The sequence below is a fragment of the Geobacillus sp. C56-T2 genome, assembly GCF_007829715.1.
GTDB lineage: Bacteria > Bacillota > Bacilli > Bacillales > Anoxybacillaceae > Geobacillus > Geobacillus icigianus.
In genome coordinates this window covers 232,501-290,171 of record NZ_VJWB01000001.1, presented here as the reverse complement: position 1 = coordinate 290,171, position 57,671 = coordinate 232,501, and the positions used below count along the sequence as shown (strand labels likewise).

At 53.9% G+C, this 57,671-nt stretch carries 45 protein-coding genes, 5 rRNA genes, 2 pseudogenes and 3 riboswitches (1 of these 55 running past the window's edge); of the genes and pseudogenes, 10 read left to right on the top strand and 42 right to left on the bottom strand.

The window, feature by feature from the left end; all coding sequences use genetic code 11:
- Nucleotides 1–586: 586 nt before the first annotated feature.
- The 7 genes from GC56T2_RS01530 to GC56T2_RS01500 form a co-directional block, all read right to left on the bottom strand.
- Nucleotides 587–1,810: a CamS family sex pheromone protein gene (locus tag GC56T2_RS01530; RefSeq protein WP_144972549.1), complete on the bottom strand. Its 1,224-nt coding sequence runs from the start codon at nt 1,808–1,810 to the stop codon at nt 587–589.
- Nucleotides 1,807–3,819, bottom strand: coding sequence for an NAD-dependent DNA ligase LigA (gene ligA / locus GC56T2_RS01525; protein WP_144972547.1), 2,013 nt, complete (start codon nt 3,817–3,819; stop codon nt 1,807–1,809). The genes GC56T2_RS01530 and ligA overlap by 4 nt, the downstream gene beginning before the upstream one ends.
- A gap of 19 nt (nt 3,820–3,838) precedes the next feature.
- The gene (gene pcrA / locus GC56T2_RS01520; protein ID WP_144972545.1) at nt 3,839–6,010 is read right to left on the bottom strand and encodes a DNA helicase PcrA; all 2,172 of its coding nucleotides are present in this window, start codon (nt 6,008–6,010) and stop codon (nt 3,839–3,841) included.
- A gap of 27 nt (nt 6,011–6,037) precedes the next feature.
- Nucleotides 6,038–6,757 (bottom strand): heptaprenylglyceryl phosphate synthase, encoded by a 720-nt coding sequence (gene pcrB, locus GC56T2_RS01515; protein ID WP_144972543.1) that lies wholly within the window; start codon nt 6,755–6,757, stop codon nt 6,038–6,040.
- A gap of 98 nt (nt 6,758–6,855) precedes the next feature.
- The gene (locus GC56T2_RS01510) at nt 6,856–7,182 is read right to left on the bottom strand and encodes a YerC/YecD family TrpR-related protein (protein WP_033018428.1); all 327 of its coding nucleotides are present in this window, start codon (nt 7,180–7,182) and stop codon (nt 6,856–6,858) included.
- A 165-nt stretch (nt 7,183–7,347) separates the two neighbouring features.
- Nucleotides 7,348–8,367 (bottom strand): DUF3048 domain-containing protein, encoded by a 1,020-nt coding sequence (locus GC56T2_RS01505; RefSeq protein ID WP_172706366.1) that lies wholly within the window; start codon nt 8,365–8,367, stop codon nt 7,348–7,350.
- Nucleotides 8,368–8,395: 28 nt separating this feature from the next.
- Nucleotides 8,396–10,141 carry an adenine deaminase C-terminal domain-containing protein gene (locus GC56T2_RS01500; protein ID WP_144972539.1) on the bottom strand — a complete coding sequence of 582 codons (1,746 nt, stop codon included), beginning with the start codon at nt 10,139–10,141 and terminating at the stop codon, nt 8,396–8,398.
- A gap of 97 nt (nt 10,142–10,238) precedes the next feature.
- Between GC56T2_RS01500 and GC56T2_RS01495 the strand changes: the two genes are divergently transcribed.
- Nucleotides 10,239–10,484: a YgaP family membrane protein gene (locus GC56T2_RS01495; protein ID WP_033018432.1), complete on the top strand. Its 246-nt coding sequence runs from the start codon at nt 10,239–10,241 to the stop codon at nt 10,482–10,484.
- A gap of 265 nt (nt 10,485–10,749) precedes the next feature.
- The gene (locus tag GC56T2_RS18300; RefSeq protein WP_324699179.1) at nt 10,750–10,920 is read left to right on the top strand and encodes an EYxxD motif small membrane protein; all 171 of its coding nucleotides are present in this window, start codon (nt 10,750–10,752) and stop codon (nt 10,918–10,920) included.
- Here the strand turns inward: GC56T2_RS18300 and purD are convergent.
- The 12 genes from purD to purE all read right to left on the bottom strand — a co-directional run bounded on the left by purD (nt 10,874) and on the right by purE (nt 23,730).
- Nucleotides 10,874–12,166 carry a phosphoribosylamine--glycine ligase gene (gene purD / locus GC56T2_RS01490; RefSeq protein ID WP_144972537.1) on the bottom strand — a complete coding sequence of 431 codons (1,293 nt, stop codon included), beginning with the start codon at nt 12,164–12,166 and terminating at the stop codon, nt 10,874–10,876. The two genes, GC56T2_RS18300 and purD, sit on opposite strands and share 47 nt — an antisense overlap.
- A gap of 25 nt (nt 12,167–12,191) precedes the next feature.
- Complete coding sequence (purH, locus tag GC56T2_RS01485; RefSeq protein WP_144972535.1) at nt 12,192–13,730, bottom strand: bifunctional phosphoribosylaminoimidazolecarboxamide formyltransferase/IMP cyclohydrolase; 1,539 nt, start codon at nt 13,728–13,730, stop codon at nt 12,192–12,194.
- Nucleotides 13,696–14,325 (bottom strand): phosphoribosylglycinamide formyltransferase, encoded by a 630-nt coding sequence (purN, locus tag GC56T2_RS01480; protein ID WP_144972533.1) that lies wholly within the window; start codon nt 14,323–14,325, stop codon nt 13,696–13,698. Before purN ends, purH begins: the two co-directional genes overlap by 35 nt.
- Nucleotides 14,322–15,362 (bottom strand): phosphoribosylformylglycinamidine cyclo-ligase, encoded by a 1,041-nt coding sequence (gene purM / locus GC56T2_RS01475; protein ID WP_144972531.1) that lies wholly within the window; start codon nt 15,360–15,362, stop codon nt 14,322–14,324. Before purM ends, purN begins: the two co-directional genes overlap by 4 nt.
- Nucleotides 15,363–15,479: 117 nt before the next feature.
- Nucleotides 15,480–16,892, bottom strand: a complete 1,413-nt coding sequence (purF, locus tag GC56T2_RS01470; protein WP_144972529.1) for an amidophosphoribosyltransferase — start codon at nt 16,890–16,892, stop codon at nt 15,480–15,482.
- Nucleotides 16,868–19,096, bottom strand: coding sequence for a phosphoribosylformylglycinamidine synthase subunit PurL (gene purL, locus GC56T2_RS01465; RefSeq protein ID WP_144972527.1), 2,229 nt, complete (start codon nt 19,094–19,096; stop codon nt 16,868–16,870). Before purL ends, purF begins: the two co-directional genes overlap by 25 nt.
- Nucleotides 19,080–19,766 carry a phosphoribosylformylglycinamidine synthase subunit PurQ gene (gene purQ, locus GC56T2_RS01460; protein ID WP_033018439.1) on the bottom strand — a complete coding sequence of 229 codons (687 nt, stop codon included), beginning with the start codon at nt 19,764–19,766 and terminating at the stop codon, nt 19,080–19,082. The genes purL and purQ overlap by 17 nt, the downstream gene beginning before the upstream one ends.
- Nucleotides 19,763–20,017, bottom strand: coding sequence for a phosphoribosylformylglycinamidine synthase subunit PurS (purS, locus tag GC56T2_RS01455; RefSeq protein ID WP_033018440.1), 255 nt, complete (start codon nt 20,015–20,017; stop codon nt 19,763–19,765). The genes purQ and purS overlap by 4 nt, the downstream gene beginning before the upstream one ends.
- The gene (purC, locus tag GC56T2_RS01450; RefSeq protein WP_144972525.1) at nt 20,005–20,733 is read right to left on the bottom strand and encodes a phosphoribosylaminoimidazolesuccinocarboxamide synthase; all 729 of its coding nucleotides are present in this window, start codon (nt 20,731–20,733) and stop codon (nt 20,005–20,007) included. The genes purS and purC overlap by 13 nt, the downstream gene beginning before the upstream one ends.
- Nucleotides 20,734–20,808: 75 nt before the next feature.
- Nucleotides 20,809–22,104, bottom strand: coding sequence for an adenylosuccinate lyase (gene purB, locus GC56T2_RS01445; RefSeq protein WP_144972523.1), 1,296 nt, complete (start codon nt 22,102–22,104; stop codon nt 20,809–20,811).
- Nucleotides 22,101–23,258 (bottom strand): 5-(carboxyamino)imidazole ribonucleotide synthase, encoded by a 1,158-nt coding sequence (gene purK, locus GC56T2_RS01440; RefSeq protein ID WP_255515985.1) that lies wholly within the window; start codon nt 23,256–23,258, stop codon nt 22,101–22,103. The genes purB and purK overlap by 4 nt, the downstream gene beginning before the upstream one ends.
- Complete coding sequence (purE, locus tag GC56T2_RS01435) at nt 23,242–23,730, bottom strand: 5-(carboxyamino)imidazole ribonucleotide mutase (RefSeq protein WP_255515984.1); 489 nt, start codon at nt 23,728–23,730, stop codon at nt 23,242–23,244. The genes purK and purE overlap by 17 nt, the downstream gene beginning before the upstream one ends.
- 110 nt (nt 23,731–23,840) lie before the next feature.
- Nucleotides 23,841–23,942, bottom strand: a riboswitch (purine riboswitch).
- 148 nt (nt 23,943–24,090) lie between these two features.
- Here purE and GC56T2_RS01430 point away from each other — a divergent pair.
- Nucleotides 24,091–24,537: an Hsp20/alpha crystallin family protein gene (locus tag GC56T2_RS01430; protein WP_144972519.1), complete on the top strand. Its 447-nt coding sequence runs from the start codon at nt 24,091–24,093 to the stop codon at nt 24,535–24,537.
- A 221-nt stretch (nt 24,538–24,758) separates the two neighbouring features.
- Here the strand turns inward: GC56T2_RS01430 and rrf (GC56T2_RS01425) are convergent.
- From rrf (GC56T2_RS01425) to GC56T2_RS01390, 9 genes and pseudogenes are all read right to left on the bottom strand, one after another.
- Nucleotides 24,759–24,875: ribosomal RNA gene (gene rrf, locus GC56T2_RS01425) — 5S ribosomal RNA — on the bottom strand.
- Nucleotides 24,876–25,101: 226 nt separating this feature from the next.
- Nucleotides 25,102–28,032: ribosomal RNA gene (locus tag GC56T2_RS01420) — 23S ribosomal RNA — on the bottom strand.
- Nucleotides 28,033–28,344: 312 nt separating this feature from the next.
- A 16S ribosomal RNA gene (locus GC56T2_RS01415) occupies nt 28,345–29,903 on the bottom strand.
- The 16S, 23S and 5S rRNA genes sit together here, the layout of an rRNA operon.
- Before the next feature lie 577 nt (nt 29,904–30,480).
- Nucleotides 30,481–30,561 (bottom strand): annotated as a pseudogene (locus GC56T2_RS18420) (GNAT family N-acetyltransferase); the annotation flags it as partial.
- 163 nt (nt 30,562–30,724) lie between these two features.
- A complete protein-coding gene (locus GC56T2_RS01410; protein ID WP_144972517.1) occupies nt 30,725–32,050 on the bottom strand; it encodes an NCS2 family permease in 1,326 nt (441 codons plus the stop codon).
- Between the two features lie 99 nt (nt 32,051–32,149).
- Nucleotides 32,150–32,251: riboswitch (purine riboswitch) on the bottom strand.
- An 88-nt stretch (nt 32,252–32,339) separates the two neighbouring features.
- Entirely contained in the window at nt 32,340–33,872 is a 1,533-nt protein-coding gene (gene guaA, locus GC56T2_RS01405) for a glutamine-hydrolyzing GMP synthase (RefSeq protein ID WP_144972515.1), read from the bottom strand.
- Between the two features lie 62 nt (nt 33,873–33,934).
- Nucleotides 33,935–34,036, bottom strand: a riboswitch (purine riboswitch).
- 41 nt (nt 34,037–34,077) lie between these two features.
- Nucleotides 34,078–36,243, bottom strand: a complete 2,166-nt coding sequence (locus tag GC56T2_RS01400; RefSeq protein WP_144972513.1) for a DUF4129 domain-containing transglutaminase family protein — start codon at nt 36,241–36,243, stop codon at nt 34,078–34,080.
- Nucleotides 36,240–37,409, bottom strand: coding sequence for a DUF58 domain-containing protein (locus GC56T2_RS01395; protein WP_144972511.1), 1,170 nt, complete (start codon nt 37,407–37,409; stop codon nt 36,240–36,242). Before GC56T2_RS01395 ends, GC56T2_RS01400 begins: the two co-directional genes overlap by 4 nt.
- A gap of 5 nt (nt 37,410–37,414) precedes the next feature.
- Complete coding sequence (locus tag GC56T2_RS01390) at nt 37,415–38,371, bottom strand: AAA family ATPase (protein WP_172706475.1); 957 nt, start codon at nt 38,369–38,371, stop codon at nt 37,415–37,417.
- A 129-nt stretch (nt 38,372–38,500) separates the two neighbouring features.
- Here GC56T2_RS01390 and GC56T2_RS01385 point away from each other — a divergent pair, with 129 nt between their 5' ends.
- A complete protein-coding gene (locus GC56T2_RS01385) occupies nt 38,501–39,724 on the top strand; it encodes an Nramp family divalent metal transporter (RefSeq protein ID WP_144972509.1) in 1,224 nt (407 codons plus the stop codon).
- Nucleotides 39,725–40,387: 663 nt separating this feature from the next.
- Here GC56T2_RS01385 and fumC read toward each other — a convergent pair.
- Nucleotides 40,388–41,742 (bottom strand): annotated as a pseudogene (gene fumC / locus GC56T2_RS01380) (class II fumarate hydratase).
- A gap of 366 nt (nt 41,743–42,108) precedes the next feature.
- Here fumC and GC56T2_RS01375 point away from each other — a divergent pair.
- From GC56T2_RS01375 to GC56T2_RS01365, 3 genes are all read left to right on the top strand, one after another.
- Complete coding sequence (locus GC56T2_RS01375) at nt 42,109–42,603, top strand: cation:proton antiporter regulatory subunit (protein WP_144972507.1); 495 nt, start codon at nt 42,109–42,111, stop codon at nt 42,601–42,603.
- Nucleotides 42,604–42,612: 9 nt separating this feature from the next.
- Complete coding sequence (locus GC56T2_RS01370; RefSeq protein WP_144972505.1) at nt 42,613–43,851, top strand: cation:proton antiporter; 1,239 nt, start codon at nt 42,613–42,615, stop codon at nt 43,849–43,851.
- 169 nt (nt 43,852–44,020) lie between these two features.
- Nucleotides 44,021–44,443 carry a hypothetical protein gene (locus GC56T2_RS01365; protein WP_144972503.1) on the top strand — a complete coding sequence of 141 codons (423 nt, stop codon included), beginning with the start codon at nt 44,021–44,023 and terminating at the stop codon, nt 44,441–44,443.
- Between the two features lie 75 nt (nt 44,444–44,518).
- Here GC56T2_RS01365 and groL read toward each other — a convergent pair whose 3' ends face one another.
- The 3 genes from groL to GC56T2_RS17915 form a co-directional block, all read right to left on the bottom strand.
- Complete coding sequence (gene groL / locus GC56T2_RS01360) at nt 44,519–46,138, bottom strand: chaperonin GroEL (protein ID WP_033022716.1); 1,620 nt, start codon at nt 46,136–46,138, stop codon at nt 44,519–44,521.
- 105 nt (nt 46,139–46,243) lie between these two features.
- Complete coding sequence (groES, locus tag GC56T2_RS01355) at nt 46,244–46,528, bottom strand: co-chaperone GroES (protein WP_033022714.1); 285 nt, start codon at nt 46,526–46,528, stop codon at nt 46,244–46,246.
- Nucleotides 46,529–46,607: 79 nt separating this feature from the next.
- Nucleotides 46,608–46,748: a hypothetical protein gene (locus GC56T2_RS17915; protein WP_222427766.1), complete on the bottom strand. Its 141-nt coding sequence runs from the start codon at nt 46,746–46,748 to the stop codon at nt 46,608–46,610.
- Nucleotides 46,749–47,065: 317 nt separating this feature from the next.
- Here GC56T2_RS17915 and GC56T2_RS01350 point away from each other — a divergent pair, with 317 nt between their 5' ends.
- The gene (locus GC56T2_RS01350; protein WP_144972501.1) at nt 47,066–47,800 is read left to right on the top strand and encodes a CPBP family intramembrane glutamic endopeptidase; all 735 of its coding nucleotides are present in this window, start codon (nt 47,066–47,068) and stop codon (nt 47,798–47,800) included.
- Nucleotides 47,797–47,976, top strand: coding sequence for a YdiK family protein (locus tag GC56T2_RS01345; protein WP_033022711.1), 180 nt, complete (start codon nt 47,797–47,799; stop codon nt 47,974–47,976). The genes GC56T2_RS01350 and GC56T2_RS01345 overlap by 4 nt, the downstream gene beginning before the upstream one ends.
- 327 nt (nt 47,977–48,303) lie before the next feature.
- Here GC56T2_RS01345 and tatC read toward each other — a convergent pair whose 3' ends face one another.
- From tatC to moaC, 4 genes are read right to left on the bottom strand one after another with little or no spacing between them, the layout of a single operon-like run.
- Entirely contained in the window at nt 48,304–49,047 is a 744-nt protein-coding gene (tatC, locus tag GC56T2_RS01340; RefSeq protein ID WP_144972499.1) for a twin-arginine translocase subunit TatC, read from the bottom strand.
- A gap of 19 nt (nt 49,048–49,066) precedes the next feature.
- Nucleotides 49,067–49,219, bottom strand: coding sequence for a twin-arginine translocase TatA/TatE family subunit (tatA, locus tag GC56T2_RS01335; RefSeq protein WP_144972497.1), 153 nt, complete (start codon nt 49,217–49,219; stop codon nt 49,067–49,069).
- Nucleotides 49,216–49,878, bottom strand: coding sequence for a redox-sensing transcriptional repressor Rex (locus tag GC56T2_RS01330; protein WP_144972495.1), 663 nt, complete (start codon nt 49,876–49,878; stop codon nt 49,216–49,218). Before GC56T2_RS01330 ends, tatA begins: the two co-directional genes overlap by 4 nt.
- A gap of 15 nt (nt 49,879–49,893) precedes the next feature.
- On the bottom strand, nt 49,894–50,382 hold the full coding sequence (moaC, locus tag GC56T2_RS01325) for a cyclic pyranopterin monophosphate synthase MoaC (protein WP_144976969.1): 489 nt from the start codon (nt 50,380–50,382) through the stop codon (nt 49,894–49,896).
- A gap of 98 nt (nt 50,383–50,480) precedes the next feature.
- Between moaC and GC56T2_RS01320 the strand changes: the two genes are divergently transcribed.
- Nucleotides 50,481–52,406: an ABC-F family ATP-binding cassette domain-containing protein gene (locus GC56T2_RS01320; protein ID WP_144972493.1), complete on the top strand. Its 1,926-nt coding sequence runs from the start codon at nt 50,481–50,483 to the stop codon at nt 52,404–52,406.
- Nucleotides 52,407–52,745: 339 nt separating this feature from the next.
- Here GC56T2_RS01320 and tsaD read toward each other — a convergent pair whose 3' ends face one another.
- From tsaD to GC56T2_RS01290, 6 genes are all read right to left on the bottom strand, one after another.
- A complete protein-coding gene (gene tsaD / locus GC56T2_RS01315; protein WP_033020397.1) occupies nt 52,746–53,762 on the bottom strand; it encodes a tRNA (adenosine(37)-N6)-threonylcarbamoyltransferase complex transferase subunit TsaD in 1,017 nt (338 codons plus the stop codon).
- Complete coding sequence (gene rimI / locus GC56T2_RS01310) at nt 53,755–54,210, bottom strand: ribosomal protein S18-alanine N-acetyltransferase (protein WP_144972491.1); 456 nt, start codon at nt 54,208–54,210, stop codon at nt 53,755–53,757. The genes tsaD and rimI overlap by 8 nt, the downstream gene beginning before the upstream one ends.
- The gene (gene tsaB, locus GC56T2_RS01305; RefSeq protein ID WP_144972489.1) at nt 54,170–54,910 is read right to left on the bottom strand and encodes a tRNA (adenosine(37)-N6)-threonylcarbamoyltransferase complex dimerization subunit type 1 TsaB; all 741 of its coding nucleotides are present in this window, start codon (nt 54,908–54,910) and stop codon (nt 54,170–54,172) included. The genes rimI and tsaB overlap by 41 nt, the downstream gene beginning before the upstream one ends.
- On the bottom strand, nt 54,907–55,365 hold the full coding sequence (gene tsaE / locus GC56T2_RS01300) for a tRNA (adenosine(37)-N6)-threonylcarbamoyltransferase complex ATPase subunit type 1 TsaE (RefSeq protein WP_144972487.1): 459 nt from the start codon (nt 55,363–55,365) through the stop codon (nt 54,907–54,909). Before tsaE ends, tsaB begins: the two co-directional genes overlap by 4 nt.
- A 230-nt stretch (nt 55,366–55,595) precedes the next feature.
- A 5S ribosomal RNA gene (rrf, locus tag GC56T2_RS01295) occupies nt 55,596–55,712 on the bottom strand.
- A gap of 385 nt (nt 55,713–56,097) precedes the next feature.
- Nucleotides 56,098–57,671, bottom strand: a 23S ribosomal RNA gene (locus tag GC56T2_RS01290) (it continues 1,356 nt past the right edge of the window).

Here is a 57,671-nt window from a genome sequence, read left to right as displayed (position 1 = left end):
GAAAAGCCGGGTGAAATCAGCCTTCTTTTTTGGCGAAATGCCGCAGATTTGCTCTTGGCAGCCGTTTGTCACCAACCCTCTAGGAGGCCGGTGATTTAAGGGAGCAAGTCGCTTATCAAGCCTGTTTCTCAAATAGAAAAGCCTTGTCGCATCGGGATCGTCTTTCAAACGCTCCCCCATTGCTCAAAAGAAACAACCGTTTTTCACCAACCCTCTAGGAGGGGTGTGATTTACTCGCGCCACCACTTCTTAGGATCGTTTCTCAAGTAGAAAAAGCTTGCTGCATCAGCCTCTATGTTCACGCGTTCCATCACCGATCAAGGCAAACAGCGGTTTTTCACCACCTTTTCCAACGCGTTCTATCAACAAACCATCCCATCGCTGATGCAAGTCAGAGCAGGACGGTGCTTCGCTTGGCAATGGTTCCTCACCAACAAAGCATGGGGATGACCCAAAAGACGATCTCCCCTCAAGAAAGACACAGCAGTATGGAGGCGATGGTTAGTGTCTATATATAGCGTTGAGAGAGGGCATCCCGATCCTTTTGGGACACCCTCATGCTGCCCCACGGTTGTGGCCTGCTAACTTATTGATAAATATGCACAAACGGCTCATCTGCTTGCGCTTGGCGCACGATGAGGCTTTCGGGTTGGCCGGCTGAAGAGATGTAGACGTTGACGGTGATGTAATCCGGAAATTTTTCCATCACCAAACCGGTCACATATTGGGTGAAGCCAATCACTTCCGCCTTGCCGTAAAATGGCATCGTTATGTTGATCGTCAGCTTCTGAAGTTGGTCATTGACGTACAATCCTCGACCCACAATGCCAGTGTAGTTCGGAAAGAAATCTTCCACGTCCGATTTAAAGTTGTTGAATTTTAGCCAATCGTCGCGGTGGTTTTCTTCCGCTTCATCGGATGGGAATAAATAATATTCCTCATGCACCGCTTCCCAATCATCAATCGTGCTGCTTCCTTCATCGACGTAGGTAACGGCAAAAAAATGCCCCGGAGTCACAGACGAGCGCGGCGCCTGTTTGTATAAGGCAATCGTGATCGGCACACTGCCGAGCCCTTTGATCTTTCGCAGCCGCTTCAACACCTCGGCGGCAATTCGCTTGCCTTCCCGTTCAATGACATCGTCTTTGATTTTGACCTCGCGCGGATAACCTTGTTCGGTTGAATAATAATGGACAGAGTTTAACGCCAAGCCGATCGCAACGCCGCCGAGCTTCACTTTATCATTGCCCGCCTTGACTAAATAATCATGTTCCAAAATGCTTGCCAAATAGATCGGGCTCTGCGTATTTTTTTGCTCGTTCGTTCCTGTATCGCTGATCGCCGGATTTAAGCCGATATTGTCTTCCGGTTTCATTTTTTCCGCTTTCAACTGGCGGTCTGTTTTCTTGCGCGCAAGCCATTTGTCGATCGTTTCACTGTCTAAATACTGCCCCTCTTGAAACAAGTAATCGTCGGGCGAAAACCGCTCGGAAGCCAGACGCATCAGCCCTGTCTCAAATTCGTCGACATCAAGGCGCGTATTGACGTCGTTGACCACGTGTCCGCGCGCCCCGGACGGTTTAAACGGCAGCACGACCCGATAATACGAATCTGATATGTTGTATTTCGGAATCACCGCTTCTTGCTCTTTGCTTCCTTTATCCTGCACTACTTCCTCGCCTTCGTCGAATTTGGGCGCGCATGAAGACAACAGGCAGACAGCGGCGAGCCCGAGGGCGGCCAGCTGCTTTCGCGCCCGCTTCGTCTGGCGGTGAGCCCCGACGCTGCGAATGATCGGATTTCTTCTCATGGTTCCCCCCTGCTTATCGCTTGCAAAAATCGTGGTTCATCCCAAATGGTGATGCCCAATTGTCGGGCTTTATCAAGCTTTGACCCCGCGTCGTCGCCGGCGATGACAATGTCAGTGCTGCGGCTGACGCTGCCAGTGACGCGTCCGCCGAGCCGCTCGATTTGTTCTTTCGCCTCATTGCGCGACATAGACATCAGCTTTCCGGTCAAAACAACCGTTTTGCCGGCGAAAGCGGAGTCTGTTGGCACCTCACCCGCCCGCTTCGGTCCTTTGTATGCCATGTTGACACCGTAAGAGCGCAATTCATTCAACAGCTCGACCGCTTCCGGCTGAGAAAAGAAAGCGGTGATCGAGTCGGCCATTTTTTCGCCAATTTCCGGAACGGCCATCAATTCCTCTTTCGTCGCTTTCTCCAGCCGCTCCATCGTTTCGAAATGTTCGGCTAACAGCTGGGCGGCCTTCGCTCCGACGTAGCGGATACCGAGGCCAAACAGCAGCCGCTCGAGCGAGTTTTGCTTTGACGCTTCAATCGCCGCCAGCAAATTGGCTGCCGATTTTTCACCCATCCGCTCCAAACCGACAAGCTGTTCTTTCGTCAGCCGGTACAAGTCGGCGACATCGTGGACAAGACCGGCGTTAAACAGCTGGGTAACGACTTTTTCCCCCAGCCCTTCAATGTTCATCGCTGCCCTTGAGGCGAAATGGATGAGCCGTTCGCGCAGCTGGGCCGGACAGTTCGGGTTTAAGCAACGGAGCGCCACTTCTCCTTCCAAGCGGACGAGCTCACTTTGACATTCCGGACAATGCGTTGGCATGACAAACGGCACTTCATCCCCATCGCGCCGATCAGCAACGACACCGACGACTTCCGGGATAATGTCGCCCGCTTTTTTAATGATGACGGCATCGCCAATACGGATGTCTTTTTCGCGGATAAAATCTTCGTTATGAAGAGTGGCGCGCTGCACGGTCGTGCCGGCGACGCGAACCGGCTCGAGGATCGCCGTCGGGGTGACAACACCGGTGCGGCCGACGTTCACTTCAATGCCGATCAGCGTTGTGACCACCTCTTCAGCTGGAAATTTGTAGGCGATCGCCCAGCGCGGGCTTTTGGCTGTCGTGCCAAGCTGTCGCTGCTTCGCAAACGAATCGACTTTAATGACGATGCCGTCGATCTCGTACGGCAGCTGCGGCCGTTTTTCGTGCCACTCGTTAATAAAAGCGAGCACCTCATCGATGTTGGCGCAGCGCCGCCGCTCGGGATTCACTTTAAACCCGAGCGACTGCAAATAGTCGAGCGCCTCGCTGTGCGACGCAATCCCAAGCTCTTCGGCATTAGCCAATCCGTAAACGAACAAATCGAGCTGGCGCGACGCCGCCACTTTCGGGTCGAGCTGGCGGAGCGAGCCGGCCGCAGCATTGCGCGGGTTGGCGAACAGCTCCTCGCCGCGCGCTTTCCGATCCTCATTCAGGCGCAGAAACGACGCTTTCGGCATAAACGCCTCGCCGCGCGCCTCAAGCGACACCGGTTCGTTGAGACGCAGCGGCAGCGAGCGGATCGTCTTCAAATTTTCCGTAATGTCTTCCCCTGTCGTTCCGTCGCCGCGCGTCGCTCCCTGGACGAAATAACCGTCTTCATAGCGAACCGAAACGGCAAGACCATCAATTTTTAATTCACACACATACGCCACTTCGCCGACTTCTTGGCGGACGCGGCGGTCAAAATCGCGCAAATCGCCTTCGTGAAACGCGTTCGCTAAGCTCATCATCGGGACGCGATGCGTCACCTTGCGAAACGCCTCCAGCGGCGGGCCGCCGATGCGTTGAGTCGGCGAATCGCTCGTTTTTAGCTCCGGATACTGTTCCTCAAGGGCGATGAGCTCTTGCATCAACCGGTCATACTCCGCGTCTGGAACAGATGGACGATCCAGCACGTAATATTCGTAGCCATAGCGGTTGAGCAGCTCGCGCAGCTCGGCTGCGCGCTGTTCGGCTTGTTGGCGATCCATACGTCACCGGTTCTCCTTTCTATGCTTTCTCAATCGGCGCAAACTTCGCAAGCAGCCGCTTTACGCCAATCGGGCTTGGAAACGCGATGTCCAACTCTTGCTCCTCTCCGTCGCCGCGAACGCTGACCACCGTGCCCACTCCCCACTTTCGATGGTTGGCGCGGTCGCCCACTTTCCATCCTCCGACAACGCCATGGACTGGGCGGGCAGCAGCCGGACGCGGTGCGACCACAGACCGGGGGACAGCCGCCTCTAGCAAATGCGGTGGAATTTCGTTTAAAAAACGCGAGGGCGGATTCATCTGAATGTTTCCGAACAACGTCCGCATTTGCGCGCTCGTCAACACGAGCTCTTCTTCGGCACGAGTGATGCCGACATACGCCAATCGTCGCTCTTCTTCCATCTCGTCTTCGTCGTTAAGCGAACGGTTATGCGGGAAAATGCCTTCTTCCATGCCGATCAAAAAGACGACCGGGAACTCCAGCCCTTTGGCGGCATGAAGTGTCATGAACACAACCGCATCCCCTTCTGCCGCTTGGTCGCTGCCGTTGAGCTCGTCCAAATCGGAAACAAGCGCCAAGTCGGTCAAAAAGGCGATGAGCGACTTATCATCGCTGACATTTTCAAAATGCTTTGTCACCGACAAAAATTCGTCCAAGTTCTCAAGCCGGCTTTGCGCCTCAATCGTTCGCTCCTCCTCCAACATCGCACGATAGCCGGACCGATCGAGCACTTCTTCGACGAGCTCGGTCACAGAAACGTATTCCTGCAGCTGCGTCCATTGCTCCAGCTGGGCGCGGAAGGCGGCGAGCGCTCCGGCTGTTTTGGCGCTGAATCCGATCATCTCCAGTTCACCGAGCGCGGCAAACAACGACAGCCCATGCTCCACCGCATAGCGGACGAGCTTGTCGATCGTCGACGCTCCGATGCCGCGCTTTGGCACGTTGATGATGCGCAGCAAGCTCAAATCGTCATCAGGATTGGCGATCACGCGCAAGTAAGCGAGGATGTCTTTGATTTCTTTCCGGTCATAGAACTTTAAGCCGCCGACGATTTGATACGGAATATTGGCTTTCAAAAACACTTCCTCGATGACGCGCGACTGCGCATTCGTCCGATACAACACGGCAAAATCGCGGTAGCGCCGCCCTTCCTGTTCGATCGCCTCTTGAATGCGGTCGGCGACAAACCGCGCTTCATCGACTTCGTTCATCGCCTCATAATACGTGATCGGCTTCCCTTCCGGATTTTCCGTCCACAACCGCTTCGGCTTGCGATTGACGTTATGAGCGATGACTTCGTTTGCCGCTTGCAAAATCCGCTTCGTCGAACGGTAGTTTTGCTCAAGCAAAATCACTTTCGCGTTTGGATAGTCGCGTTCAAATGACAAGATGTTGCGAATATCCGCCCCGCGCCACCGGTAAATCGACTGGTCGGCATCGCCGACGGCGCAAATGTTTTGGAACCGTGCAGCGAGCTTTTTCACCAGTGTATATTGGGCGCGGTTCGTATCTTGGTACTCATCAATGTGAATGTACTGGAATTTATACTGGTAATATTGAAGCACATCCGGCACGCGGTCAAACAGCTGGATCGTCGTCATGATCAAATCGTCGAAATCGAGCGAATGGTTGCGGAGAAGGCGTTGTTGATACTCTTGATACACGTCGCTGACGATCGTTTCATAATACGTCGACGCCCGCTTCGCGAATTGTTTCGGCGCGAGCAAATCGTTTTTCGCTGCGCTGATCGTGCCTAAAATCGTCCGCGGCTCCCATTTTTTCGGATCGATATTTTTGTCTTTCAAAATCGCTTTGATGACCGAAAGCTGATCGGTCGGGTCGAGGATGGAAAAATTGCGGTTGATGCCGATGCGGTCAATGTCGCGGCGCAACACGCGGACGCACATCGAGTGAAACGTCGAAATCCATACGTCTTCCGCCGCCCCGCCCAACAGCGCCCGCACTCGCTCCTTCATTTCGCGCGCCGCTTTGTTCGTAAATGTAATAGCCAAAATATTCCACGGCGCCACCTGTTTCTCGGCCATCAAATAGGCGATCCGGTGCGTCAGCACGCGCGTTTTTCCGCTCCCCGCTCCCGCCATGATGAGCAACGGCCCTTCCGTCGTTTTGACGGCTTCTTGCTGCTCCTTATTTAAATGAGCAAGCAGCTTTTCTGATAAAAAATTCATCGTTTCCACCACCAACAAACATAAGTTCTATGTTCCGGCGCCGTACTTACGCCGGTCTGCCATCTGTTGGACGGCTGCCACCGTGGCCAACGCGTTTTCGAATGACTCGTAAATGGCGTTGCCAACGACAACTGTATCGGCATAGCGAGCCATTTCCGCCGCCTGTTCCGGCGTCGTGATGCCACCGCCATAGACGAGCTGCGCGCGGCTAAGCACCCGTTTGACCTTGTCCACTAAAGCGGGGTCTCCGTACGTTCCGCTGTATTCGAGATAAAAAATCGGCAGCCGATACAGCTGTTCGGCGAGACGGGCATACGCCACGACATCCTCGTCAGCGAGCGCTACATCAGCCTCTGTCAGCTTCGCTGCTTTGCATTCACGGTTGACAATGCAATAGCCTTCGGCAACCAATTCCTCTCCGTTCATCACATCGCCGTATCGTTTCATCGCCTCGTGATGACGGCCGATGATCCATTCCGTTCGCCGGCTGTTCAAAACGATCGGAATCAAATACACATCAAATCCCGGCGTCAGCGCCTCGACATCCGTGACCTCAAGCGCACACGGCACCGAAAAGCGGCGGACGCGGGCCAATAAGTCGAGCACCCCATCGATCGTCACCCCGTCCGTGCCGCCGACGATGACAGCATCCGTTCCCGACTCACAAAGACGCTCTAGTCGCTCGTCATCGATCGGTTTGTTCGGGTCGAGTTTGAACACATGGCGCCAGGCGCGAATCTCTTCCATCGCAAAATCCCCTCCACTCCGTCTCCATTGTTTCATTATAACAAATCCACAAAAAGAAAAGGAGTTCCTTTGCAAATGGAAGGAACCTCCTTTTGGCCTCAGTCGATGATCGGTTCGCTTGCCTCTTGACGTTCTTCCTCTTTGATGCGGTCAAGCGCCATGGCATAAGCATCGTTGCCGTAATTCAGGCAGCGCTTGACGCGCGAGATCGTCGCCGTGCTCGCTCCGGTTTCCGTTTCGATTTTATGGTACGTATACCCTTCGCGCAGCATGCGAGCGACTTCCAGCCGCTGGGCGAGCGCCTGAATTTCGTTCACCGTGCATAAATCATCAAAAAAGCGGTAACACTCTTCTACATCGCGCAACGACAAAATCGCTTTAAACAACTGATCCAGCTCTCTGCCGCGCAGTTTGTCAATTTGCATCCTTGTCTTCCTCCTTTGCTTGAGACGGGGACGTTCCCGCCGCCGCGCAACGTGCCTCGTTTTTCTCTCACCGGCTCCGAATCTGTTCTGAGGGCGAGCGGATCGGGCCGAGTGGCTTTCCTCTTTGCTCCACCCCACCGCTAGGCAGGCCCCGCCATTGTTGTTCTATTTCCAGTGGACAATGTCCAGCGTCGGAACAATATTGATCCATGTCTTCCCGGGCACAAATCCGACTGGCCGCCCGTCGCGGTACGGCAGCAGCCGCCCATCAATGTTTTTCCATTCGATCGGCTGGATAACACCATGTTGCAACAAATAGCCTTGGCCGCCTGCCGCCAAATCGATGGCGCGCCGCCCATAGTGATCGACGACGTGATGGCGAGCGGCGACGATCAACACGTTTTGCACGACAATCGGCTCATGCGTATCATAATCGATCGTCTGCTCGCCGCCGCTGTATCGATCATATCCTTTTTGCTCCGGTACATACCGGTATTCCACCTGGGCATACGCCTGACGCGAATAAGCGATGTGAATCGTCCCGGCCTGCTCTCCGCGGGGCTCGTCATCGCGAAACGGCAGCGGGGCGACCTCGTCCGTCCACGCGTATCCGTTTTGTTTAGCCCCTTTTTCAATGTTGGCGAATGTAATGTACGAGTTGTGCGGCGCCTTGCGGAACGAAACGCGGTGAAACAGCGTACCGTCGTAAAACAATCCGTTCAAATAGTCGATGCCGCCTCCTTCAAGACGTGCTTTCGCTTCTGGGCTCCAGCCGTGGCATATATACAGTGCATGGTAGCCTTCGCTCAAGTCAATATAGTAATCACGTGCGCTTCGCACCGGTCCCACCCGCTCGGGCCGTTCGCTCTGATAAAGAGCTAAAAAGCGAGTGATGTCGCCTTCAGCAAGCACTTCATACACGATATCGGCCTTGCTTAGCCCCGATTGCGGCCGGGCTTTCGGATGGTTGTTGATCATGACGCCGACCACCCGCTGCTGGGAATCTTCATGAGCCGGCAATCCGGTGAGCGGAAAACGCTGTTTTTCCTCGGCCGCAGGCGCGGATGGTTCTTTCGACGAAGAAGCTGGCGGTTCGGCTTGTTTTGCTTGTTTCGGCTCTCGTTCCGTCGTGCAGCCACCGAGCAAAAGCGCCGTGCACCCGATGATGAACAGCCAACGTTTCAATGGACACACAACCTTTTTCTTTTTTATTTTACCGCATTATCGAAGGAAAGAGTACCGTTTTGTGCATCACATCATAAATGCCCCGTTGCGTAATCCGAACGTACGGCAAATGGGTCGATTGCAGGAAAAACAATGAATACACCGGATCTTCGAAGCGATACCCCCGCTCGCGCATAAGGCGAACGAACGCGCGCTCTTCGGCGATCAGTGTCCTCATCTCGAGCGGGGACACCATACCGGCCAACGGAAGCGGAAGCTCAAAGACAACGTTCCCGCGTTCGGCAAGCACTATGCCGCCGCCCAGTTCCTTCATGCGTCGGAATGCAAGCATCATGTCTTCTTTATGTTTGCCGATCAGAAGCAGATCGCCCGTGTTGGAGTAGGAGCTCGCCAAGCCGCCAAGCGCTGTCGCGAATCCTTTCAGCATCGTATTGACGCGCCAGCGACCGCGGCGATCAAGCAGCACTAAAAAACATTCGTCGTGATCATGGCCAAGATGGTCGCGCGTTGTATCGATCGATACCGAATACGGCTTTAAAATGACCGCATTTTCCATGCGCAGCCCCATCGGCATCGACACTTGCAAATCGTCTTCGTCAATCTCCCACGACAACGAGAGAGGCCCGAGACCTAATTGCCCCCAGTCCGGTGCTGGCCATATGCTAGGCTCTTCGCCCTCGCGCTTGACCCATTGGCCTTTCGCCAGCACTTGCACCGGCGTCGGGTCATGGGCGGAGCGCAAAAAGTTAATATGCGCAATCCGGCCGGTGGCGATGCTGCCGTGGAGATGCTCGATTCCATAGTGACGGGCGACGTTGATGGTCGCCATTGCATACGCATCGATCACAGGTACGCCGTGTTCGATCGCCATGCGAATGAGCTGGTCGATCACCCCGTGCTCGTAAAACGATGGCGGCGAACCGTCCGTTGTAAGCAGGCATTGGTCATAACGCTCAAGCCCGAGTGCCTTCATCTCCTCAAGCAGCACCGGCAAGTCCGGGCGAATGGAAGAATGGCGGAGGGTGACGGTATAGCCGTGCCAAAGGCGCAGACGCACTTCTTTCCCGGTCATCGCCTCATGATCGCCATCGGCGCCAAAGAGCGCCATTTTGACGAGCGTTTTTTCCGATGCTCCGGGAAAATGTCCTTCGATTTTGCGCCGCCGCCGCTTCGCTTCCTGCATCCAGTACAAGATGATGTCATCCCCGCCGATCACTTTTGGCCATGAAGTCAGCTCTCCGCCCTGAAGCACGCTTTCTTGGTCAAGCCACCATTTGATCCGGGCGTTGGACAGTGTCTCCTCCTCGCGTTCAAGCTCTGTCTGTCCGTCGAACCGACACCACCAATACATCGATGTTGGAAGCGCATTCATTTTTTGCAAAAATAAAAGCGATTGTTCGTCTTTCAGCTGTAAAAGCAAAAACAAGTTATCGTTCACCAACGTCGTCGTTCCGTACAAGGCCGCATAATAGGCAAACGAATGGGGATTATATAATTGAAATGGATGAACATGCGGCTCCATGTAGCCCGGGACGAGCACATATCCGCGGCAGTCAACCGTCTCACATGACGGATCGACGCGGTCGGGAAGCCGATCACCGGCATACACGATACGGTCGCCATGAATCCATATATTCCCTTTCACCCATTCGCGGAAATACGAATGCAAATACGTGGCGTTGACTAACACTTTGGTCGGCGATTGTTTGCCATCAATCACCGCTGCTTGTTCGCGCAGCTCGCTGCCTTTCCATCGGTAACGTTGCTCGCTCATTGACACCCCGTCCCTTGTTTCCTAATCGTTCCATGTAATCATTTTAACGCACAAAAGTCATTTTCACAATACGAAAGATGAAAGGAGGGATTCAACGATGGCGAATATCGGCATTGTCAATGCGCTCATTCGCATTACCCTTGGGTTGACTGTCGTCGCTTGGGGGGCCGCCCGCTTCGCCCGCCGTCCATGGTGCACCTCCTATTTGTGGGCCATCTTGCTTGGGGCGATGAAAGTCGGGGAAGGCATCACTCGTTTTTGCCCTGTCACTGCGTTAGTGGAGAATATGCAGCGCCGGCAGCTGCTTAATGAGGAAACAGAAACTGTCATCAACCCGACATAAACAATGACAGCGACGCATCGATACGCAAGAGCTTGGGACAGCAACGATGGCCGCTGTCCCTCATCGTTCCCCCCTCTTTCTCGGCAGCGCCGGGCTGATCGGTTGCTGTTGAAAGGCCCTAGAAGGCTGGTGAAAAACGGTTGTTTCTTTTGAGCAATGGGGGATCGTTTGAAAGGTGATCGTGATGCGACGAGGTTTTTCTATTTGAGAAATGGGCTTGATCAGCGGCTTGCTCCCTTAAATCACCGGCCCCCTAGAAAAACTCATGATTAAGGCGAGAAAAAGGTGTCCCGCGCCCCGGGACACCTTCCATCCAAAGGAGTGGATCACCATGTTGCTGGAATATATGACCGATATGTCGTTTGTGTTGGCAACGTTAATCGGCGGCATTATCGCCCTGTCGTATGTGTATTTGCGGCGGAGGCGCGTTCGATAGCGCGCCGACCGATGTCGCGGCGGTAAAACAAGCCGGCGCAGTCAATCGCCGCCAATTGCTCGTACGCTTTTTCCTTCGCCTCAGCGAGCGTCGCCCCTTTGGCCGCCAGCAGCAGGACGCGGCCGCCGTTTGTGTAAAGCGTTCCATCTTCGCGCTTCGTGCCGGCGTGGAACAACAATGCATCCGGAGCGAGCCGCTCGAGTCCGCGGATGGCCGCTCCGCGTTCGTAAGCGCCCGGATAGCCTTTCGCCGCCAGCACGACGCCAAGCACCGCTTCGTCCGCCCACTCGAGCTCCAGTTCTTTTCCATCCATCACCGCCAAGATCGCCTGAAGCAAATCGGTTTTTAAACGCGGCAGCACGACTTGCGCCTCCGGATCGCCGAACCGGGCGTTAAATTCGATCACTTTCGGCCCGGCTGATGTGGCGATCAACCCGGCATACAGGACGCCGGTAAACGGCCGTCCTTCCGCCACTAACGCTTGGGCGGTCGGACGCAAAATCGTCTCCAAAGCGATTGGGACCGTATCGGCGGATATTTGCGGCACGGGCGAATACGCTCCCATCCCTCCGGTGTTCGGCCCTTCGTCCCCGTCGTACGCCCGCTTATGGTCTTGGGCGATGGCGAGCGGGTACACCTTTTCGCCGTTTACCAACGCCATAAACGAAAATTCTTCGCCTTCCAAATACTCCTCAATGACGACTTGGCTGCCGGCGGCACCGAATTGTCCATCGATGAGCGCGGCCTTCGCTGCGGCCAGCGCGTCTTCCACCGTTTGGGCGACAGTGACGCCTTTTCCGGCGGCCAGCCCGTCCGCTTTAATGACGATCGGCGCTCCTTTTTCCTCAATATACGCTTTCGCTTGTTCATATGAGGAAAACGTCGCATGTTCCGCCGTCGGGATGCCGTATGTTTTCATAAGCTCTTTCGCAAACGCTTTGCTTCCTTCAATGAGCGCCGCCGCTTGGCTCGGGCCGAACATGCGCAGCCCTTCCGCCATAAAGCGGTCGGCAATGCCGGCGGCCAGCGGCGCTTCCGGCCCGACAATCGTCAAATCAATCTTGTTTTGTTTCGCAAACTGAACAAGTGCGTCAAAATCGAGTTCATCAATGTCGACGAGCTCCGCGACTTCCCCGATGCCCGGGTTGCCTGGCGCGGCATACAGTTTGCCAACAAGGGGGCTTTGCGCCGCCTTCCAAGCGATGGCATGCTCGCGCCCGCCGCGTCCGACTACGAGAACGTTCATCGTCTCCCTCCCCTTTTGCCGCCGTTTAATGTTTAAAATGGCGGACGCCGGTAAACACCATGGCAATGCCATACTCATCCGCTTTGCGGATCGAATCGGCGTCACGAATCGAGCCGCCCGGCTGGATGATGGCCGTAATGCCGGCTTTTGCCGCCGCTTCTACGGTGTCGTCCATCGGGAAAAAGGCGTCGGAAGCGAGCACCGCGCCTGCCGCCTGCTCCCCGGCTTGTTCAATGGCGATCTTCGCCGCGCCGACCCGGTTCATTTGTCCGGCGCCAACACCAACGGTCATGCCGTTTTTCGCTAGCACAATGGCGTTGGATTTGACATGCTTCACAACGTTCCACGCAAAACGAAGCTGTTCTCGCTCTTCTTCGGTCGGCTCGCGCTTCGTGACGACGTTCCATTCGGCGTCCGCAAGCGTATACGTATCGGCAGCTTGGACGAGCACGCCGCCGTTGACCGAAACGAGCGTTTTTTCCTTACCGTTGGACGCCGTGAAATCAAGCGTCAACAGACGGATATTTTTCTTTTGCGTCAAAATGGCAAGCGCTTCGTCACTGAACGATGGCGCGATGACGATTTCCAAAAAGATGTCATGCATCCGTTCGGCCGTTTCTTTATCCACTTCACGGTTGACTGCAATAATCCCGCCGAAAATCGACACCGGGTCCGCCTCGTACGCTTTCGTAAACGCCTCAAGAAGCGTCGCGCCGACACCGACGCCGCACGGGTTCATATGTTTGATCGCCGCCACGGCCGGCTCTTGAAATTCACGAATGAGGTTGATCGCCGCATTGGCGTCGTTAATGTTGTTGTACGATAGCTCTTTTCCGTGCAGCTGTACTGCGTTGGCAATCGAGAACGCCGCACCGAGCGGTTTAGCGTAAAACGCCGCCGATTGATGTGGATTCTCTCCATAGCGCAACGATTGTTTTTTCGTATAGGTGACGGTGAGCGATTCCGGGTATTCCTCCCCGGTAAGGTTCGTCAAATACTCGGCGATCATCGCATCATACGCCGCCGTATGACGGAACGCTTTCGCCGCCAGTTTTTGCCGCGTTTTTGCTTGGATCGATCCGGTTGTTTTCAGTTCCTCAATGACCGTTCGATAATCGGCTGGATCGACGACGATGGCGACATCGGTATAGTTTTTCGCTGCGGCGCGAACCATCGTCGGACCGCCGATATCGATGTTTTCAATCGCCTCAGCCAGCGTCACGTCCGGCTTCGCGATCGTCTGCTGGAACGGATACAAGTTGACAACGACCAAATCGATCGGACGGATGCCATGCTCCGCTAGCGCCGTCTGATGGCGCTCATCGCCGCGCACCGCCAAAATGCCGCCGTGAATGGCCGGATGCAGCGTTTTGACGCGCCCGTCTAAAATTTCCGGAAACCCGGTGACATCGGAAATCGAGATGACCGGGACACCAGCCTCCTCAAGCGCCCGTTTCGTCCCGCCGGTCGAAATGATCTCGACGCCGAGTTCGGCGAGCTGTTTGGCAAACGGAATGATCCCTTCTTTATTAGACACGCTGATTAATGCTCGTTTCACTGCCATCATTTTCGATCCTTTCTTCTTGTTGTTCCTTTTCCCCTAGCAGCATGCGCAACACCGCCGGATACAGTTCATGTTCGACTTGATGAATGCGCGCCTCAAGCGCTTCGATCGGCTCTCCCCGCACGATCGGAACAGCGCGCTGGGCGATGACCGGTCCAGTGTCCATCCCTTCATCGACATAATGGATGGTGACGCCTGTTTCCGACACGCCCGCCCGATACGCCTGGCCGATCGCGTCTTTGCCCGGAAACGCCGGCAACAGCGACGGATGGATGTTGACGATTTTCCCTTCATAGGCGGAAAGCAAGGTCGGCCCGATCAAGCGCATGTAGCCGGCCAACGCGATCCATTCGACTTGTCGTTCTTTCAGTTCGCGCAAAATCTCGCTCTCAAACGCCGCTTTCGACGGGTAGTCTTTCGGGGAAAACACGAACGCCGGCACGTGTTCGCGCCCCGCTCGTTCGATGACCTTGGCGCCCGGCCGATCGCAGACAAGCAGGGCGATGTCCGCCGGCAACTCGCCGCGCTTCGCCGCATCGACGAGCGCCTGAAAATTCGTTCCGCTTCCGGAGGCAAACACGGCCAACCGCTTCATGCTTTGTCCCCTCCGGTAAACGACACACCCGCTCCTTTTGTCACTTCGCCAATGATGTAGGCCGGCTCTCCTTGTTCGTCCAACCATTTCACAAGCGGCACTGCCGTTTCCGGGCTGACGGCGAGCACGAGGCCAATGCCCATATTAAACACGGAAAACATCTCTTCTTCTTCAAGGTTGCCGTTGGCGCGCAAGAAGTCAAAAATCGGCAGCACCGGCCACGAGCCGCGTTGAATGCGGGCGCCAAGCCCCGAAGGCAGCATGCGGGGAATGTTTTCGATCAACCCGCCGCCGGTAATATGCGCCATCCCTTTGATCGTAAACCGCTCGCGCACAGAGCGCAACCGTTTCGCGTAAATGCGCGTCGGCTTCAACAACTCCTCGCCGAGCGGAACATCAAGCGGCTCGTAAATGCGGTCAAGCTCCAACTTCGCCTGCTCGAACACGATGCGGCGCACAAGCGAGTAGCCGTTGCTGTGCAAGCCGCTTGATGGAAGGCCAATCAACACATCGCCTGCTTGGATCGTTTGCCCCGTCACCAACCGCTCTTTTTCGGCAATGCCGACGGCAAACCCGGCCAAATCGTACTCGTCTTCCGCGTACATACCCGGCATTTCCGCCGTTTCCCCACCGATCAAGGCGCAGCCGGCTTCGACGCAGCCGTCAGCCACCCCCTTGACGATGGCGGCGATTTTTTCCGGCACCGCTTTGCCACAAGCGATATAGTCAAGGAAAAAGAGCGGTTCCGCTCCTTGGACAGCGATGTCATTGACACACATCGCCACACAGTCGATGCCGATCGTATCGTGCCGGTCAAGCAAAAACGCCAATTTCAGCTTTGTCCCGACGCCATCCGTGCCGGCGATGAGCACCGGCTGACGATAACCAAGCGCCGATAAATCAAACAAGCCGCCAAACCCGCCGATTCCGCCCAACACTTCCGGCCGCATCGTTTTTTGCACGTGCTCTTTCATCAGGGCGACGGCCTGATAACCGGCCTCAATGTCGACCCCTGCTTGTTTGTATGCTTTTGCCACATGAATCCCCCTTTTCTCCGCCCGCTGCGCTCGAACAAGCGCACGCCTTGACGGCCGCTACTTTACCCCAATAGCAGCGCGCCACGGTATTCATTGCCCGCTCCGCAGAGCTGCCTGTCATTTGACGGTCATGCACGGCTGGGCGATTGGGCTGATCCGGGTTGGATATTGGCCGGTGAAGCACGCCAAACATTGTCCGCGCTGCGGTGCGCCTTCCGGACGGCCAATCGCTGCCAGCAGCCCTTCTTGGCTAAGAAACGCCAGCGAATCGGCGCCGATTAAGCGGCGGATGTCTTCGACCGTATGTTTCGCTGCAATCAGTTCTTCCTTGGACGACGTATCAATGCCGTAAAAGCAAGGATGGGTGATCGGCGGCGCGCTGATGCGCACGTGCACTTCAACCGCCCCGGCTTCGCGGAGCATCGCGACAATGCGCCGGCTCGTCGTTCCGCGCACGATCGAATCATCCACCATCACGACCCGCTTGCCGGCGACCACGCCGCGCACCGGCGAAAGCTTCATTTTCACTCCTTGCTCGCGCAACGCCTGCGACGGCTGGATGAACGTCCGGCCGACATACCGGTTTTTAATCAAGCCCAATTCGTATGGAATGCCGCTCGCCTCAGCGTAACCGATGGCGACCGAAATGCTTGAGTCCGGTACACCGGTGACAATATCGGCTTCGGCTGGCGCCTCGAGCGCCAACCGCTTCCCTAAATTTTTCCGCGCCGTGTGAATGTTGATGCCGTCGACATGGCTGTCCGGGCGGGCAAAATAAATGTATTCCATGCTGCAAATGGATCGCGGCTGCTCCGGAGCAAACCGTTCCGAACGCACCCCTTCGCCGCTGATGATAAGCAGTTCCCCAGGCGCCACTTCCCGCTCGTACGTCGCCCCGATGACATCAAATGCGCACGTTTCCGAGGCGACGACATACGCCGAGCCGAGCCGGCCGAGCGACAGCGGCCGAAACCCGTGCGGATCAAGCGCCGCATACAGCGCCGTTTCCGTCAGCAGCAAAAACGCAAACGCCCCTTCGATCTGGCTGAGCGCTTCTTTCATTTGTCCGACAAATGTCGGCGCCTGGCTGCGGCGGATGAGGTGGGCGAGAACCTCCGTATCCGATGTTGTCTGAAAAATGCTCCCCTGTGCTTCGAGCGCAAGCTTCAGCTCGATGGCGTTCGTCAAGTTGCCGTTATGGGCGAGCGCCATCGCGCCGGTTTGCGAGCGGAATAAGAGCGGCTGAACGTTTTCATAGCCGCCCCCACCCGCCGTCGAATAGCGGACATGGCCGATCGCCGCCGAGCCGCAAAGCGCATCGAGCGTACCGCTTTGAAACACTTCCGTCACCAAGCCAAGCCCTTTATGACCGGACAAGTTCCCGTCGCCCGCCACCACGATGCCGGCTCCTTCTTGGCCGCGGTGCTGCAGGCTGTGGAGCCCATAATACGTGAGCCTGGCGGCGTCCTCATGCCCCCAAATGCCGAAAATGCCGCACTCCTCGTTCAATCCTTTGATTTCAGCAAGCATGGAATGGCCCCTTTCCAGACGTTTCGCATATCGTCAACCGAAAGGCGGATGATCGTTTCCCCCTGCTCCCCGTTCACGGTGAATGTGCCGTCATCCGTCACTTCCCCGATCCGTTTCGCTTCTACAAGCCGCTCAAACGTTTCTTGATGTTCCTTTTTCACCGAAACTACAAAACGAGACTGCGTTTCGCTGAACAGTTCACTGACGAGATCACCGCGGATCGTCACCTTCGCGCCAAGCCCCGAAGCCCCCATGACACACTCGGCAAGCGCAACGGCTAAGCCCCCTTCAGCCACATCATGCGCGGACGCCACGACCCCCGCGCGAATCGCGGTCAACAGCTGACGCTGGCGGCTTGCTTCGACCGTCAAATCGAGTGCCGGCGCTTTTCCGAAAATGCGGCCTTCTAGAAATTTTTGCAGCTCGCTGCCGCCAAACTCCGGCTTCGCCTCGCCGATCACGTAAATCAAGTCACCTGCTTGCTTAAACGATTGCGTTGTGATATGGGAAAGGTCTTCAATCAGGCCGACCATGCCGACAACCGGCGTCGGGTACACCGCCTCGCCGTTCGTTTCATTGTAAAGCGAGACGTTGCCGCTCACGACCGGCGTCTCAAGCGCCCGGCACGCTTCGCTCATCCCGTCAACCGCTTTTTCCAGCTGCCAGAAAATATCCGGCTTTTCCGGGCTGCCGAAGTTGAGGCAGTCGGTAATGGCGAGCGGTTTCGCCCCCGAGCAGACGACATTGCGCGCCGCCTCGGCGACCGCAATTTTCCCTCCTGTTTCCGGATCCAAATACACATAGCGCGAGTTGCAGTCGGTGGTCAGCGCGAGCGCCTTATTCGTGCCGCGGATGCGCACGACAGCCGCGTCCGATCCCGGAGCGACGACTGTATTCGTCCGCACCATATAGTCGTACTGGTCATACACCCATTCCTTGCTGGCGATCGTCGGCTGGGCGAGCAGCGCGAGCAATGTTTGATTGTAATCTTCAATGTGCGGAATATACGGCGGCATCGCTTGAAACTCACGGTAATAAGCCGGCTCCGCCGATGGTTTATGATACACCGGCGCGTCTTTCGCCAACGCATCGACCGGAATTTCTGCCGCCACCTCGCCGCGGAAAAACAGACGAAGCATTTGATCATCGGTTACTTTCCCGATCGCTTTCGCTTCGAGGCCATATTTCGCAAAAATCGCAGCGATTTCGTCTTCCCGCCCTTGCTTGACGACAAGCAGCATCCGCTCCTGCGATTCGGACAACATCATTTCATACGGCGTCATGCCCGCCTCGCGCTGGGGAACAAGATCCAAATTCATTTCGATCCCGAAGCCGCCTTTGCTCGCCATCTCGGCCGACGAGCTCGTAAGCCCAGCGGCGCCCATATCTTGAATGCCGACTAACGCATCGGACTTGACTGCTTCAAGACACGCCTCAAGCAGCAGTTTTTCCATAAACGGGTCGCCGACTTGCACGGCCGGGCGCTTCGCTTCCGATTGCTCGCTTAATTCCTCAGAGGCAAACGTCGCCCCGTGGATGCCGTCGCGGCCCGTTTTCGCCCCGACGTACATGACCGTGTTGCCGACGCCGGTCGCGATGCCGCGCTGAATGTCCTCATGGCGGATGATCCCAACACACATGGCGTTGACCAATGGATTGCCTTCATACGCCGGATCGAACTGCACTTCACCGCCGACGGTCGGGATGCCGACGCAGTTGCCATACCCGGCGATACCGGCGACGACGTGTTCAAACAAATAGTTGACGCGCGGCGATGTCAATTCGCCAAATCGAAGCGAGTTAAGCAACGCAATCGGCCGCGCCCCCATCGAAAAGACGTCGCGGATGATGCCGCCGACCCCCGTCGCCGCTCCTTGGTACGGCTCGATCGCCGACGGGTGATTATGGCTTTCGATTTTAAACGCCACCGCCAGCCCGTCACCGATATCGACAATGCCTGCCCCCTCGCCCGGCCCCTGCAATACGTGCGGACCATCGGTCGGGAATTTTTTCAGCACCGGCTTCGAGTTTTTGTAGCTGCAATGCTCCGACCACATGACGGCAAAAATGCCGGTTTCCGTGTAGTTCGGCAGCCTCCCCAGCATCGCTTCAATGCGGGCAAACTCTTCGTCTGTTAACCCCATCTCGCGGTACAGCTTTTGTTCTTTGATCATCGCCGCGCTCGGCTCAAGCAGTAACGACATGCGTCTCCCTCCAATAATTGACGATCGATCGAAATAGCTTCAATCCGTCCGCGCTGCCGAGCAAAGCGTCGACCGCCCGCTCCGGATGCGGCATCATGCCGAGCACGTTGCCTCGCTCGTTGACAATGCCGGCGATCTCCGCCAAGCTGCCGTTCGGGTTTTCCCCATGGTAGCGGAAGACGATTTGCCGGTTTTCGACAAGGCGCTTTAGCGTTTGTTCGTCGCAATAATAATTCCCTTCACCATGGGCGATCGGAATGGTAATCACTTCGCCCTTGTCATAGGCAGAGGTAAACATCGTTTCATTGTTTTCCACGACAAGCTGCACCGGCCGGCAAATGAATTTCAATCCTTGGTTGCGGCGCATCGCCCCAGGAAGCAAGCCGGCTTCAAGCAAAATTTGAAACCCGTTGCACACCCCAAGCACCGGTTTTCCGGCTTCCGCGGCTTGTTTCACGGCGGCCATCACCTTGGAAAAACGGGCGATCGCCCCTGAGCGCAAGTAATCGCCGTATGAAAAGCCGCCTGGAAGCAAAATGGCATCGAACCGATCGAGATTTTCTTCATCATGCCAAACGTATTCCACTTCTTCGCCGAGTTCATCGGCGACCGCATGGTACATATCGACATCGCAATTCGATCCCGGAAAGACAATGACGGCAAACTTCATCGGGCGACGGCCTCCTCAATTTCATAGCGGTAATCTTCGATGACCGGGTTGGACAACAATTTCTCGCACATGTCACGGACCATCTCATCAAGGTCGCGATCGCTTTTTTCGATCACCAGCTCCATAAACTTGCCGATTCGGACATCTTTCACTTCCGTATACGAAAGGCTGTGCAGCGCCCCCTTCACCGCTGTCCCTTGCGGATCCAACACACTTTCGCGCAACGTGACATACACTTTTACTTTATACATGCCGATTCTCCCCCTAACCGTCGGAAAATAACCTCGTACGCCTCGGTTAAACTGCCAAGATCACGGCGAAATACGTCCTTATCCAATTTCTCATTCGTCTCGGCGTCCCAAAGCCGGCACGTATCGGGCGACACCTCATCCGCTAAGAGGATCGCGCCGTCCGCCGTGCGGCCAAACTCCAACTTAAAATCAATTAATCTCACTTTTCGCTCGGCAAAATGGGCGCGCAACACGTCGTTCACTTTCAGCGCTTCCCGTTTCAGCCAGACGATCTCCTCGCGGCTCGCGAGCTTCAAAATCGCAATGTGGTCTTCGACGAGCAGCGGGTCGCCAAGGTCATCGTTTTTGTAGTAAAACTCGACAAGCGGCGCTTCGAGCGGCGTCCCTTCCGCCAAGCCGAGACGTTTCGCCAAACTTCCGGCCACGACGTTGCGGACGACGACTTCCAGCGGGATGATCGCTACACTTTTCACAAGCTGCTCGGTCGGCGACAATTTTTTCATAAAATGATTGGCAACGCCTGCTTCTTTCAATTTCGCAAACAGTAAACTGGAAATCTCGTTATTGAGCCGCCCTTTGCCGGCGATCGTCGCCTTTTTCTCGCCGTTAAACGCCGTGGCGCTGTCTTTGTACTCGACCCAAAGAACATCCGGTTCATCCGTCGCGTAAATTTTTTTCGCTTTCCCTTCATACAACAGCTGTTGTTTTGCCGGCATGATGCAAGCCTCCGTTATCCAGAAGATTGAAAATTTTTCGCGTAACCGGCCAGCATGAGGCCAGCCGGCTTCCACTTACTCTAATCCTAAGCGGGTAAAAATCGTATCGACGTGTTTCAAATGATGGCGGTAATCAAAACAATCGTCGAGCTCTTCTTTCGTCAACTGGCTCGTAATCCGCTCATCCGCCTCGAGAAGCGAGCGGAACGGCACTTGTCTCTCCCACGCTTCCATCGCTTTCGGCTGCACTAAATCGTACGCCTCCTCGCGCGTCATCCCTTTGTCAATCAAAGCGAGCAAGACGCGCTGCGAGTAAATGAGCCCGAACGTGCGCTCCATATTTTTCTTCATATTTTCCGGATACACCAGCAAGTTTTTCACAATGTTAGCGAACCGGTTCAACATATAGTTCAACGCGATCGTTGCATCCGGCAAAATGATGCGCTCCGCTGACGAATGGGAAATGTCGCGCTCATGCCAAAGCGGCACATTTTCATACGCCGTCACCATATACCCGCGAATGACGCGCGCCATGCCGGTCATGTTTTCCGAACCGATCGGATTGCGCTTATGCGGCATCGCTGACGAACCTTTTTGCCCTTTGGCAAAAAACTCCTCGACTTCACGCACTTCGCTTTTTTGCAAGCCGCGAATTTCCACAGCAAATTTTTCAATCGATGTCGCGATGAGCGCGAGCGTCGCCATGTAGTAGGCGTGGCGGTCGCGTTGCAACGTTTGCGTCGAAATCGGCGCCGGCGTTAACCCGAGCTTTTCGCACACATATTGCTCGACAAATGGGTCAATGTTGGCATACGTGCCGACCGCGCCGGAAATTTTCCCGACCTCGACCATCTTCGCCGCTTGTTCAAACCGCTCTAAATTCCGTTCCATTTCCGCATACCAAAGCGCCAATTTCAGCCCGAACGTCGTCGGTTCGGCGTGGACGCCGTGCGTGCGCCCCATCATGACCGTATATTTATGTTCGCGCGCTTTCTCTTTCAGCACTTGAATGAAGTTTTCCAAATCGCGCCGCAAAATGGCGTTCGCCTGCTTTAACAAATAGCCGAGCGCCGTATCGACGACGTCCGTCGATGTCAGCCCGTAGTGCACCCATTTCCGCTCCTCGCCAAGTGTCTCGGAAACGGCGCGGGTGAAGGCGACGACATCATGACGCGTTTCTTCTTCGATTTCCTTAATGCGCTTGACGTCAAACGACGCGTGTTCACGCAGACGGCGGACATCTTCTTTCGGGATGACACCAAGCTCGGCCCACGCCTCGCACGCGAGCAATTCCACTTCAAGCCATGCCTGAAAGCGATTTTCCTCTGTCCAAATGGCTCCCATTTCCGGTCTTGTGTAACGTTCAATCATCCTCGTTCCAGCCTCCGATCATGCCAAATTTGCCACGATTCCACTCGCGCCAGCGCTTCCTCAACATCATCCGCCAGTACAGTCACATGGCCCATTTTCCGCTTCGGCTTCGCTTCGTGCTTGCCGTACAGATGGACATACACCGCACCGGCAAACGCATCAATTTGCCCAATAATCGGCTCGACATGCTCGCCTAAAATATTGACCATCACGGCCGGCTTTACCAATTCCGTCGACCCGAGCGGCCAGTTGCAGACAGCGCGGATGTGCTGGGCGAATTGGGACGTGGCACATGCATTGATTGTATAATGACCCGAGTTGTGCGGTCTAGGGGCCAACTCATTAATATAAATATCCCCGTCCCCTGTCAAAAACATTTCCACCGCCAACGTCCCGATGAGTGAAAATGATGCCGCCAGCGTCTTGGCATAACGGACCGCCCGCTGCTCGATGTGTGGTGGGATCCGTGCTGGAACGATCGTTTGATGCAAAATGTTCTCGACATGAATGTTTTCCGCCACCGGAAAAACAGCCGTCTCCCCGTCGCCGTTGCGGGTGACAATGACCGATATTTCCTTCACAAACGGCACCCAGCCTTCCAAAATACACGAGCCAAGGTGAAGCAGCTCTGCCGCTTTGGCGACATCCCCTTCTCCCCGGAGCACATATTGCCCTTTTCCGTCATAACCACCGCGCCGCGTTTTCAAAACACACGGGAATCCGATCGCCTGGACGGCCTGTTCGAGCTCCTCCGCCCCATTCACTTCGACATAGGGCGCCACCGGCAAACCGGCAGCGACGATCGCCGCTTTCTCCAACGCCCGATCTTGCGTCACCGCAAGCAACCGGCTTCCTTGTGGGACATAGGCGTTTTCCACAAGCCACTCAAGCGCCCGCGCATCGATGTTTTCAAACTCGTACGTGATCACATCACTGATGCGCGCCAGGTCAGCTATTGCATCCAAATCATCGTACGGCGCGGTGATTTCTACATCCGCCACTTGCCCGCACGGAGAGTCAGGCGTTGGATCAAGAACCGCAACGCGAAACCCCATCTCACGCGCCGCCAAAGCCATCATCCGCCCGAGCTGGCCCCCGCCGATGATGCCGATCGTCTCTCCCGGAACAATCCGCCGCTTAGTCAAGTTGATCACTGCTTTCCACAACTTGTTTTCGAATCGATTCTCTCCTTGCTTTGAGCGCCTCCATATAGCGCGGCTCAAACAGCCCGATGATCGACACGGCGAGCAGTCCCGCATTCATCGCCCCTGCTTTGCCGATCGCCACTGTCGCCACCGGCACCCCGCCTGGCATTTGCACAATCGACAATAACGAATCGAGCCCGTTCAATGCCTTTGACTGCACCGGCACACCAATCACCGGCAGCGTCGTTTTCGCCGCGATCATTCCTGGCAAATGAGCCGCTCCACCGGCCCCCGCGATAATCACCTTAAGGCCCCGCTCCTCCGCCGTTTCCGCATACCGGAACATTTCATCCGGCGTCCGGTGCGCCGACACGACTTTTTTCTCAAACGGGACGCCCAGTTCTTCAAGAATTGCACAGGCGTGCTCCATCGTTTCCCAATCTGAACGGCTTCCCATGACCACCCCAACTAGCGGGCTCATACGTTCCACTCCTTACCCTTAATAAACAAAGCCCAGAACATACATTCCCTCTTTTTAGGCGAGGGAAAGCATCGTTCTGGGCTTTCGCATTTGTTAATAAGAAAAAAGCCAAAACCGATCCTTTCCCTCATAGTCCAATAATTTACGGTTATTGGGTAGAGACTTTTGGGCCATATTCCCAAAATTATATGAGGGATTCTTTTACGCATTATGAAACTACTTTTATAGTAGCAAGATCCTTGGTGAAATGTCAAGGTAAAATCGAACATTCATTATTAAACAAACACAAATGTTCGTGTTTTTTCAAATCACCAAAGCAATAAAGAGGCATATGATAAATGTGCGGAGGAGGGAAACGCCATGGCCAACGAACATCCATTCACACCGTTTTCCGATTGGACAAAGCATTGGCAGCAATTTTTCCAAAACGATTTTTGGGGAAACATCCAACCGCTGTTGCGTTCATCCCATCAACCATCGTCAGGCATGAATATCTACAAAAAGGATAACGAGCTGCTTGTCGTCGTTAGCCTGCCGGGACTGGAGAAAAGCGAAGATGCGGAAGTGTATGTATCGTACAAGACGCTGGAAATCAAGGCAACCATTAATCTGAACTTTCAAGGATTTGACTTAGTGGAAGAAGGAATTTTCCAAGGCCAGTTCGAAAAAACGATCCCGTTGCCGTTCCCCGTCAAGGATGATCGCATCGAAGCAACATATCATAACGGCTTATTGTTCATCCACCTTCATCGGCTCATCCCTGAAGAGCCAAAAAAGAAGATCGTGATTAAAAAAAGCGAACCATAACCAATGGCCAGCCCCGCTTTCTTGACAAAAAAGAGGGTGTCCCACGTTGACGGGACACCCTTTCGCGAGTTTCCGTTTCCTATCGCTTTATGAAAAAGGGGGTCTAGGAAACGATGATCACGCTTTACATTTTGGGGGAGAGGATTGAAAATGGCGTCATTAAAACTTAATGACAATAGGCAAAAAAATGAGAGAACCGTATAGCTCCCTCATTTTTGCCTGCCTAGCAGCGACCTACTCTTGCAGGGGCGCTGGCCCCAACTACCATCGGCGCTGGAGGGCTTAACTTCCGTGTTCGGGATGGGAACGGGTGTTTCCCCTCCGCTATCACCACTAGGCAAGCTATTCCGTTTTTCATCAATCATTATACCAGAAAATTAATTCCTGTCAAGAAGGAACTCATTCCTTCAAAACTAGATAACCATCGGAAGAAGCCGCATTTCGTCCGGTCTAGCTCCGGCTCGCCGCCGCTCGGGGCCAAATAACCTTCTCCCTCGGGGTGCAAGCGCCCCTGCGGGTGAAGAACATTTGCCCGTCGCGGCGAACCGCTCGCCTGCGCTTTTCTAGGTTAAGCCCTCGATCGATTAGTATCCGTCAGCTCCACGTGTCGCCACGCTTCCACCTCGGACCTATCAACCTCGTCATCTTCGAGGGATCTTACTCGCCTAACGCGATGGGAAATCTCATCTTGAGGGGGGCTTCACGCTTAGATGCTTTCAGCGCTTATCCCGTCCGCACATAGCTACCCAGCGGTGCCCCTGGCGGGACAACTGGTACACCAGCGGTGCGTCCATCCCGGTCCTCTCGTACTAAGGACAGCTCCTCGCAAATTTCCTACGCCCGCGACGGATAGGGACCGAACTGTCTCACGACGTTCTGAACCCAGCTCGCGTACCGCTTTAATGGGCGAACAGCCCAACCCTTGGGACCGACTACAGCCCCAGGATGCGATGAGCCGACATCGAGGTGCCAAACCTCCCCGTCGATGTGGACTCTTGGGGGAGATCAGCCTGTTATCCCCGGGGTAGCTTTTATCCGTTGAGCGATGGCCCTTCCATGCGGAACCACCGGATCACTAAGCCCGACTTTCGTCCCTGCTCGACCTGTCCGTCTCGCAGTCAAGCTCCCTTGTGCCTTTGCACTCTCCGAATGATTTCCAACCATTCTGAGGGAACCTTTGGGCGCCTCCGTTACCTTTTGGGAGGCGACCGCCCCAGTCAAACTGCCCACCTGACACTGTCTCCCACCCCGCTAAGGGGTGCGGGTTAGAATTTCAATACCGCCAGGGTGGTATCCCACCGTCGCCTCCACCGAAGCTGGCGCTCCGGCTTCTCAGGCTCCCACCTATCCTGTACAAGCGATACCAAAATTCCATATCAGGCTGCAGTAAAGCTCCACGGGGTCTTTCCGTCCTGTCGCGGGGAACCTGCATCTTCACAGGTAGTATAATTTCACCGGGTCTCTCGTTGAGACAGCGCCCAAGTCGTTACACCTTTCGTGCGGGTCGGAACTTACCCGACAAGGAATTTCGCTACCTTAGGACCGTTATAGTTACGGCCGCCGTTTACTGGGGCTTCGGTTCGCACCTTCGCTTCCGCTAAGCGCTCCCCTTAACCTTCCAGCACCGGGCAGGTGTCAGCCCCTATACGTCGCCTTTCGGTTTCGCAGAGACCTGTGTTTTTGATAAACAGTCGCTTGGGCCTTTTCACTGCGGCTCTTCCAGGCTCTTCACCCGAAAGAGCACCCCTTCTCCCGAAGTTACGGGGTCATTTTGCCGAGTTCCTTAACGAGAGTTCTCCCGCGCGCCTTAGGATTCTCTCCTCGCCTACCTGTGTCGGTTTGCGGTACGGGCACCTCTTCCCTCGCTAGAGGCTTTTCTTGGCAGTGTGGAATCAGGGACTTCCGGATCCAATCCGTCGCCATCACAGCTTGGCCTTCCGGCCAGCGGATTTGCCTACTGGCCAGCCTCACTGCTTGGACAGGCTCTTCCAGCCGCCTGCTCGCCCTATCCTCCTGCGTCCCCCCATCGCTCAAACGGGAAGGAGGTGGTACAGGAATCTCGACCTGTTGCCCATCACCTACGCCTTTCGGCCTCGGCTTAGGTCCCGACTAACCCTGAGCGGACGAACCTTCCTCAGGAACCCTTAGGCTTTCGGCGCAGAGGATTCTCACCTCTGTTTTCGCTACTCATACCGGCATTCTCACTTCTAAGCGCTCCACCAGTCCTTCCGGTCTGGCTTCTCTGCCCTTAGAACGCTCCCCTACCGATGACCAACGGTCATCCCGCAGCTTCGGCGGCACGTTTAGCCCCGGTACATTTTCGGCGCAGAGTCACTCGACCAGTGAGCTATTACGCACTCTTTAAATGGTGGCTGCTTCTAAGCCAACATCCTGGTTGTCTTCGCAACTCCACATCCTTTTCCACTGAACGTGCACTTGGGGGCCTTAGCTGGCGATCTGGGCTGTTTCCCTCTCGACCACGGATCTTATCACTCGCAGTCTGACTCCCGGGCATAAGTCGTTGGCATTCGGAGTTTGACTGGGTTCGGTAACCCGATGAGGGCCCCTAGCCCAATCAGTGCTCTACCTCCAAGACTCTTACACCCGAGGCTAGCCCTAAAGCTATTTCGGGGAGAACCAGCTATCTCCAAGTTCGATTGGCATTTCACCCCTACCCACACCTCATCCCCGCACTTTTCAACGTGCGTGGGTTCGGGCCTCCAGCCGGTGTTACCCGGCCTTCACCCTGGACATGGGTAGATCACCTGGTTTCGGGTCGACGACGACGTACTCCTGCGCCCTGTTCAGACTCGCTTTCGCTGCGGCTCCGCCTCTTCGGCTTAACCTCGCACGCCATCGTCACTCGCCGGTTCATTCTACAAAAGGCACGCCATCACCCATGAACGGGCTCTGACTACTTGTAGGCACACGGTTTCAGGTTCTCTTTCACTCCCCTTCCGGGGTGCTTTTCACCTTTCCCTCACGGTACTGGTTCGCTATCGGTCACTAGGGAGTATTTAGCCTTGGGAGATGGTCCTCCCTGCTTCCGACGGGATTTCCCGTGTCCCGCCGTACTCAGGAGCCGCTCGGGAGGGAACGAAGTTTCGACTACAGGGCTCTCACCTTCTCTGGCCGGCCGTTCCAGACCGGTTCGTCTACCCCGTTCCTTTCTCACTCCCACAGTGAGCGGTCCTACAACCCCAAGAGGACTCGCCTCTTGGTTTGGGCTGTTCCCGTTTCGCTCGCCGCTACTCAGGGAATCGCGTTTGCTTTCTTCTCCTCCGGGTACTAAGATGTTTCAGTTCCCCGGGTGTGCCCTCCATGCCCTATGGATTCAGGCATGGATACTGCCCCATTACGGACAGTGGGTTCCCCCATTCGGACATCTCCGGATCGACGCTTGCTTACAGCTCCCCGGAGCGTTTCGGCGTTTGCCCCGTCCTTCATCGGCTCCTAGTGCCAAGGCATCCACCGTGCGCCCTTTCTAGCTTAACCTACAGCGTCTCGGCTTCTTCCTTTACTTTTGCGGTTATCTAGTTTTCAAAGAACGATGTTTGCCATTGAGAGAACATCACTCGTTCCCTCAAAACTGAACGAAACGAAAGCGCGGTGTTCATGCATATGGACTACTGTCTAGCTCCGGCCGCCATCGGCTCGCGACGCTTCGGTCCTGCTGCGGCGGCAACACATTGCATACGCTCCTGTGGCACCACCCACGCAGAACCAAGCAAAGCTTGGTTCGAGCCTCCTCGCAGGCCCTCCAGCGCGTTTCGCCGATAGGCGGGCGGCCTCCGCTTTTCCCCTTAGAAAGGAGGTGATCCAGCCGCACCTTCCGGTACGGCTACCTTGTTACGACTTCACCCCAATCACTTGCCCCACCTTCGGCGGCTGGCTCCCGTCAGGGTTACCTCACCGACTTCGGGTGTTGCAAGCTCTCGTGGTGTGACGGGCGGTGTGTACAAGGCCCGGGAACGTATTCACCGCGGCATGCTGATCCGCGATTACTAGCGATTCCGGCTTCATGCAGGCGAGTTGCAGCCTGCAATCCGAACTGAGAGCGGCTTTTTGGGATTCGCTCCCCCTCGCGGGTTCGCTGCCCTTTGTACCGCCCATTGTAGCACGTGTGTAGCCCAGGTCATAAGGGGCATGATGATTTGACGTCATCCCCACCTTCCTCCGACTTGTCGCCGGCAGTCCCTCTAGAGTGCCCAACCGAATGCTGGCAACTAGAGGCGAGGGTTGCGCTCGTTGCGGGACTTAACCCAACATCTCACGACACGAGCTGACGACAACCATGCACCACCTGTCACCCTGTCCCCCCCGAAGGGGGAACGCCCAATCTCTTGGGTTGTCAGGGGATGTCAAGACCTGGTAAGGTTCTTCGCGTTGCTTCGAATTAAACCACATGCTCCACCGCTTGTGCGGGCCCCCGTCAATTCCTTTGAGTTTCAGCCTTGCGGCCGTACTCCCCAGGCGGAGTGCTTATCGCGTTAGCTGCAGCACTAAAGGGTGTGACCCCTCTAACACTTAGCACTCATCGTTTACGGCGTGGACTACCAGGGTATCTAATCCTGTTTGCTCCCCACGCTTTCGCGCCTCAGCGTCAGTTACAGGCCAGAGAGCCGCCTTCGCCACTGGTGTTCCTCCACATCTCTACGCATTTCACCGCTACACGTGGAATTCCGCTCCCCTCTCCTGCACTCAAGCTCCCCAGTTTCCAATGACCCTCCACGGTTGAGCCGTGGGCTTTCACATCAGACTTAAGGAGCCGCCTGCGCGCGCTTTACGCCCAATAATTCCGGACAACGCTCGCCCCCTACGTATTACCGCGGCTGCTGGCACGTAGTTAGCCGGGGCTTTCTCGTGAGGTACCGTCACCGCGCCGCCTTGTTCAAACGGCGCTCCTTCGTCCCTCACAACAGAGCTTTACGACCCGAAGGCCTTCTTCGCTCACGCGGCGTCGCTCCGTCAGGCTTTCGCCCATTGCGGAAGATTCCCTACTGCTGCCTCCCGTAGGAGTCTGGGCCGTGTCTCAGTCCCAGTGTGGCCGGTCACCCTCTCAGGCCGGCTACGCATCGTCGCCTTGGTGAGCCGTTACCTCACCAACTAGCTAATGCGCCGCGGGCCCATCCGCAAGTGACAGCCAAAGGCCGCCTTTCAACCAAAGACCATGCGGTCTTCGGTGTTATCCGGTATTAGCTCCGGTTTCCCGGAGTTATCCCGGTCTTGCGGGCAGGTTGCCCACGTGTTACTCACCCGTCCGCCGCTGACCCAACCAGAGCAAGCTCCGATTCGGTCCGCTCGACTTGCATGTATTAGGCACGCCGCCAGCGTTCGTCCTGAGCCAGGATCAAACTCTCCAAAAGAAAGTTGATTGGCTTTGTAAGCTTCGGCGCCGACACCAAACGTGTCAAGCGGCCTCCGCTTTTCGTATTGTCTAGCTTCGGTCCGCCGCCGCTCGGGGTTAAATAACCTCCCCCTCGGGGTGCAAGCACCCCTGTGGGTGAAGAACATTTGCCCGTCGCGGCGATCCACGGACCTCAGCCTTTCGTTGCGCTTCGTTTCGTTCAGTTTTCAAGGAACAAATTCATCGTTCATTGCTTCGCTCGAGGAATTTGCCTCCTCAAAAGCGACTCTTACAATGTATCATTTCTTTTTGTTTTTGTCAACATGTTTTTTTCTTTTTTGCCGCTTCAAAGCGGCTTTATTAATATAGCACCTCTATTTTGATGTGTCAATTGCTTATGTAAAGTTTTTTCTTTCCAATCAACACCATTTTGTTTTATCTCTGGTTCATCACCGAAAGATGTACTTGACTTTTAGGAACAAACATGATATTATCCCTCCCGGTTGAACAAAAATAACAAAAAATGGTAATCAATCTTTTTGACGTTCTTATCATGAAAAACGTTTTTTGTCAAGTACATTTTGTGGTGAAGAGCCTTATCTCTTCCACTCTCTCGCCAGCATTCCGTACACAACATGATCGACAAAGTGGTCATAAAGCCTCTCTGCATCATCCACGTAACGGATAAACATCAATGTGACTCCCCTCCAACTTTTTGACCATTATACCATATTGGGATCATCCGACCCCTCATGCAAAAAAATTTATGCATAAGATACAAAAAAAGACTGTTCTTAAGATGATCAAACTCATCCTAGGAACAGTCCTTTTCACTTTTTCCTATTCGCGCAAGAAGATGAAATAACAGATAAAAATGACAAACAGCACATACAATAATGGATGTACTTCTTTGCCGCGGCCTTTCAAAATCATCGTGATCGGATAGAAAATGAAGCCGACGGCGATGCCGGTGGCGATGCTGTAGGAAAGCGGCATCGTAATCAATGTAAAGAACGCCGGTACAGCTACCTCAAACTTCTTCCAATCGATTTCACCGATCGATGAAGCCATCAATACTCCGACGATGATGAGCGCTGGCGCCGTAACTGGCGCGGTAATAACGCTTAACAGTGGCGAGAAGAACAAAGCAAACAGGAACAAAATCCCTGTCACGACCGCCGAAAACCCGGAGCGCCCTCCGGCAGCGACGCCGGCCGACGATTCGATGTACGACGTCGTCGTCGATGTGCCAAACACCGCTCCGACCATGACGGCCGTCGCGTCAACGAGCAGCGCTTTGCCGGCGCGCGGCAGTTTATTGTTTTTCAACAACCCGGCTTGGTTGGCGACCGCCAAGAGCGTGCCAGTCGCATCGAAAAAGTCGACAATAAAGAACGTCAAAACAACACCGAGCATTTTCCATGAGAAAATGTCCGGCAAGTGTTCGATCGCGACGCCGAACGTTGGTGAAATATCGGGAATGGCGCCGACAATTTGTTTCGGCACTTCAATTAAACCGAAAATCATGCCGACAACAGCGGTAATGACCATGCCATAAAAAACGCCGCCGTTCACTTTTTTCACCATCAAGACGACGGTGATCAACAAGCCGAAAATCGCAAGCAGCGTATTGCCATCTTTTAAATCACTCAACCCGACTAACGTCGCGTCGTTATTCACAATGATGCCGGCGTTTTGCAGGCCGATGAATGTAATGAACAGCCCGATTCCGGCACCGACGGCGTATTTCAACTCAACCGGGATGGCATCAATAATTTTTTCCCGAATGCCCGTCAGCGTTAAAATCGTAAAAATGACTCCCGAAACGAAAACCCCCGCAAGCGCCGTTTGCCAAGGGATCCCCATATGCAGGACAACGGTGAAGGCGAAAAAGGCATTCAATCCCATCCCCGGCGCCAAAGCGATCGGATAGCGAGCCAACACCCCCATCAAAATCGATCCGTACGCCGCGGCCAAAGCGGTGGCAACAAATACCGCCCCTTGGTCAATCCGCAGTTCATCTGGAAAATCTTTCACCGCGCCAAGCGACAACGTAAACGGGTTGACGAACAAAATGTACGCCATCGACAAAAATGTCGTCAGCCCGGCGATGATCTCTGTCCGATAATTCGTGCCGAGCTCATCGAATTGAAAATACTTTCTCACAGTCTGTCCCCCCTACAAAAAATAAAAAAACGCTTCTGCCGCTACCAGAAGCGTTGACTAGGAAGGAATGACGAACAGAGAGAGGACAAAACAAGCGCTCTCCTATCCCGCATCCCTCGTAGTCAAGCTATTTACGGTAGCTTGGTAGAAACTCCCGAGCCATATTCCCGGGATTATACGACGGAATTCGACCATATTCATGATTCCACAGCTATTGTATCAGCCCAAAGAGCAGCTGTCAAGGAAAAAGACGAACATTCCTTTGGAAATGTTCGTCTTTTGTTCGTTTTTATTCCCACTCGATCGTTGCTGGAGGCTTGCTTGTAATGTCGTAGACGACGCGGTTGACGTGCGGCACTTCGTTCACGATGCGCGTTGAAATGCGCTCGAGCACATCCCACGGAATGCGCGCCCAATCGGCGGTCATCCCGTCGATCGAGGTCACGGCGCGAATGGCCACCGTATAATCGTACGTGCGGGCATCCCCCATCACTCCGACGCTGCGGATGTCAGGGAGCACCGTAAAGTACTGCCAGATTTCGCGGTCTAGTCCGGCTTTTTTCACTTCTTCCCGCAAAATGGCATCCGATTCACGGACGATTTCCAACTTTTCTTCCGTCACTTCACCGAGCACACGGATGCCGAGCCCCGGCCCCGGGAACGGCTGGCGCCAGACGATCTCGTCCGGAATCCCCAATTGAGTGCCCAGTGCGCGCACTTCATCTTTAAACAGCGTATTGAGCGGCTCGATCAGTTCGAATTTCATATCTTCCGGCAAGCCGCCGACGTTATGGTGCGATTTGATCGTTTGCGCCGTCGCCGTGCCGCTTTCAATAATGTCCGTATAAAGCGTGCCTTGCACTAAAAATTCAATACCCTCAAGCTTAGCCGCTTCATCGTCAAACACATAAATAAATTCATTGCCGATGATTTTCCGCTTTTGTTCCGGGTCAGAGACCCCTTTGAGCTTCGCCAGGAAGCGCTCCTTTGCATCGACTTTGATGACGTTCATGTGAAACTGCTCACGGAACGTTTTCATGACGCTTTCTGCTTCGCCTTTGCGAAGAAGGCCGTGGTCCACAAAAATGCATGTGAGCTGATCACCGATAGCGCGATGCACCAACACCGCGGCGACCGATGAATCGACCCCGCCGCTTAAGGCGCACAACACTTTTTTCCCGCCGACTTGTTCGCGAATGCGGCGCACCTGCTCATCAATAAAGTTTTCCATCGTCCAATCGCCCCGGCAGCCGCATACCTCAAAGACAAAGTTCTTCAATAAATCATTGCCGTATACCGAGTGGCGCACTTCTGGGTGGAATTGCACGCCATACCATTTTCGCCGTTCGTCACTCATCGCGGCGATCGGGCACGAAGGGCTCGTCGCATCGACAACAAAGCCGCTAGGCGGAGCGGTCACCAAATCGCCATGGCTCATCCAAACGACTTGCTCGTCCGGCAACCCATGAAAAAGCAAAGAATCGTTTTTCACTTGGATGAGCGCTTTGCCGTATTCACGGTGCGCCGCTTTTTCCACCTTCCCTCCCAAATGATGGGCCATCAGCTGCATCCCGTAACAAATTCCTAAAATCGGCAAGCCCAGCTCAAAAATCGCCGGATCGCACCGAAACGCTTGCTCATCATACACGCTGTTCGGCCCGCCGGAAAAAATGATTCCTTTGGCGTTCAACGCCCGGATGTCCTCAGCGCGGATCGTGTGCGGGTGCAGTTCGCTATAGACGCCAAATTCGCGGATGCGGCGAGTGATCAGCTGGTTGTATTGACTGCCAAAGTCCAAGACAACGATCATTTCTTGATTCATGTCGTTCCACCTCATCAAAAAAATAACGCCGCCATTGGCCGAGACATGGATGAAGGCAGAATAGCAGCGTCTTCTGCCTTCATAGTCGGGCCGTTTACGGCGGCCCGGTAGAGACGCGCAAGCCGTATTCCTGCGCTTATATGAAGGGCTTTTCGTTTGTCGGTGTGCAAATTTGAATTCATTCTATCAACTTGCCGGCATGCGGTCAAGAGATCGTCCTTTTTATTAAATTTTCCCACAATTGAACAGCTTCGCGAACGTCTCTGTCCGGAAGACCGGTTCCGTACACCACACATTCATATAGCCTTGTCAACCGGTTCATTTCATCCGTTTCAAACAAACGATCGACCTCCTTCGCATACTGGCGCAGCGTTTCCTGCGGCCGCCGCTTCAGCCCGTAATCGTGCAAATGGCGTAAAAGCGCCGCATACGCTGAAATCAGCCAGTCGCTTCCGTCCGCTTTTCGGCGCTGAAAGCGAAGAAGGGTCAGGCGCGGCCACCATTTCCGTCTTGTCGCATAAATCGCGCCAGCCGCTGCCACCAGCGCGGCCGCCGCCACCACCACCGTTTTCCAGGACCAGAAGTCAACGAGCCGCTCCCACCAATGGCCGTCTTGTTTCGCGGCAGAAGACGGCTCCGACGGCGGCTGCGAGAGGTTCGTTCGATCCTGCTCTTCCGGTTGTTGCTCAGGCGCCGCAAGGTCATTCTCCTCGGAAGCATCAAGGGAAAACGCGTAAGGATTGACAAACCCCCGCGTCGGCTCAAACGGCACCCAACCGATGCCTTCAAAATACACTTCCACCCACGAATGCGCGTCATTGTTGCGCACTTCGTAAAGAAAATCGCCGTTTTGCTCCCCAACCAACCGCCCCGATACATAGCCTTTCACCCAACGGGCGGGGATGCCGAGCGTGCGCACAAGGACCACCATCGAAGTGGAAAAGTTGTCGCAATACCCTTGTTTCGTTTCAAACAAAAATTGGTCGACATAATCTTCGTTTTCCCCCGGCACGGCCACATCTTTCGTCTCATATACATATCCGCTCTGCTGAAAATATTGCTCGATGGCTTTGACTTGATCATAGGCTGTTTTTTCTCCGGCCGTAATTTGTTTGGCCAAGTCGCGCACCCGCTGCGGCAAAGTTTTCGGCAGCTGCGTATATCGTTTCAACAAAGACCGGTCTTGGACCGGGGGAGCAGCGCGCAGGGCGGCAATCGGAAAATCCGGCTCCCCATACGTGACAACATACTGTTTCATAGGAACCGCGTTGGCTCGGTCGTCGGTCGCCTCAATTTTCTCTGTCGCCAACTTCATGCGATAAACGACCGGATCAACTGCTCTCACTTGCCGCAAACCAAGCGGATAAACGAGATGAAATCCTCCTTGATGAAGGTGGATTTCCGCGGTTTGCTCCACCGTTTCGACTCGCGGGCTCCACCATTCATGTTTGATCGTCTCTCCATTGGCAAACGAGTAAACTTGTTCGCTCTGAAACTCCTCCCACCCCTTGCCGGTGTAAACGTCTTTCGTCTCAACGCGCCAATAATGAAGACCTCGATCTTTCGCTGTGAATACGAGCGTATCATCGGCAAGGAACGGTCCGCCGAGGCGGGAATCATTTTGTCCATACCCGACTTTGGCTACGGCAGAAGAAGCCGGCTCATCATCGCCAGGCTCCGGCACGGCATGGGCGCTGCGGATAAACGCCACCGGATCGGGCCATTGCGGCGGGAGTTTGGGGCCTGCATATCCTGCCGCCAGCGCCAACGCCGGAACGAACAGGGCGGCTGTCCGCCACCTTCCGATAGAAAATAAAGCGCCGTTTGCCCGCATCCGTTCGCCATGCAGCCACACAAAAGCCAAAAAACCGAGCCCGACAAGACGAACGATCGCCTGATCGCCGTTATATGGGAAAAACGTATCAAGGACGGCAATATACGTAACGGTCAACGCATACGGAATCAACCACTGCTGCCGTTTGCCGATGAGCCAATGAAAAGCGGCCGAAGCGAGCCATAGCAGAAGAAAAAAGATAAACGTCCGCACGGTATCGCTCGGCATGGAAGACCGATCGCCCCACAGCCAGTTGAGGCAATCCCGCCAAAGCGCCGAAGGCAAAGCGGTGATGGAGTGAGACGAAGATAAACGGGAGAGCGCCCATCCGATATACCATCCCTTCCCAAGAACCGCAAGCCACGCTGGGAGGCGAACCCAATAGCCGACAAAACAAAGGAAGACAAACGAGACAAACAAACCGATATGGCTCGTATCCGTCACATCGTCCAACGGCCAGAGCCATTCGGTGAGCAGCCAAGCCGCAAACAAGGCAGGCAAAAACGAAGAGAACAGCCGAGCTACCCCCTTCTTCATTGAAACTCCCCTCCTTGCCGAACCGTTTGCAACATGTCAGGGGCAATGACGGAGACATGCACACCGCTGCGGCGAAGCTCTTCTTCCCAACGCCTTTGTTCCTCTCTCCGTTCGCCCGTCACAACATATAAAATGACGCGGCGCTTCATCGCCAGTGCGCGCAACGGCGGCAACAGAGCGGAAGACAAGGCAGACGTCACCAAAATGCATCCGGCCGCCGTTTTCCAATTCGTTTCGTCAACAAGCAGTGCCTCCATTCCCCCTTCGCGGGCCGCCTTCACTTCCGCCAAGCGGAGAAGAAGCGCCTGCCACTGTTCCTCATGACGCCGCGGCGCTAAGGACGAGCGCTCTTTCCCCGCCACAAGCAGTCCAACCGGAGCTCCCGCATCCAACAGCGCTTTCGCCACAGAAGCGGCCAGCGTGACTAGCTCCTCGAACGAAGGTGATGGGCCGCCGTCCAAGACAACGAACCAATCGTCGTTGCGCTGCTCATCAAATTCTTTTGTCATCAACTCGTTCTTGCGCGCTGACGCCTTCCAGTGCACCCAAGACATTTTATCGCCCGGCGCGTATTCGCGAGCCCCGACCGCCACCGCTAGGTCACGCCAATAGGCAAACGTCCGGGCCGCGTTTCCATGGGAAAACCACTCACGCACCATGCTCGCCGGCCACTCCACATAACGAGGATAGACGATGACCGTGCACGGAGCCGAGAACGATTCCGCCCGCTTCCCCCAACCAAACATATCGCTCACTTCCAGCCGCACCGTTTCCAATTGATGGCGGCCGCGGGGCAACATAAGCGTCCATCGGCAAGAAAGACGGCGCCGAAACACCCAAGAAACGATGGCACCCCCACCTTTCCCCTCTCGTTCCTCACCGACCGCGACCGCGGCCATGGGAAACGGCCATGGCAGCTCAACTCGAACAGTAACCGGAATCGCTTCTCCCGCATAATAGCGCTGCGCCGGCACCGTCCGGCTCACCGCCGCGCGTCGGAGCGGATACAGGGCCACCGTCAACGCATGCAACCCAAACGGCAAAAAGCTATAAAACAAAAACCAGCTGACAAAGCCCCCTTGAAACATGGCGTAGGAAAACAAAACCGCAGTTAAGATCCCCACGCCCAACAAGGGCCGCCACGTTCTCCTCCCCGTTCGCTTCATCCCGTTCACCGCCGTCCTTGCACCGGCACCGGCGTGCGGGCCATCAGCTCGGAAAGGATCGTTTTCGCATCAAGCTTGTCCCATTTCGCTTCCGGACGAACGAGCAAACGATGGGCAAGCACATAAGGAGCAAGCTGCTGTATGTCATCAGGGATGACAAAATCGCGGCCATGAATGAGCGCGTAGGCCTGCGCTGCTTTCATCAAGGCGACCGACCCGCGCGGGCTGACGCCTAAATACACGGCTTCATGCGCCCGGCTTTGCCGGACCAGCTCGACGATATAGCGCTTCACCGTATCGCTGACATACACATCGGCTACCTTCTGCTGCAAAGCCCGCAATTCGTCGAGCGTCATCACCGGTCCGATCTCTTCCAACGGCTTCATTTTTTCCAGCCGATGCAACATCTCGATTTCCTCATCAGCAGACGGATAGCCCATTTGCAGCTTCAGCAAAAACCGGTCCAACTGCGCTTCCGGAAGCGGATACGTTCCTTCGTATTCAATCGGGTTTTGCGTCGCCATGACAAAAAACGGCTGCGGCAGCGCCCGCGTGATGCCGTCGACCGTCACACTTCCTTCTTCCATGGCCTCAAGAAGCGCTGACTGCGTTTTCGGCGACGTCCGGTTGATCTCATCAGCGAGCACGATATGAGCGACGATCGGCCCAGGTTTATACTCAAACCGCCGCTCTTTCGGGTTATAGACCGAAACACCAATCACATCGCTCGGCAACAAATCCGGCGTAAATTGAATCCGTTTCAGCTCAGCTTGAAATGATTTCGCCAGCGCGCGCACGAGCATCGTTTTGCCGACACCGGGCACGTCTTCAAGCAATACGTGCCCCTTGGCCAACAGCGCCGTGAAACTGAGCACAATCACTTGGCGTTTTCCAACAATGACTTGTTCGACATTGCGAACAACTTGTTCGACGGCGGGAAGCAACGGTTCGTTCATCGTCATGACATCAAGCTCCTTTTATGGTGATGAATGGGTCTTTTAGCGGTAGACAATATCTCGTTTATACTATTAATATGATATCGAATATACCGAACTTTTGGAATCAATTTGCAACAAAGGGGGAGGAGAAAAATGAGGAAATCAAAATGGACGATGATCGGCCCTGGGTTGATCGTTGCCGCCACCGGGGTCGGCGCCGGAGACTTGGTCGCCGCCCTTGTCGCCGGCACAAACTACGGCCTTGTTTTCATCTGGGCGATTATCGTCGGGGCCTTGTTCAAATTTGTGCTGAACGAAGGAGTCGGGCGCTGGCATTTATTAAGCGGAAAAACGATTTTCGAAGGCTGGCAGTCGATGGGGAAATGGGCGTCCGTCTACTTCGGGGTGTATGCGATCATTTGGGGATTTGTTTACGGAGCGGCGGGCACCTCATCGTGCGCGCTGGCGATGTCGGCGATGATCCCCTCGATCCCGCTTTGGGCTTGGGCGGTCATTCATGGCCTCGCCGGTTTTGCCATCACGTGGTCAGGACGGTTTCAGCTGTTCGAACGGGTGATGAACGTGCTCGTTGGACTGATGTTTGTCACGGTGGTCGGCTCGGCGCTCCTTGTGTTGCCGCAGCTGGACGATCTTTGGAACACAGCCGTTCCCGATTTGCCCAAAGGCTCGCTCTTGTATGCCCTCGGGCTAATCGGTGGCGTCGGCGGTTCGATTACGATGGCGTCGTACGGCTATTGGCTGCAGGAAAACGGCTGGAAAGGCCGCGCCTACGTATCGCCGATGCGTTACGATTCCGCCATCGCCTATATCGTGACAGCGATTTTTACATTGTCGCTTCTTATTTTAGGCGCCGCGCTTCTTTACGGAACTAATACGTCAATCAGCGGCGAACAAGGGCTTGTCTCGTTCGCTTCGATCATGGGCAATGAGCTTCATCCAGCTGCTCGTTGGCTCTTTTTGCTCGGTTTTTGGTCGGCGTCGTTTACATCCGTCATCGGCGTTTGGAACGGCGTTTCCTATTTGTTTGCCGATTTTGTTCGCAACATGCGGAAAACGTCGGTTGGCGCCGAGTCGCTCAACCAGACAAAAGCGTTTCGTTTCTACGTCTTTTGGCTCACGTTCCCGCCGATGCTCTTGCATTTTATCGGCAAACCGGTCGGGCTCATTATCGTCTATGGAGCGCTCGGGGCGCTGTTTATGCCGTTTTTGGCTGTCACGCTCCTTTACTTGCTCAACTCCAAAAAAGCGCTTCCGGACGAAGGGCGAAACCATTGGCTGTCGAACGTGCTGCTCACTTTGTGCTTAGCGCTGTTTGCCGTCTTGTCGATCAATGAGCTCATTCGCCTGTTTGCCTAACATTAGCCTGATGCGACGCAGTCCAGCTGGCGAGAAGGCTGTCACAACGGAAAACGAGGGTGTCCCAAACGGAACACCCTCGTCCTCATGGGACAAAAAAGAACGCCGCTTCCGGTGTCGTATCCCAAAAGACCGGAACCTCCTTGTCCCCCACTACTAGGAGGACGGTGAAAAATCGCTGTCACACACGAATCGGCGGCATTTTCATTCAGAAAAGAAACTTGATTTTGCAAGGCTTCTCTAATTGAGAAGCGGATGGAATCAGTAGTATTTTGCACTAAATCACCAGCCTTCTAGAGGGGCGGTGATTTACTCGCGCAACCGCTTCCCAGCATCGTTTTTCAAATAGAAAAGCCTTGCAACAGTGCACACTTTTTTTCATCGACCAAAGGAAACCAATGTTTTTCACCAGCCTTCTAGAAGGCCGGTGAAAAACCGCTGTCGCACACCAATCGATGGCATTTTCATTCCGAAGAGAAAGCTGGTTCTGCAAGGTTTTTCTAATTGAGAAACGATTGGAATCAGTCGTTTTTGCACGAAACCACCAGCCTCCTAGGCGCGCTGCCTCAACGTTTCGTATAGTTGTGTTGATCTTGAAGACAGACGACCTTTTGGCTCAGCTCCGTTTTTTGGCCGCCTGTTCGCTCCCAGCGTTTTGGGCCACTAAATCATCTTCTCCGGCCTTACCCATTCTTCGTACTGCTCGGCTGTCACATACCCGGTTTTCAAGGCCGCTTCTTTCAGCGTCAATCCTTCGCGGTGCGCAAGCTTGGCGATTTCCGCGGCTTTGTCATAGCCGATATGCGGGCTTAACGCTGTCACGAGCATGAGCGAGCGGTCCACGTACTCTTTCATTTTCGTTTCGTTCGCCTCCAACCCTTGGGCGCATCGCTCATCAAACGAACGGATGGCATCACCAAGCAGCTGCACGGACTGAATGGCGTTATAGGCGATGACCGGTTTGAACACGTTTAATTGAAAATGGCCTTGGCTTGCCGCAAAACCAATTGCCGCATCATTGCCAAACACTTGCACGGCCACCATCGTCATCGCTTCACTTTGCCTGGCATGATGGAACTCCCAGGTTCATTGGCTGGAATCGTGATCTCCCCGAGCCCGGAGCGCGGTCCGCTCGCCAGCCAGCGAATATCGTTCGCGATTTTCATCAGATCGGCGGCGAGCGCCTTCAGCGCCCCGTGGACGTAAACGATCTCGTCATGGCTGGTCAGCGCGTGAAATTTGTTGGCAGCAGAGCGGAACGGGTAGCCGGTTTGGGTGTGCAGCTGTTTGGCGACTTGTTCGCCAAACGCTGGTGGCGCATTGAGCCCCGTGCCGACCGCCGTGCCGCCGATCGCCAAATCGAGCAGCTTGTCGGCCGCTTCGCTGATCATCATTTTGCTTTTCTCCAGCATCGTCCGCCACCCGGAAATCTCTTGTCCGAATGTGAGCGGCGTCGCATCTTGCAAGTGGGTGCGCCCGATTTTGATCGTCTTCGCATATTGCCGCTCCTTCGCTGCGAACGTGCCAATCAATCCATCCAGCGCCGGCAGCAAATGCGTGTGAATTTTCGCATACACCGCCATATGCATGACCGTTGGAAACGTATCGTTGGAGCTTTGCGACATGTTGATGTCATCGTTCGGGTGAATGCGCCCCTCGCCGTCACGGAGCAGCTCATTCGCCCGTCTCGCCACCACTTCGTTGACGTTCATATTCGTCTGCGTCCCGCTTCCCGTCTGCCAAACGACAAGCGGAAAATGCGCATCCCACTGACCGGCCAAAATTTCATCGCACGCCGCTACAATCGCCCGTCTTTTCGCTTCGCTCAGCTTCCCAGCTTGCTCGTTGACGATGGCTGCCGCTTTTTTCAGCTCGGCATAAGCATAAATGAGTTCCAGCGGCATCGTTTCCTTGCCGATCCGGAAGTTTTGCCGGCTCCGTTCCGTCTGCGCTCCCCAGTATTTATCGGCCGGCACCCGCACCTCGCCGAGCGAGTCGCGTTCGATTCGTTCGTTCATCACGTACCCCCCTTTTGTTTAGACACTGCCCTATACATGTTCATTCCCATTGTGGCCTAAAAGGTCGGCGAAAAAACAACATTCCCTTCTTCCAATGATTTTTATCACCCCAAACCGCCCCCCATTTTAAGCGTGAACATAAATGGAAGAGCGTTCACATCCTAGTGTAACGTGCCAAAGGAAAAGACATAAAAGACACGCAGGGACGCCGTCATGTATATTTCCTCCTCACCCCGCCTTCAAACAGACAACCGAGCCAAAACAGTGAAAAAAACCGTTTTTACTGTTATAATAACGATAGAAAAAATAGATAACAGCAAAGGATAAAATTTACATAAAAACATAAATAAGGAGGAGTCTTTGATCATGAATATCCGAGAAAGTGAATTGCCAGGAATCGGGTACAAATTTGAAATTATTACGCGAAACAAAGATAAGCTTGTCATTGTGATCCATGACGATGGGCGAAGGGAAATTTATCACTTTGACGCAGAGGATTATGATGAAGTTATCAGCAGCGTGACATTAAGCGACCAAGAAGCGAGACAAATTGCAGGAATCATTGGAGGAATGGCATATAAACCAAAGGCGCTCGAAACGATTGAGTTTGCCTTTGACGATCTCATTATCGAGTGGTTTCAAGTGGAGCCAAATGCCCCCGCTGTAAATCAAAAAATTGGCGACCTTGATATTAGAAACCGTTTCGGTGTCACTGTCATCGCTATCAAAAAGAAACATTCACAAAAATCTCATAATCCCGGCCCAAATACATTGATTGAAGCTGGAGATACATTGATCATGTCTGGAGAAAGACAGCAAATAAAGGAGATCATTAGTCATTTACTATCAAATAAGGAGTGATGGGAATAGATGAACCATTTGGTATTCGAAGTGGGAACAGCACTCGTCCTAGTCGCCATTGGATCGCTCATTGCCAATAAATTAAACTTCTCCATTATCCCGTTTTTGATCGTTATCGGCATGCTCGTTGGGCCCCATGCCCCTACCATCGGGATTATTGACCTCACTTTTATTCAAAGCAATGAAATTATCCAGTTTTTAGGTAGGATCGGGGTACTTTTTTTACTGTTTTATTTAGGGCTTGAATTTTCTGTCGGCAAACTGATTAAATCCGGAAAAAATATTGTGGTCGGTGGAAGCATCTACGTCACAATGAACTTTGTTTTAGGATTGCTTTACGGCAAGGCCGTGGGAATGCCATGGATGGAAACGGTTCTTATTGCTGGACTCCTCAGTGTATCGTCAAGTGCTATCGTGGCCAAAGTTCTTGTTGATTTAAGGAGAACGGCCAATCCTGAAACAGAGCTCATTTTAGGGATGATCCTTTTTGATGACATCTTCCTTGCCCTATTTTTGACGACGATGTCAGGGGTTTTGCTAGCTGGATCCACCTCCTTTTTCGGAATCAGCCTATCTGTTTTAACATCTGTTGCTTATATGTTGCTATTTTTTGTCATCGCTCGTAAAGGTGCCCCTCTGCTCAACAAATGGTTGAATATCAAATCCGATGAAATATTCATCATCGTCATCTTTGCTATTCTCTTTTTTGTTGCCGGCTTTTCCGAAACGATTCACGTTGCTGAAGCCATCGGAGCCTTACTGCTTGGACTTGTCTTTTCAGAAACGGAACACCGTGATCGAATTGAGCATTTAGTTGTTCCATTCCGTGACTTCTTTGGAGCGATTTTCTTCTTTAGCTTCGGTTTGAGTATTGAACCGTCAACGTTAATCGATGCGTTTTGGTTATCATTAGGGGCTGTCATCGTCACTCTAATGGCTAATATCGTGGCGGGAATGATTGCCGGAAGAAAGGCTGGATTGTCCTACAAAGCCTCTACAAATATTGGTTTGACAATCACCGCACGTGGAGAGTTTTCCATCATCGTTGCAAATCTGGGAATTACAGCAGGGTTAAGCCCGATATTGATACCTTTTACCGCACTTTACGTTCTCATGTTGGCCATATTGGGACCACTCTTTGCCAAAGAAAGCAAAAGCATATATAAACTGCTCAACAAAGTATTTAAATGGGAACAGAAGTTAACTAAGGAGAAGCGGAAGGAACGGCTGGAAGTTGCAGAAAAATAAATAACGGCGGCAACGTCCTTCTTTATCGCTCGCTTACCCCAATCCATCTCTCATTTTCTTTTCCCCGAGTGTGCGCTCAGTCTCACCGAATCAATGGCAACTCGGGGACGTATTCATGCAACGGATCGACCAAAGAAGCGTCTATATTCAAAAAGGGGGATTTTCTATTATGCGGAAACGATGGGCCCCGCTTCTTATTTTGCTTCTATGGCTTTCCGGCTGTTCATTCGGTGATATCAAGCCGCCTGAATTAACGTTGACCGTCAACGGTGAAACAGTCGACCACCGGCTCGGGACTTACACGTGGTCGACAGGCCGGCGCGGAGTTGTTGCCGATGCCGCCGCCCCACCGCTGCTCGTCAGAGAACTCAAGCCTCATCCCGCCGCTTCAGGGGCAAAACTTCACATCGAGTTTGACTACCGCCCATCAACACTCGAAGCCGGCGTATGGAATGATGATGATGTTGACTGGCAGCCGGTGCAAGATGGAACGATCACACTGCCAAAACAACAAGGTTCGTACATCTACGTCATTCACGCTGCTTGGCAAGAGGGGGAGGCGATTTATGCGTGCTTGATCCGCATTCCATAGCGTGGTCATTTTCATGGTCAAAACAAAAAGAACACCGGGGAAAACCCCAGTGTTCCAACGGATGGGAGGCGCTGATTACATCATGCCGCCCATGTCCGGCATGCCCGGATTGTTGCCTTTGTTTTCTTCCGGTTTGTCGGCGACAACCGCTTCGGTCGTCAAGACCATCGCAGCGACAGAAGCAGCGTTTTGCAGCGCCGAGCGAGTGACTTTCGTCGGGTCAACGATACCGGCTTCGATCATGTCGACCCATTCGCCCGTTGCAGCGTTGAAGCCGACGCCCGGTTTTTCGTTTTTCAGGCGCTCAACGATGATCGAGCCTTCCAGACCAGCGTTTTGCGCGATTTGACGAACCGGTTCTTCGATCGCGCGCAATACGATTTTCACGCCGGTTGCTTCATCGCCTTCCGCCTCGATGGACGCGACTTTGTTGTAGATGTTCATCAATGCCGTACCACCGCCGGCGACAATGCCTTCTTCAACCGCCGCACGAGTCGAGTTGAGCGCGTCTTCGATGCGCAGTTTGCGTTCTTTCAATTCTGTTTCGGTTGCCGCACCCACTTTGATGACCGCTACGCCGCCAGCCAATTTCGCCAAGCGTTCTTGCAGTTTTTCGCGGTCGAATTCGGACGTTGTTTCTTCAAGCTGCGCACGGATTTGGTTGATGCGCGCTTTGATGCGCTCCGAATCGCCGGCGCCTTCGACAATCGTCGTCGTTTCTTTCGTTACGACTACTTTCGACGCACGGCCAAGCGAAGCGATCGTTGTCGATTTCAGTTCGCGGCCAAGTTCTTCCGAAATGACTTCGCCGCCTGTTAAAATCGCGATATCTTCGAGCATCGCTTTGCGGCGATCGCCGAAGCCAGGCGCTTTGACGGCAACAGCGTTGAACGTGCCGCGCAGTTTGTTGACAACGAGCGTCGCGAGCGCTTCGCCTTCGACATCTTCCGCGATGATCAAGAGCGGACGGCCATGTTGAACGACTTGTTCAAGAACCGGCAGCAACTCTTGGATGCTCGATACTTTTTTGTCCGTAATCAAAATGTACGGATTTTCGAGAACAGCTTCCATTTTTTCCGTATCTGTAATCATGTACGGCGAAACGTAACCGCGGTCGAATTGCATCCCTTCGACAACGTCGAGTTCCGTCGTGAAGCCTTTCGATTCTTCCAGCGTGATGACACCGTCGTTGCCGACGCGTTCCATCGCTTCAGCGATCAATTGGCCGACTTCTTCGTCAGCAGCCGAAATCGCAGCAACTTGGGCGATCGATTCTTTTCCTTTGATCGGTTTGGAGATGGCTTTTAATTCTTCAACGGCAACCGCAACCGCTTTTTCAATCCCGCGGCGGATGCCCATCGGGTTCGCACCAGCAGCCACGTTTTTCAGCCCTTCGCGGATCATCGCTTGAGCCAATACCGTAGCGGTTGTCGTCCCGTCCCCAGCGATGTCGTTCGTTTTGCTGGCGACTTCAGCGACCAATTTCGCGCCCATGTTTTCAAACGGATCTTCGAGTTCGATTTCTTTCGCGATCGTGACGCCGTCATTCGTGATGAGCGGCGAACCAAATTTTTTCTCCAATACGACGTTGCGGCCTTTCGGGCCTAATGTGACTTTCACTGCGTCTGCGAGTTTGTCCACCCCGCGCAACATCGCACGGCGCGCTTCTTCGCTGAACTTGATTTGTTTTGCCATACCCCGTTACCTCCTTACAATATGGATGAAATTGCAACACGTGCATGAAGCGAACGTTAAGTATTCAGTGAGTTTTACGTATGTTTTATTTGATCGGCGCATAGATTAGCGAATGACAGCCAAAATGTCGCTTTCACGCAAAATTAAGTACTCTTTGCCGTCGTATTTCACTTCTGTGCCCGCGTATTTCGAGAAGATGATGCGGTCGCCGACTTCAACTTCCGGTGCAACACGTTGGCCGTTATCGAGCACGCGGCCTGCACCAACGGCGACAACACGGCCTTCTTGCGGCTTTTCTTTCGCCGTATCCGGCAACACGATGCCGCTTGCCGTTTTTTCTTCTGTTTCCACGACTTCAATGACAATGCGATCGCCTAATGGCTTCAACACGGGGAACAACCTCCTTAACGATAGTTTTCGCCGTTCTTATTAGCACTCATCTTTATTGAGTGCTAACACACTTATAATATTAATGAACTTCTTTCCGTTTTGCAAGTAGGAAATTCAAAAAAATAGCGGCTTTTCTTTTTGGCGCCAAACGAGCCAATCGGTCGCCCCGAAGACCGGCAAAGAACAACCGTCCTCCGCCAACCGGCAGCATTTCACCCAAAACCGCTGCTTCCGGCGCGACAGAAACACGCGAGCAGCGCATTGTTCCACCGACAAGCGGTCTCGTTCGTTTTCACGCTTCCGGCGTGACAGAAATATGCCGGCCAGCTGAAGGGCAACCGGGCGGGACGACCGCCTAGCTTCTCAAGCCGGCGGCGCAAAATCCGTTTTCATTATTGCACATTTCCAGCGCCAATAAACACCCGGCGGCTGTTTTTTTGTCCCGTTGGCCGTTGGATTCAGCCAACGAACTTTTCTTATCATTTCGCCAAACATATGCTACAATACGGATATATTTTAATAAAGGGGTAAGAAAACTTGAAACGTCATGACTGGTACGTGCTGATCACTTATATCGCCATGCAGCTGTCCGCTTTTGCCGGCGTGCCGCTTCTGCGCGCCCTCGGCGTCGGGTCAAGCGCGGAAACCCCCATCGAAGCCGCAAAAATCGCTTCTGGATATTGGGCGGTCATCAGCTTTTTGACAGCGTTTATCATTATTTTATGGCTGCTTCGCCGCGCCCGCCCTGAGCGAAACATGCGGCAAATGCCGCTCGCTTCATCGTGGATGTGGGCATTTTTAGGCGTGTTTTTGGCGCTTGTCGCCCAAAGCATCGCCGTCAATATCGAATGGCGGCTGCTCGGCATTGAACCAGGATCGGAGAACACAAGACAAATCATTGAGATCATTCGCTTGACACCGCTGCTAGTCATTGTCGCTTCGGTCATCGGCCCGATTTTGGAAGAACTCGTTTTCCGCAAAATCATTTTTGGATCGCTTTATGAAAAATACCGCTTTTGGCCGGCCGCGCTCGCAAGCTCGCTTCTTTTCGCCATCGCCCATATGGAGCTGGAGCATTTGCTTTTGTATACAGCGATCGGTCTGACGTTCGCCTTTTTATATGCGAAAACCGGCCGCATCTTCGTGCCGATGTTCGCCCATGTAGCGATGAATACGTTCGTCGTCGTTGTGCAGATGCTACTGGCTGATGAAATGGAAAAAATGATGCGCCAGCCGGAATTTCCGCTGACGATTTGGGGGGTATGGTTATGACGCGCCACCCTCGACTCTTCTCATTGCCCTATTTCCTTCTAGGTTTGCTGTTTACGTATTTGGCGATCCAAAGCGCACATGAAACGATTTGGAACGTTTCGACCATCGCCTTGGCGGCGTTGGCGGCCTTTGACTTTGGAACCGCCTTTCGTCTGCTTTTTACCCCAAAACGATAAAGAAGGTGCCCCAAACGTACGATCGGGACACCTTTTTTTATGATATGCCCATCCGTGCTCCCTCGATCTGTTTCCCGCGAACATCCCCATCGGCAAGCGGCGATTTTCATCCCCGTCTGGAGGGCAGATCACAGCTTGCCCGTGGACCTTTCCCGTGAAAATGCCGGACTGACGCGAGATTTCCCCCCAAGTGGAGGGCAGATCACACCGCCCATGGATCTTTCCCATGAAAATGCCGGACCGGCGCGAAATTTTCACCCCCGAGTGGAGGGCAGATCGCTGCCCATGGAATTTTTTGTTTAAAAATCGCTTTGGCCGTGCGCTGCTTTACTCGCTGTCTCCTTGTTCCGCCGCTGCTCGCGCCTTCCGGTAGCCGATTTTTGCGATCCAAATGCTCCCTTCATACAAAAGCGTGAGCGGAATCATGACAATCACTTGCGACAACAAATCGGGCGGCGTGATAATCGCCGCGATAATTAACAGCACCAAATACGCATACTTTCGAACGCGAACAAGAAACTGCGGCGTGATAAGCCCTAAGCGGGTGAAAAACAGCACCACGATCGGCAGCTGAAACACAACGCCAAACGGCAGCACAAGCTGAAGCAGAAACTGGAAATATTCGTTAATGCCGATCATTTGCTGAACCCCCAGCTGTTCAGCCAGCTGGTTCATAAATCGAACGACAAACGGAAACAAAACGAAATAGGCGAAGCTGACGCCGCCCAAAAAAAGAACAATCGATGCCGGAATATAGCTTAGCGTTACCTTCCGCTCTTTTTCATACAGACCGGGGCTGACAAACGCCCAAATTTGATACAGCAGCACCGGAGACGTCAGCACGGCGGCAATGACAAAAGCAAACTGAAAGTATACTTTGATCGGATCGGTCAGGCGAAAGGCGTTCATGGTCAACTGCTTTGTCTCTGCCGTTCGTTGCAAATAGATAATGACATCATCGACGAAAAAGAAGCTCGCCGCCAACGCCGCGGCGAAAAAAACGAGCACAGCGATCAGCCGCCTTCGCAGTTCACCGAGGTGTTCATACACTGACATCTCTTTGTCATTCATGGTTCCTCATCCCGCCTTATCACCGGTCGGTTTTCGTTTCGTCCTCATCCGCAAGACCCTTAGTGGCGTCTTTGAACTCGCGCAGCGACTGGCCAAACGAACGCCCTAGTTCCGGCAGCTTTTTCGTGCCAAACAACAGCAAAATCAAAACAGCCAGCAATACATATTTCATGAATGATTCTCTCCTTTTGCCGATGGCGATGGATAGTTTTTCAAAAAATACACGAGCGATTGCAGCTCAATGGCCAAATCGATGTGGTGAACGCGAATATGGTCAGGCACGTTCAGCCGCGCCGGAGTAAAGTTTAAAATTCCTTTAATCCCTTGGGTGACAAGGCGATCGGTCAACGCCTGAGCCGCGGAGGCCGGCACGGTTAAAATAGCGACCGGAATGTCGCCGCGCAGCCGTTCTTCCAGCTCATCGAGATGATAGACGGGCACGCCGCCGACTGTCGTCCCTACTTTTTGCTCATCAACATCGAACGCCATCACAATTTTCGTGTTATTGTTTTTCGAAAAATTATAGTTTAAAAAAGCGGTGCCTAAATTGCCGACTCCAAACAGCGCCACTTCAGTCACTTCATCCTCTTCCAACGTCTGGCGAAAAAACGACAACAAATAATGGACATTATACCCGTATCCTTTTTTGCCGAGCGCGCCAAAATACGAAAAATCGCGGCGGATCGTCGCTGGATCGACTTTCACCGCCTCGCTCAGCTCAGCGGAAGAGACGCGCTGCTTTCCTGATGCATGCAAGTTCTTTAAAAATCGGTAATAAAGCGGCAGCCGCTTAGCCGTCGCTTGCGGAATTTTCGGTTGTTCATTGCTCATTGTCTCATCCCCTAGCTAATCGGTTTTCCGTCGATAATGGCCGGATTTCCCGCCCGTTTTTTCGACCAAATACGTCGGACCGATCGTCATCCCTTTGTCGAGCGCCTTACACATGTCGTATACCGTCAACGCACAAACCGAAACAGCCGTCAGCGCTTCCATTTCCACCCCCGTGCTCCCTTTCGTTTTCACGGTCGCTGTAATGACAAGACGAGGCTCGGTTTCTTCATGCTCCCAAGAAAACGCGAAATCGACGCTCTTTAGCATCAGCGGGTGGCACATCGGGATCAGGTCAGCCGTTTTTTTGGCCGCCATGACCCCTGCCACTTGGGCGACGGCCAGCACATCCCCTTTTTTGATGTCACGGCCTTTGATTTTTTCATAAATCTCTTGGCTGACAGTGACGCTCGTTCGCGCCACCGCGACCCTGACCGTCTCTTCTTTGTCCGTGATATCGACCATCTTGGCGCGTCCCTCTTCATTAAAATGGGTAAACGATGACAAAGCCATCTCCTCCATGTCTACACTATACATGATTTTTCTCCTTCTGTCTTTGACCGTCTGAGCGACATACGTTAAACTATTCCGAGAGGTGAACCGACATGATGATTTTGCAAGTGCGTGGACTCACGAAATATTTTGGCGCTGACCTTATTTTATCGAATATTAAACTAGAAATACAGTCCCGCGACCGCATCGCCCTTGTCGGCCGAAACGGAGCGGGAAAATCGACATTATTAAAAATCATCGCCGGCGAACTATCTTTTGACAGCGGTGAAATCATCAAACCAAACCATCTCAAAATCGGCTATTTGGCACAACAGAGCGGGTTGGAATCATCACGCTCCATTTGGGAGGAAATGCTCGACGTGTTCGCACCGCTTCAAGCGATGGAACAACAGCTGGCCGCGCTCGGCTCTCAGCTTGGCGATCCCGATGTGCTCGCCGATCCCGTCCGCTATGAAAAAACGCTGAAAATGTACGATGAACTGCAAGAGCAATATAAGGAACAAGGCGGCTATCAATATGAGGCCGACATTCGTTCCGTCTTGCACGGATTGCAATTTTCTTCATACGATTATCAAACAACGCCGGTCTCTTCGTTAAGCGGCGGACAGCGAACACGGCTCGCTCTCGGAAAGCTTCTGTTGTCCAGGCCGGATTTGCTGATTTTAGACGAACCGACCAACCATTTAGACTTGGACACACTCGCTTGGCTGGAACAGTATTTGCAGGCATATCCGGGCGCCCTCTTGCTCGTCTCCCATGACCGATACTTTCTCGACAAAGTTGCCAATCACGTGTACGAGCTGTCCAACGCCAAGCTGCGGACGTACAACGGCAACTACAGCCGCTATCTGGAACTGAAAGCGCAACAATATGAGCAAGAGCTACAGCGATATGAAAAACAACAGGAAGAAATCGCCCGATTGCAAGAGTTTATTCAGCGCAACATCGCCCGCGCCTCGACGGCCAAGCGGGCGCAAAGCCGGCGAAAACAGCTGGAGAAAATAGAGCGAATGGAACGGCCTGTCGGAGAGGAAAAATCGGCCTCATTTTCTTTCACGATCGAACGACCAAGCGGTCAACAAGTGCTCATCGCTGAAGACGTGGCCGTCGGTTACCGGGACGAGCCGGTCATTCGTCATATCAGCTTCCGCATCGCCCGCGGCGAAAGCGTCGCGTTGGTCGGTCCAAACGGCATCGGCAAATCTACACTGTTGAAAGCCATCGCCGGACAGCTTCCCGTTCAGGCCGGACATTTGCGCTACGGCACGAACGTCCAAATCGGATATTATGATCAAGATCAAGCCGACCTGTCGTCCAATAAACGAGTCATTGACGAATTATGGGATGCTTACCCCCTTAAAACAGAAAAAGAAATCCGAACGATACTCGGCAACTTCCTGTTTTCAGGCGATGACGTTTTAAAACCGATCTCAGCGTTGAGCGGCGGGGAAAAGGCGCGCTTGGCGCTCGCGAAGCTGATGCTCCAGCAGGCTAATTTTCTCATTCTGGACGAGCCGACCAACCATTTAGACCTCGACAGCAAACAAGTGCTCGAACAGGCATTGATCGACTATCCAGGCACCATTTTGTTCGTCTCCCACGACCGCTATTTCATCAACCGCATCGCCACGAAGGTGCTCGAGCTGTCAAGCGACGGCCTTAGCGAATATTTGGGAGACTATGACTACTATATCGCCAAAAAAGAAGAAATGCGTGAGTTAGCCCGTTTGGATGCCAGCCCAATCGTTCCGAGCAGCAACGAGTCGGCGAAATCTGTTTATGAACAAGAAAAAGAGGAAAAAAGACGCCAGCGTCAACGTCAACGCCGTCTAGCCGAAATCGAAGCAGAAATCACCGCGCTTGAAGAGCAAATCGCCCAAGCCGAACAGCGACTATGCGATCCGTCCGTTTATGACGACTACGAAACAGCACAACAGCTTGTGCAAGAAAACGAGGAGCGAAAGCAGCAAGTGGAAAAACTGCTGGCCGAATGGGAGCAGCTTTATGACTCACCATAACCAACCGCCCGCCGGTTATTTCGGTGGGCGGTTTCAATTAGTCACATTATCCACAAAGAAATCCACAATCTATCCAGTGAAATATAGGTTATTCACCAACTTTTCCACACTATCCACAAAAAACAGCTCAATTTTGTTTAAAATAGCTGTGTATTATTTTCCTCATCCTCATCCTATTTACGCCATATTTCCACATCATCCACAACCTGTGGATGAAACTATGCACAAATCGGACCACCAGTCTGTCCACCAATCCATCCTTGCCGTCTAAAAAAAGAAACGGCGGTTGGCCCGCTGCCAAAACCGCCGATTGTGCCCATCGGTTTGTCCTTCGTTATGTTACGCCAACGGCAAGCTCGGATCGGCGTTCAACGCCAAATCTGACCGCCTGCCTTGCCAGTACAACATCGTGCCCGCGGCCGCAATCATCGCCGCATTATCGGTACACAACGATAACGGTGGAATAACCAGCTCCACACCGGGGAGCTCCTGCCTCATTCGCTCCCCTAATGCAGTCCGCAACCCGCGGTTGGCCGCCACTCCACCAGCGAGCAACACTTGCCGGACGCGATATTGTTTGGCTGCTTGCAAAGTCTTTGTCGTCAACACTTCAACCACGCTAGCTTGAAAACTGGCTGCCATCTGCTTCGGATCGATCTCCTCGCCGCGCTGTTTAGCACGATGAAGCGTATTCAACACCGCCGATTTTAAGCCGCTGAAACTGAAATCATACGATCCTTCCTCAAGCCACGCCCGCGGCAAGTCAATGGTCGGTTCTCCTTCTTGGGCCAACCGGTCAATGTGCGGCCCTCCCGGATACGGAAGCCCCAAAGCGCGAGCCACCTTGTCATACGCCTCACCGGCGGCGTCATCTCGCGTTTCACCAATCACCTTGAATTTGACGTGTTCTTCCATGTAAACGAGCTCTGTATGCCCTCCGGAAACGACCAGAGCCAAGAGCGGAAATTTCATTTCCGACACGAGCTGATTGGCATAAATATGCCCAGCGATATGATGCACGCCGACAAGCGGAATGCCGTGGGCAAACGCCAACGCTTTCGCCGCGTTCACTCCGACAAGAAGCGCCCCGACAAGCCCTGGCCCCGCTGTCACAGCGATAGCCTGAAGGTCGGAAAATGACACTTTCGCCTGCTGCATCGCCTCTTCAATCACGAGCGTAATTTGCTCCACATGATGGCGCGAGGCGATCTCAGGAACGACGCCGCCAAACCGCCGATGACTTTCCATCTGTGAAGCGACCACATTGGACAAAATGGCTCTTCCGTTTTTAACAACCGCGGCGGCAGTCTCGTCACAGCTTGTTTCAATCCCTAGTACATACACATCTTCATTCATGTAGCTTCACCCACATCACCAACGCATCCTCAAAATTATCGGGATAATATCGTTTTCGAATACCGCCGTTGCGAAACCCGAGTTTCCGATATAACGATTGAGCGACATGATTGGACACACGCACTTCCAGCGTCATCGTCACTGCCCCTTGTCGCCTCGCCAGATCCATCAGACAACGCATCAACGCCTCACCAAGTTTTTGGCCACGAAATTCGGGAAGAACAGCAACATTCGTGACGTGCGCTTCATCAATGACCAACCACATCCCGGCATAGCCAATGATTCGCCCTCGATGCACCATCACAATATAGAGAGCGTAGCGGTTGTACATCAACTCATGATAAAACGACTCCCGACTCCAAGGCGCGGTAAACGATGCCCGCTCCACCTGCACAACTTCATCAATATCATGAATGGTCATTGGCCGAAATTGTACATCGATCCCCATCGTTTCGTTCCCCTTTTTGTTTTGCGAGCCATTTCACCTCCGCTTCAGCCAGGCGGAGGTAATCTGGCACAAACGTATGGGCATTTCTACGCTCTTTTTCTTTACCGAGCATCACCAGCTCGCTCGGGCGCGGCAACGCCAATGACGGAGGAGCCATATGGGCCCGCCCACCTAGGACGCGCTGAAACAGCTCGTGATATAACGGCACATCCGCACCAATGAACAATACGTCCTCTCCCCGCTCTCCTAGTCGCCGCGCCCACTCATCCGCCACCACAAGTTGATCCGGTTCAAGCTGGCGAAGCACACTCCCGTCGCTGTGATAAAGCCCAGTATAAATGTGCCCACGCCGCGCATCAAACAATGGGACAATCAAACCAGAGAAGCAACGGCCGTTGGCGGCGAGCACTTCAAGGCTCGACACACCGGCGATCGGAATACCGAGCGACCAAGCGAGCGTTTTCGCAATCGTCACGCCAATTCGTACTCCTGTATAAGACCCGGGCCCTTTGGCCACTACGATCAAATCAAGGTCTTTCGGGGCCATCCCACACTGGCGAAACAGCGATTCGATAGCCGGCATCGCACGGAGCGAATGATCTTTTTTCACATTCGTGATCCATTCACCCTTCACAACATTTCCATCCGCCAAAGCAAGACCAAGTGGTGTGTTTGATGTATCAATCCCTAATACTTTCATGCGCCAAAAATCTCCTCGCATAACTGTTCATAGCGTTGTCCCAGCGGCTCAAAACGAAGCAGCCGTTCATCCCCACCGCGGTCAAGCAAATACACCGTCAGACGTTCGGCCGGAAGCTGGCCAGCAATCAAGTGCGCCCACTCCACAACCGTAACCCCGTCACCGCCAAAGTATTCATCAAAGCCAAGATCCTCCCATTCATCCTCAAGACGGTACACATCCATATGGTAAAGGGGCAATCGGCCTTCGTACTGCTTGATGATGGTAAACGTTGGACTGTTGACGTTTTGCTGGATGCCTAATCCTTCAGCCAATCCTTTCGTAAATGTCGTCTTTCCCGCACCGAGGTCGCCCTCAAGCGCAATCACCATTCCTGGTTCAAGGCGTTCCGCAAGACGACGGGCGACCGCTTTCGTTTCTTCAGAAGAATGTACAAGCAGCTCGACATGCTTCATTCTGTTCCACCTTATTCCATTTTATCATCTTCACTCTCGCTTTTGAAATTGTACCATAAGAAAATGCTGCATCGCTACTTCCAACCCCAAGGACGGCACACCAGCATAAAGAAAGGACGATCCACAAGCCATTTCCATTTAACTGGCCGCTGGATCGTCCACGTCTAGAGATTATTTTAGAAAAGAAAAAAGGGAATTAGGCGTGTCGCTACTCCCTGGTGAATTTGATTGCCTAGCAGCGACCTACTCTTGCAGGGGCGCTGGCCCCAACTACCATCGGCGCTGGAGGGCTTAACTTCCGTGTTCGGGATGGGAACGGGTGTTTCCCCTCCGCTATCACCACTAGGCAAGCTATTCTGTTTTTCATCAATCATTATACCAAAAAATCAATTCCTGTCAAGAAGGAACGCATTCCTTCAAAACTAGATAACCGTCGGAAGAAGCCGCATTTCGTCCGGTCTAGCTCCGGCCGCCATCGGCTCGCGACGCTTCGGTCCTGCTGTGGCGGCATAGCCTCCTCGCAGGCCCTCCAGCGCGTTTCGCCGATCAGCGGGCGGCCTCCGCTTTTCGTACTGTCTAGCTCCGGCTCGCCGCCGCTCGCCTGCGCTTTTCTATTGTCCAGTTCCAGCGCCTAGCTCTCTTCTGCCAAATAACCTTCTCCCTCGGGGTGCAAGCACCCCTGCGGGCGAAGAACATTTGCCCGTCGCGGCGAACCGCTCGCCTGCGCTTTTCTAGGTTAAGCCCTCGATCGATTAGTATCCGTCAGCTCCACGTGTCGCCACGCTTCCACCTCGGACCTATCAACCTCGTCATCTTCGAGGGATCTTACTCGCCTAACGCGATGGGAAATCTCATCTTGAGGGGGGCTTCACGCTTAGATGCTTTCAGCGCTTATCCCGTCCGCACATAGCTACCCAGCGGTGCCCCTGGCGGGACAACTGGTACACCAGCGGTGCGTCCATCCCGGTCCTCTCGTACTAAGGACAGCTCCTCGCAAATTTCCTACGCCCGCGACGGATAGGGACCGAACTGTCTCACGACGTTCTGAACCCAGCTCGCGTACCGCTTTAATGGGCGAACAGCCCAACCCTTGGGACCGACTACAGCCCCAGGATGCGATGAGCCGACATCGAGGTGCCAAACCTCCCCGTCGATGTGGACTCTTGGGGGAGATCAGCCTGTTATCCCCGGGGTAGCTTTTATCCGTTGAGCGATGGCCCTTCCATGCGGAACCACCGGATCACTAAGCCCGACTTTCGTCCCTGCTCGACCTGTCCGTCTCGCAGTCAAGCTCCCTTGTGCCTTTGCACTCTCCGAATGATTTCCAACCATTCTGAGGGAACCTTTGGGCGCCTCCGTTACCTTTTGGGAGGCGACCGCCCCAGTCAAACTGCCCACCTGACACTGTCTCCCACCCCGCTAAGGGGTGCGGGTTAGAATTTCAATACCGCCAGGGTGGTATCCCACCGTCGCCTCCACCGAAGCTGGCGCTCCGGCTTCTTAGGCTCCCACCTATCCTGTACAAGCGATACCAAAATTCCATATCAGGCTGCAGTAAAGCTCCACGGGGTCTTTCCGTCCTGTCGCGGGGAACCTGCATCTTCACAGGTAGTATAATTTCACCGGGTCTCTCGTTGAGACAGCGCCCAAGTCGTTACACCTTTCGTGCGGGTCGGAACTTACCCGACAAGGAATTTCGCTACCTTAGGACCGTTATAGTTACGGCCGCCGTTTACTGGGGCTTCGGTTCGCACCTTCGCTTCCGCTAAGCGCTCCCCTTAACCTTCCAGCACCGGGCAGGTGTCAGCCCCTATACGTCGCCTTTCGGTTTCGCAGAGACCTGTGTTTTTGATAAACAGTCGCTTGGGCCTTTTCACTGCGGCTCTTCCAGGCTCTTCACCCGAAAGAGCACCCCTTCTCCCGAAGTTACGGGGTCATTTTGCCGAGTTCCTTAACGAGAGTTCTCCCGCGCGCCTTAGGATTCTCTCCTCGCCTACCTGTGTCGGTTTGCGGTACGGGCACCTCTTCCCTCGCTAGAGGCTTTTCTTGGCAGTGTGAAATCGGGGACTTCCGGATTCAATCCGTCGCCATCACAGCTTGGCCTTCCGGCCAGCGGATTTGCCTACTGGCCAGCCTCACTGCTTGGACAGGCTCTTCCAGCCGCCTGCTCGCCCTATCCTCCTGCGTCCCCCCATCGCTCAAACGGGAAGGAGGTGGTACAGGAATCTCAACCTGTTGCCCATCACCTACGCCTTTCGGCCTCGGCTTAGGTCCCGACTAACCCTGAGCGGACGAACCTTCCTCAG

What these genes read in the sequence shown, in the direction of transcription:
- GC56T2_RS01530 (WP_144972549.1), bottom strand. Translation starts at nt 1,810, where the DNA reads ATGAGAAGAAATCCGATCATTCGCAGCGTCGGGGCTCACCGCCAGACG.
- ligA (WP_144972547.1), bottom strand. Translation starts at nt 3,819, where the DNA reads ATGGATCGCCAACAAGCCGAACAGCGCGCAGCCGAGCTGCGCGAGCTG.
- pcrA (WP_144972545.1), bottom strand. Translation starts at nt 6,010, where the DNA reads ATGAATTTTTTATCAGAAAAGCTGCTTGCTCATTTAAATAAGGAGCAG.
- pcrB (WP_144972543.1), bottom strand. Translation starts at nt 6,757, where the DNA reads ATGGAAGAGATTCGCGCCTGGCGCCATGTGTTCAAACTCGACCCGAAC.
- GC56T2_RS01510 (WP_033018428.1), bottom strand. Translation starts at nt 7,182, where the DNA reads ATGCAAATTGACAAACTGCGCGGCAGAGAGCTGGATCAGTTGTTTAAA.
- GC56T2_RS01500 (WP_144972539.1), bottom strand. Translation starts at nt 10,141, where the DNA reads ATGAGCGAGCAACGTTACCGATGGAAAGGCAGCGAGCTGCGCGAACAA.
- GC56T2_RS01495 (WP_033018432.1), top strand. Translation starts at nt 10,239, where the DNA reads ATGGCGAATATCGGCATTGTCAATGCGCTCATTCGCATTACCCTTGGG.
- GC56T2_RS18300 (WP_324699179.1), top strand. Translation starts at nt 10,750, where the DNA reads ATGATTAAGGCGAGAAAAAGGTGTCCCGCGCCCCGGGACACCTTCCAT.
- purD (WP_144972537.1), bottom strand. Translation starts at nt 12,166, where the DNA reads ATGAACGTTCTCGTAGTCGGACGCGGCGGGCGCGAGCATGCCATCGCT.
- purH (WP_144972535.1), bottom strand. Translation starts at nt 13,730, where the DNA reads ATGGCAGTGAAACGAGCATTAATCAGCGTGTCTAATAAAGAAGGGATC.
- purN (WP_144972533.1), bottom strand. Translation starts at nt 14,325, where the DNA reads ATGAAGCGGTTGGCCGTGTTTGCCTCCGGAAGCGGAACGAATTTTCAG.
- purF (WP_144972529.1), bottom strand. Translation starts at nt 16,892, where the DNA reads ATGCTTGCTGAAATCAAAGGATTGAACGAGGAGTGCGGCATTTTCGGC.
- purL (WP_144972527.1), bottom strand. Translation starts at nt 19,096, where the DNA reads ATGTCGTTACTGCTTGAGCCGAGCGCGGCGATGATCAAAGAACAAAAG.
- purQ (WP_033018439.1), bottom strand. Translation starts at nt 19,766, where the DNA reads ATGAAGTTTGCCGTCATTGTCTTTCCGGGATCGAATTGCGATGTCGAT.
- purS (WP_033018440.1), bottom strand. Translation starts at nt 20,017, where the DNA reads ATGTATAAAGTAAAAGTGTATGTCACGTTGCGCGAAAGTGTGTTGGAT.
- purC (WP_144972525.1), bottom strand. Translation starts at nt 20,733, where the DNA reads ATGCCGGCAAAACAACAGCTGTTGTATGAAGGGAAAGCGAAAAAAATT.
- purB (WP_144972523.1), bottom strand. Translation starts at nt 22,104, where the DNA reads ATGATTGAACGTTACACAAGACCGGAAATGGGAGCCATTTGGACAGAG.
- purE (WP_255515984.1), bottom strand. Translation starts at nt 23,730, where the DNA reads ATGAGCCCGCTAGTTGGGGTGGTCATGGGAAGCCGTTCAGATTGGGAA.
- GC56T2_RS01430 (WP_144972519.1), top strand. Translation starts at nt 24,091, where the DNA reads ATGGCCAACGAACATCCATTCACACCGTTTTCCGATTGGACAAAGCAT.
- guaA (WP_144972515.1), bottom strand. Translation starts at nt 33,872, where the DNA reads ATGAATCAAGAAATGATCGTTGTCTTGGACTTTGGCAGTCAATACAAC.
- GC56T2_RS01400 (WP_144972513.1), bottom strand. Translation starts at nt 36,243, where the DNA reads ATGAAGAAGGGGGTAGCTCGGCTGTTCTCTTCGTTTTTGCCTGCCTTG.
- GC56T2_RS01395 (WP_144972511.1), bottom strand. Translation starts at nt 37,409, where the DNA reads ATGAAGCGAACGGGGAGGAGAACGTGGCGGCCCTTGTTGGGCGTGGGG.
- GC56T2_RS01390 (WP_172706475.1), bottom strand. Translation starts at nt 38,371, where the DNA reads ATGACGATGAACGAACCGTTGCTTCCCGCCGTCGAACAAGTTGTTCGC.
- GC56T2_RS01385 (WP_144972509.1), top strand. Translation starts at nt 38,501, where the DNA reads ATGAGGAAATCAAAATGGACGATGATCGGCCCTGGGTTGATCGTTGCC.
- GC56T2_RS01375 (WP_144972507.1), top strand. Translation starts at nt 42,109, where the DNA reads ATGAATATCCGAGAAAGTGAATTGCCAGGAATCGGGTACAAATTTGAA.
- GC56T2_RS01370 (WP_144972505.1), top strand. Translation starts at nt 42,613, where the DNA reads ATGAACCATTTGGTATTCGAAGTGGGAACAGCACTCGTCCTAGTCGCC.
- GC56T2_RS01365 (WP_144972503.1), top strand. Translation starts at nt 44,021, where the DNA reads ATGCGGAAACGATGGGCCCCGCTTCTTATTTTGCTTCTATGGCTTTCC.
- groL (WP_033022716.1), bottom strand. Translation starts at nt 46,138, where the DNA reads ATGGCAAAACAAATCAAGTTCAGCGAAGAAGCGCGCCGTGCGATGTTG.
- GC56T2_RS01345 (WP_033022711.1), top strand. Translation starts at nt 47,797, where the DNA reads ATGACGCGCCACCCTCGACTCTTCTCATTGCCCTATTTCCTTCTAGGT.
- tatC (WP_144972499.1), bottom strand. Translation starts at nt 49,047, where the DNA reads ATGAATGACAAAGAGATGTCAGTGTATGAACACCTCGGTGAACTGCGA.
- tatA (WP_144972497.1), bottom strand. Translation starts at nt 49,219, where the DNA reads ATGAAATATGTATTGCTGGCTGTTTTGATTTTGCTGTTGTTTGGCACG.
- GC56T2_RS01330 (WP_144972495.1), bottom strand. Translation starts at nt 49,878, where the DNA reads ATGAGCAATGAACAACCGAAAATTCCGCAAGCGACGGCTAAGCGGCTG.
- GC56T2_RS01320 (WP_144972493.1), top strand. Translation starts at nt 50,481, where the DNA reads ATGATGATTTTGCAAGTGCGTGGACTCACGAAATATTTTGGCGCTGAC.
- tsaD (WP_033020397.1), bottom strand. Translation starts at nt 53,762, where the DNA reads ATGAATGAAGATGTGTATGTACTAGGGATTGAAACAAGCTGTGACGAG.
- rimI (WP_144972491.1), bottom strand. Translation starts at nt 54,210, where the DNA reads ATGGGGATCGATGTACAATTTCGGCCAATGACCATTCATGATATTGAT.
- tsaB (WP_144972489.1), bottom strand. Translation starts at nt 54,910, where the DNA reads ATGAAAGTATTAGGGATTGATACATCAAACACACCACTTGGTCTTGCT.
- tsaE (WP_144972487.1), bottom strand. Translation starts at nt 55,365, where the DNA reads ATGAAGCATGTCGAGCTGCTTGTACATTCTTCTGAAGAAACGAAAGCG.